Origin of the sequence: Mesorhizobium sp. M6A.T.Cr.TU.014.01.1.1, from assembly GCF_004022765.1 — a bacterium.
In the GTDB taxonomy this organism is placed as follows: domain Bacteria; phylum Pseudomonadota; class Alphaproteobacteria; order Rhizobiales; family Rhizobiaceae; genus Mesorhizobium; species Mesorhizobium mediterraneum.
Genome location: NZ_RZPG01000007.1, coordinates 170969 through 228639 on the forward strand (window position 1 = coordinate 170969; position 57671 = coordinate 228639).

49 protein-coding genes and 1 pseudogene (2 of these 50 running past the window's edge) are annotated in these 57671 nt (G+C 62.4%); 21 read left to right on the top strand and 29 right to left on the bottom strand.

What is annotated here, in order from left to right; genetic code table 11:
* Positions 1 to 686 carry the start of a transglutaminase family protein gene (locus tag EN885_RS10480; protein ID WP_128241848.1) on the bottom strand. The gene continues 2692 nt to the left of window position 1, outside the view, so 686 of the gene's 3378 nt are visible here — the first part of the coding sequence; the start codon lies at positions 684 to 686; its stop codon lies off the left edge, out of view.
* 110 nt (positions 687 to 796) lie between these two features.
* Positions 797 to 1987 (bottom strand): acyl-CoA dehydrogenase, encoded by a 1191-nt coding sequence (locus EN885_RS10485; RefSeq protein WP_095484107.1) that lies wholly within the window; start codon positions 1985 to 1987, stop codon positions 797 to 799.
* A 108-nt stretch (positions 1988 to 2095) separates the two neighbouring features.
* On the opposite strand from EN885_RS10485, the gene EN885_RS10490 reads away from it, so the two are divergent.
* Positions 2096 to 2992 carry a LysR family transcriptional regulator gene (locus EN885_RS10490; RefSeq protein WP_095484106.1) on the top strand — a complete coding sequence of 299 codons (897 nt, stop codon included), beginning with the start codon at positions 2096 to 2098 and terminating at the stop codon, positions 2990 to 2992.
* Here EN885_RS10490 and EN885_RS10495 read toward each other — a convergent pair whose 3' ends face one another.
* From EN885_RS10495 to EN885_RS10535, 9 genes and pseudogenes are all read right to left on the bottom strand, one after another.
* Positions 2993 to 5305 (bottom strand): Tex family protein, encoded by a 2313-nt coding sequence (locus tag EN885_RS10495; RefSeq protein WP_128241934.1) that lies wholly within the window; start codon positions 5303 to 5305, stop codon positions 2993 to 2995. It lies immediately after the preceding gene.
* Between the two features lie 145 nt (positions 5306 to 5450).
* Positions 5451 to 6631 (bottom strand): annotated as a pseudogene (locus EN885_RS10500) (serine hydrolase).
* Between the two features lie 26 nt (positions 6632 to 6657).
* A complete protein-coding gene (locus EN885_RS10505; protein WP_128241847.1) occupies positions 6658 to 7854 on the bottom strand; it encodes a serine hydrolase in 1197 nt (398 codons plus the stop codon).
* A gap of 67 nt (positions 7855 to 7921) precedes the next feature.
* Positions 7922 to 9349 (bottom strand): amidase, encoded by a 1428-nt coding sequence (locus EN885_RS10510; protein WP_128241846.1) that lies wholly within the window; start codon positions 9347 to 9349, stop codon positions 7922 to 7924.
* A gap of 111 nt (positions 9350 to 9460) precedes the next feature.
* Entirely contained in the window at positions 9461 to 10495 is a 1035-nt protein-coding gene (locus EN885_RS10515; protein ID WP_126105159.1) for an extracellular solute-binding protein, read from the bottom strand.
* Between the two features lie 25 nt (positions 10496 to 10520).
* On the bottom strand, positions 10521 to 11327 hold the full coding sequence (locus EN885_RS10520) for an ABC transporter permease (protein ID WP_127203822.1): 807 nt from the start codon (positions 11325 to 11327) through the stop codon (positions 10521 to 10523).
* Complete coding sequence (locus tag EN885_RS10525) at positions 11320 to 12240, bottom strand: ABC transporter permease (protein ID WP_128241845.1); 921 nt, start codon at positions 12238 to 12240, stop codon at positions 11320 to 11322. Before EN885_RS10525 ends, EN885_RS10520 begins: the two co-directional genes overlap by 8 nt.
* The gene (locus EN885_RS10530; RefSeq protein ID WP_126105156.1) at positions 12240 to 13334 is read right to left on the bottom strand and encodes an ABC transporter ATP-binding protein; all 1095 of its coding nucleotides are present in this window, start codon (positions 13332 to 13334) and stop codon (positions 12240 to 12242) included. The genes EN885_RS10525 and EN885_RS10530 overlap by 1 nt, the downstream gene beginning before the upstream one ends.
* A 126-nt stretch (positions 13335 to 13460) precedes the next feature.
* Positions 13461 to 15128: an amidohydrolase gene (locus tag EN885_RS10535; RefSeq protein WP_128241844.1), complete on the bottom strand. Its 1668-nt coding sequence runs from the start codon at positions 15126 to 15128 to the stop codon at positions 13461 to 13463.
* Positions 15129 to 15298: 170 nt separating this feature from the next.
* On the opposite strand from EN885_RS10535, the gene EN885_RS10540 reads away from it, so the two are divergent.
* Together EN885_RS10540 and EN885_RS10545 are read left to right on the top strand one after the other, a co-directional pair.
* On the top strand, positions 15299 to 16330 hold the full coding sequence (locus EN885_RS10540; protein ID WP_128241843.1) for a histone deacetylase family protein: 1032 nt from the start codon (positions 15299 to 15301) through the stop codon (positions 16328 to 16330).
* 299 nt (positions 16331 to 16629) lie between these two features.
* A complete protein-coding gene (locus tag EN885_RS10545; protein WP_126105153.1) occupies positions 16630 to 18273 on the top strand; it encodes an MFS transporter in 1644 nt (547 codons plus the stop codon).
* 20 nt (positions 18274 to 18293) lie between these two features.
* On the opposite strand, the gene EN885_RS10550 is transcribed toward EN885_RS10545, so the two are convergent.
* Entirely contained in the window at positions 18294 to 19706 is a 1413-nt protein-coding gene (locus EN885_RS10550; RefSeq protein ID WP_127203824.1) for a hypothetical protein, read from the bottom strand.
* 580 nt (positions 19707 to 20286) lie between these two features.
* Positions 20287 to 21399 (bottom strand): TauD/TfdA family dioxygenase, encoded by a 1113-nt coding sequence (locus tag EN885_RS10560; RefSeq protein ID WP_128241842.1) that lies wholly within the window; start codon positions 21397 to 21399, stop codon positions 20287 to 20289.
* 433 nt (positions 21400 to 21832) lie between these two features.
* Here EN885_RS10560 and EN885_RS10565 point away from each other — a divergent pair, with 433 nt between their 5' ends.
* Positions 21833 to 22117 (top strand): SCP2 sterol-binding domain-containing protein, encoded by a 285-nt coding sequence (locus tag EN885_RS10565; protein ID WP_095484241.1) that lies wholly within the window; start codon positions 21833 to 21835, stop codon positions 22115 to 22117.
* A 62-nt stretch (positions 22118 to 22179) separates the two neighbouring features.
* On the opposite strand, the gene EN885_RS10570 is transcribed toward EN885_RS10565, so the two are convergent.
* Both EN885_RS10570 and odc2 read right to left on the bottom strand, forming a co-directional pair.
* Entirely contained in the window at positions 22180 to 22722 is a 543-nt protein-coding gene (locus EN885_RS10570; RefSeq protein ID WP_245493052.1) for an N-acetyltransferase, read from the bottom strand.
* Between the two features lie 283 nt (positions 22723 to 23005).
* Positions 23006 to 24139, bottom strand: a complete 1134-nt coding sequence (odc2, locus tag EN885_RS10575; RefSeq protein WP_095484094.1) for an ornithine/lysine decarboxylase — start codon at positions 24137 to 24139, stop codon at positions 23006 to 23008.
* Positions 24140 to 24682: 543 nt separating this feature from the next.
* On the opposite strand from odc2, the gene EN885_RS10580 reads away from it, so the two are divergent.
* From EN885_RS10580 to EN885_RS10595, 4 genes are all read left to right on the top strand, one after another.
* Positions 24683 to 25882 carry an amidase gene (locus EN885_RS10580; RefSeq protein ID WP_128241841.1) on the top strand — a complete coding sequence of 400 codons (1200 nt, stop codon included), beginning with the start codon at positions 24683 to 24685 and terminating at the stop codon, positions 25880 to 25882.
* Position 25883: 1 nt separating this feature from the next.
* Positions 25884 to 26783, top strand: a complete 900-nt coding sequence (locus EN885_RS10585; RefSeq protein WP_095484093.1) for a LysR family transcriptional regulator — start codon at positions 25884 to 25886, stop codon at positions 26781 to 26783.
* 85 nt (positions 26784 to 26868) lie between these two features.
* The gene (locus EN885_RS10590) at positions 26869 to 27537 is read left to right on the top strand and encodes a DUF1007 family protein (RefSeq protein WP_095484092.1); all 669 of its coding nucleotides are present in this window, start codon (positions 26869 to 26871) and stop codon (positions 27535 to 27537) included.
* A 58-nt stretch (positions 27538 to 27595) separates the two neighbouring features.
* A complete protein-coding gene (locus EN885_RS10595) occupies positions 27596 to 28699 on the top strand; it encodes a nickel/cobalt transporter (protein ID WP_128241932.1) in 1104 nt (367 codons plus the stop codon).
* Positions 28700 to 28732: 33 nt separating this feature from the next.
* Here the strand turns inward: EN885_RS10595 and denD are convergent, their stop codons facing one another.
* From denD to EN885_RS10615, 4 genes are all read right to left on the bottom strand, one after another.
* Positions 28733 to 29710 carry a D-erythronate dehydrogenase gene (gene denD, locus EN885_RS10600; protein ID WP_128241840.1) on the bottom strand — a complete coding sequence of 326 codons (978 nt, stop codon included), beginning with the start codon at positions 29708 to 29710 and terminating at the stop codon, positions 28733 to 28735.
* A 1-nt stretch (position 29711) separates the two neighbouring features.
* Positions 29712 to 29918, bottom strand: coding sequence for a hypothetical protein (locus EN885_RS10605; protein WP_128241839.1), 207 nt, complete (start codon positions 29916 to 29918; stop codon positions 29712 to 29714).
* A 62-nt stretch (positions 29919 to 29980) separates the two neighbouring features.
* Entirely contained in the window at positions 29981 to 30967 is a 987-nt protein-coding gene (locus tag EN885_RS10610) for a cation diffusion facilitator family transporter (protein ID WP_128241838.1), read from the bottom strand.
* Between the two features lie 13 nt (positions 30968 to 30980).
* Positions 30981 to 31667 (bottom strand): GNAT family protein, encoded by a 687-nt coding sequence (locus tag EN885_RS10615; RefSeq protein ID WP_128241837.1) that lies wholly within the window; start codon positions 31665 to 31667, stop codon positions 30981 to 30983.
* 83 nt (positions 31668 to 31750) lie between these two features.
* Here EN885_RS10615 and EN885_RS10620 point away from each other — a divergent pair, with 83 nt between their 5' ends.
* Both EN885_RS10620 and EN885_RS10625 read left to right on the top strand, forming a co-directional pair.
* Positions 31751 to 32935, top strand: coding sequence for a pyridoxal phosphate-dependent aminotransferase (locus EN885_RS10620; RefSeq protein WP_128241836.1), 1185 nt, complete (start codon positions 31751 to 31753; stop codon positions 32933 to 32935).
* Between the two features lie 127 nt (positions 32936 to 33062).
* Positions 33063 to 33443, top strand: a complete 381-nt coding sequence (locus EN885_RS10625; RefSeq protein WP_128241835.1) for a YciI family protein — start codon at positions 33063 to 33065, stop codon at positions 33441 to 33443.
* Between the two features lie 9 nt (positions 33444 to 33452).
* On the opposite strand, the gene EN885_RS10630 is transcribed toward EN885_RS10625, so the two are convergent.
* The 3 genes from EN885_RS10630 to EN885_RS10640 all read right to left on the bottom strand — a co-directional run bounded on the left by EN885_RS10630 (position 33453) and on the right by EN885_RS10640 (position 36524).
* Entirely contained in the window at positions 33453 to 34208 is a 756-nt protein-coding gene (locus EN885_RS10630) for an SDR family oxidoreductase (protein WP_128241834.1), read from the bottom strand.
* Between the two features lie 272 nt (positions 34209 to 34480).
* Positions 34481 to 35245, bottom strand: a complete 765-nt coding sequence (locus EN885_RS10635; protein WP_095484085.1) for a tellurite resistance TerB family protein — start codon at positions 35243 to 35245, stop codon at positions 34481 to 34483.
* Positions 35246 to 35600: 355 nt separating this feature from the next.
* Entirely contained in the window at positions 35601 to 36524 is a 924-nt protein-coding gene (locus tag EN885_RS10640; protein ID WP_128244383.1) for a rhodanese-related sulfurtransferase, read from the bottom strand.
* Between the two features lie 191 nt (positions 36525 to 36715).
* Here EN885_RS10640 and EN885_RS10645 point away from each other — a divergent pair, with 191 nt between their 5' ends.
* Positions 36716 to 37354 (top strand): 2-dehydro-3-deoxy-phosphogluconate aldolase, encoded by a 639-nt coding sequence (locus EN885_RS10645; RefSeq protein WP_128244382.1) that lies wholly within the window; start codon positions 36716 to 36718, stop codon positions 37352 to 37354.
* A 146-nt stretch (positions 37355 to 37500) separates the two neighbouring features.
* On the opposite strand, the gene EN885_RS10650 is transcribed toward EN885_RS10645, so the two are convergent.
* Positions 37501 to 39360: a DUF882 domain-containing protein gene (locus EN885_RS10650; protein ID WP_128244381.1), complete on the bottom strand. Its 1860-nt coding sequence runs from the start codon at positions 39358 to 39360 to the stop codon at positions 37501 to 37503.
* Positions 39361 to 39738: 378 nt separating this feature from the next.
* Positions 39739 to 41280 (bottom strand): sigma-54 dependent transcriptional regulator, encoded by a 1542-nt coding sequence (locus EN885_RS10655; protein ID WP_128335175.1) that lies wholly within the window; start codon positions 41278 to 41280, stop codon positions 39739 to 39741.
* Positions 41281 to 41465: 185 nt separating this feature from the next.
* On the opposite strand from EN885_RS10655, the gene EN885_RS10660 reads away from it, so the two are divergent.
* The 4 genes from EN885_RS10660 (at position 41466) to EN885_RS10675 (ending at position 46356) form a co-directional block, all read left to right on the top strand.
* Complete coding sequence (locus EN885_RS10660; RefSeq protein ID WP_128335176.1) at positions 41466 to 43304, top strand: M3 family oligoendopeptidase; 1839 nt, start codon at positions 41466 to 41468, stop codon at positions 43302 to 43304.
* A gap of 375 nt (positions 43305 to 43679) precedes the next feature.
* Positions 43680 to 44432, top strand: a complete 753-nt coding sequence (locus EN885_RS10665) for a proton-conducting membrane transporter (protein ID WP_128244227.1) — start codon at positions 43680 to 43682, stop codon at positions 44430 to 44432.
* Positions 44433 to 44599: 167 nt separating this feature from the next.
* On the top strand, positions 44600 to 45745 hold the full coding sequence (locus tag EN885_RS10670; RefSeq protein ID WP_128244228.1) for an aminodeoxychorismate synthase component I: 1146 nt from the start codon (positions 44600 to 44602) through the stop codon (positions 45743 to 45745).
* Positions 45694 to 46356, top strand: coding sequence for an aminotransferase class IV family protein (locus EN885_RS10675; protein ID WP_127294538.1), 663 nt, complete (start codon positions 45694 to 45696; stop codon positions 46354 to 46356). Before EN885_RS10670 ends, EN885_RS10675 begins: the two co-directional genes overlap by 52 nt.
* Positions 46357 to 46487: 131 nt before the next feature.
* Here the strand turns inward: EN885_RS10675 and aztD are convergent, their stop codons facing one another.
* Entirely contained in the window at positions 46488 to 47699 is a 1212-nt protein-coding gene (gene aztD / locus EN885_RS10680) for a zinc metallochaperone AztD (RefSeq protein WP_245493049.1), read from the bottom strand.
* A 78-nt stretch (positions 47700 to 47777) separates the two neighbouring features.
* On the bottom strand, positions 47778 to 48752 hold the full coding sequence (gene aztC, locus EN885_RS10685) for a zinc ABC transporter substrate-binding protein AztC (RefSeq protein ID WP_128244229.1): 975 nt from the start codon (positions 48750 to 48752) through the stop codon (positions 47778 to 47780).
* 262 nt (positions 48753 to 49014) lie between these two features.
* On the opposite strand from aztC, the gene EN885_RS10690 reads away from it, so the two are divergent.
* Positions 49015 to 49395, top strand: coding sequence for a Fur family transcriptional regulator (locus tag EN885_RS10690; protein WP_095484236.1), 381 nt, complete (start codon positions 49015 to 49017; stop codon positions 49393 to 49395).
* A gap of 160 nt (positions 49396 to 49555) precedes the next feature.
* Here EN885_RS10690 and EN885_RS10695 read toward each other — a convergent pair whose 3' ends face one another.
* On the bottom strand, positions 49556 to 49999 hold the full coding sequence (locus EN885_RS10695) for a DUF6640 family protein (RefSeq protein WP_127205935.1): 444 nt from the start codon (positions 49997 to 49999) through the stop codon (positions 49556 to 49558).
* Positions 50000 to 50135: 136 nt separating this feature from the next.
* On the bottom strand, positions 50136 to 50462 hold the full coding sequence (locus EN885_RS10700) for a hypothetical protein (RefSeq protein ID WP_095484075.1): 327 nt from the start codon (positions 50460 to 50462) through the stop codon (positions 50136 to 50138).
* A 195-nt stretch (positions 50463 to 50657) separates the two neighbouring features.
* Between EN885_RS10700 and EN885_RS10705 the strand changes: the two genes are divergently transcribed.
* Complete coding sequence (locus EN885_RS10705) at positions 50658 to 51707, top strand: LacI family DNA-binding transcriptional regulator (RefSeq protein WP_128335177.1); 1050 nt, start codon at positions 50658 to 50660, stop codon at positions 51705 to 51707.
* Between the two features lie 253 nt (positions 51708 to 51960).
* On the opposite strand, the gene EN885_RS10710 is transcribed toward EN885_RS10705, so the two are convergent.
* Complete coding sequence (locus EN885_RS10710) at positions 51961 to 52386, bottom strand: nuclear transport factor 2 family protein (protein WP_128244230.1); 426 nt, start codon at positions 52384 to 52386, stop codon at positions 51961 to 51963.
* 168 nt (positions 52387 to 52554) lie between these two features.
* Here EN885_RS10710 and EN885_RS10715 point away from each other — a divergent pair, with 168 nt between their 5' ends.
* The 4 genes from EN885_RS10715 to EN885_RS10730 form a co-directional block, all read left to right on the top strand.
* Positions 52555 to 53463, top strand: a complete 909-nt coding sequence (locus tag EN885_RS10715; protein ID WP_128244231.1) for a LysR family transcriptional regulator — start codon at positions 52555 to 52557, stop codon at positions 53461 to 53463.
* 369 nt (positions 53464 to 53832) lie between these two features.
* The gene (locus EN885_RS10720) at positions 53833 to 55278 is read left to right on the top strand and encodes a homospermidine synthase (protein WP_095484071.1); all 1446 of its coding nucleotides are present in this window, start codon (positions 53833 to 53835) and stop codon (positions 55276 to 55278) included.
* Positions 55279 to 55475: 197 nt separating this feature from the next.
* Positions 55476 to 55847 carry a hypothetical protein gene (locus EN885_RS10725; protein WP_095484234.1) on the top strand — a complete coding sequence of 124 codons (372 nt, stop codon included), beginning with the start codon at positions 55476 to 55478 and terminating at the stop codon, positions 55845 to 55847.
* A 179-nt stretch (positions 55848 to 56026) separates the two neighbouring features.
* Positions 56027 to 57671: the 5' portion of a bifunctional UDP-sugar hydrolase/5'-nucleotidase gene (locus EN885_RS10730; protein ID WP_127294524.1), read on the top strand. It continues 404 nt past the right edge of the window; the window shows 1645 of its 2049 coding nt (coding positions 1–1645); it begins with the start codon at positions 56027 to 56029; its stop codon lies off the right edge, out of view.

Genomic DNA, 57671 nt, shown 5'->3' on the forward strand with positions numbered 1-57671 from the left:
TGGAGATCGGTGAAATCAACGGCAGTGCCGGGCGGCCCGTCAAGCGCGACGAGGTCGGGCTTCAGCTGGATCAGGTAGCCGGAAACGAAGCGCGCGGCGAGGCCGAGGTTTCTTAGGATCTGCACCAGCAGCCAGCTCGTATCGCGGCAGGATCCCTTGGCGGCGGCCAGCGTTTCCTCGGGTGAGAAGACACCGGTTTCCATGCGCACGATATAGGCGATCTCGCGCTGCAGCCGCGCATTGAGGTCGACGACGAAATTGACGGTGTTGGTTGGGTGTCGCACGATGGTCTGCAGGAACGCCGACAGCAGCGGTCCAGCCGGCTCCGGCGTCCGGTAGATGGCGAGATCGTCGCGGATCTCTTCTGGGTATTCGAACGGAAAGATTTCGGCCGACGGCTCGACGAAGAAATCGAACGGATTATAGACCGTCATGTCGGCGACGAGGTCGACCTCGATCTTCAGCTCCGTCACCGGCTCAGGAAACACGAAGCGGGCGAGGAAATTGCCGTAGGGGTCTTGCTGCAGATTGACGAAATGGTTTGCGGGCTCGACCTTCAGCGAATGACTGAGCACCTTGGTGCGGGAATGCGGCGCCGGCTGCAGCCTGATGACCTGGGGGCCAAGGACGACCGGCCGGTCATATTTGTAATGGGTCAGGTGGTAGACGGCTGCCAGAATTGCCATGGTGCCCCGAAAGTCGGCGTTTCAAACGAATTCGCCGAACCCTGACACATCAGGCGGGCATTCTCCAAGCAGATGTTGCGGTGCACCTAATTTAAGCGACAGTTGCCGGCTCAGAAAAACGCCTGCAACCCGGTCTGCGCCCGCCCGAGGATCAGCGCATGCACGTCATGCGTGCCCTCATAGGTGTTGACCGTTTCAAGGTTCTGCGCGTGGCGCATGACGTGGTAACCGATCTGGATGCCGTTGCCGCCATGCATGTCGCGGGCCTGGCGGGCAATGTCGAGCGCCTTGCCGCAATTGTTGCGCTTGACGATCGAGATCATCTCCGGCGCCATCTTGCCTTCGTCCATCAACCGCCCGACCCGCAAGCTGCCCTGCAGCCCCAGAGCGATCTCGGTCTGCATGTCGGCGAGTTTTTTCTGGAAAAGCTGCGTCCCGGCCAGCGGCTTGCCGAACTGCTTGCGGTCGAGGCCGTATTGGCGGGCCCGGTGCCAGCAATCTTCCGCTGCACCCATCGCGCCCCAGGAGATGCCGTAGCGCGCCCGGTTGAGACAGCCGAATGGCCCCTTCAGGCCCGACACATTGGGCAGCAGCGCGTCTTCGCCGACCTCGACGCCTTCCATCACCACTTCGCCGGTGATCGAGGCTCGCAGCGACAGCTTGCCGCCGATCTTCGGCGCCGACAGCCCCTTCATGCCCTTCTCCAGCACGAAGCCGCGAATCTCGTTGTCATGCGCAGCCGATTTCGCCCAAACGACAAAGACGTCGGCGATCGGCGCGTTGGAAATCCACATTTTCGAGCCGGAGATCTTGTAGCCGTTCGCGGTCTTTTCGGCGCGCGTCTTCATGCCGCCCGGGTCGGAACCGGCATCCGGCTCGGTCAGGCCGAAGCAGCCGATCCATTCGCCGCTGGCGAGCTTCGGCAGGTATTTCTTGCGTTGGGCCTCCGAGCCATAGGCATGGATCGGATACATCACCAGCGACGACTGCACGCTCATCATCGAGCGATAGCCCGAGTCGATGCGCTCGACTTCCCGCGCCACCAGCCCATAGGTGACATAGTTGGCGCCGAGCCCGCCATATTCCTCGGGGATGGTGATGCCGAGCAGACCCGCCTCGCCCATCTCGCGAAAGATGCCGGCGTCGGTCTTTTCCTCGAGATAGGCTTCCTCGATCCTGGGAGCGAGCTTGTCGGCAGCGAATGCCGCCGCGCCATCGCGCACCATCCGCTCGTCTTCCGAAAGCTGGTCCTCGATCAGGAAAGGATCGTCCCAGACGAATGCGTTCTTATCGGCGGCCATGGCTCTCGGTTCCCAGAACAAAATCTTGAAGTGCCCGGCTTATCGACCCCCGCTTAAAAAAAATCAAACGAAATTGCATCACCAATCAATGAGCGTTAGTAATGGATCATGAACGTCCAGCGCCGCCTTTTGCCTAACATCGGCGCCCTTACCGCCTTCGAGGCTGTGGCGCGCCTCGGCTCTTTCACCGCCGCCGCCCGCGAGCTCGATCTGACTCAGGGTGCTGTAAGCCGGCAGATCGCGTTGTTGGAGGACCAGTTCGGCCGTCGGCTGTTCGAACGCGACAGCCGCAATGTCCGGCTGTCGACGGCAGGCGAGATTTATGCCGAAGCGGTGCGCGCCGCCCTAGGTCAATTGCGCGACGCGGCCCTTGGATTGATGAGCAATCGGCATAGTGGCATCTTGAACCTCGCCATCCTGCCGACCTTCGGCACACGCTGGCTGATGCCGCTCATCCCGGATTTCGTCGAAAACAATCCCGACATCACCATCAATTTCGTCACTCGTATCGGCCGCTTCGACTTCGCCCGCGAGAGGCTCGACGCCGCCATCCATTTCGGCCTGCCCGACTGGCCGGATGCCGACTCGACGCTGCTGGTGCGCGAGACGGTGATGCCCGTGGTTTCGCCTGACTTTCTCACCGGCCGCGCTATTGCCACGCCTGCCGATATCGGCCGCCTGCCGCTGCTGCATATGGCGACGCGGCCCGGCGCATGGACCGAGTGGTTCGAGCATCAGGGTTTGAGCGCACCGACTGGACCGGGCATGCAGTTCGAGCAGTTCGGCACCGCCGCCCAGGCCTGCATGGCCGGGCTTGGCGTCGCGCTGCTGCCGCAGGTCCTCATCTCAGGCGAGTTGCAGCGCGGCCAGTTGGTGCCGGCGCCGGGCCGGCCGATGCAAAGCCGCAGCGCCTATTACCTCGTCGTGCCGCACGACAAACGCGGCCATCCGCCGGTCGCCAGTTTTCGCGACTGGCTGCTGGGCCATGTACCGCCGGAGAAGTAGCTACTTCCGCTTCAGCGCATCGGCCAATGCGGCACCGAATGCGCCCTGTTGCGCCGGCCGCTCTGGCTGACGCTGCGGCGTCGGCGCTCGCGGCACCGGTCTGTTGCCGTTGTCGCGCGGCTTCGGTGGACCGCCCTCGCCATCCCTACGCATCGACAGGCCGATGCGCTTACGCTTGATGTCGATGTCGACAACACGCACCTTGACCACGTCGCCGGCTTTCACCACCTCATGCGCGTCCTTGACGAAACGGTCGGCCAGTTGCGAGACGTGCACCAACCCGTCCTGGTGCACACCGATATCGATGAAAGCGCCGAACGCCGCGACATTGGTGACGGTTCCTTCCAGCAGCATTCCAGGCTTCAAATCCTTGATGTCGTCGACGCCGTCGGCGAAGGTCGCGGTCTTGAAACCTGGTCGCGGATCGCGGCCGGGTTTTTCCAGTTCTGCCAGTATATCGCGGACCGTCGGCAGGCCGAAGCGTTCATCGACGAAAACCCGCGGATCAAGCGCCTTGAGGGCGGCACTGTCGCCCATCAGCGAGCGGAGGTCGCGCCCACAGGCGGCGACGATCTTTTTCGCCACGCCATAGGCTTCCGGATGCACGGCCGAGGCATCGAGCGGTTCGGTGCCGTTGGAAATTCGCAGGAAGCCGGCGCATTGCTCGAACGCGCGGGGTCCAAGGCGAGAGACCTTCAGCAGGTCACGACGGCTGGCGAAAGGGCCGGTCGCATCGCGATGCGCGATGATGGCTTCGGCCAGCGATGTGCCAAGACCCGAAACCCGCGCCAGAAGCGGCGCCGAGGCGGTGTTGAGATCGACGCCGACGGCATTGACCGCGTCCTCGACCACCGCTTCCAGCGAGCGGCCGAGCCGGTACTGGTCGACATCGTGCTGATACTGGCCGACGCCGATCGACTTTGGCTCGATCTTGACCAGTTCGGCGAGCGGATCCTGCAGTCGCCGCGCGATCGACACCGCGCCGCGCAGCGACACGTCGAGGCCGGGAAATTCCGCCGCCGCCGTCGCCGAGGCGGAATAGACCGAAGCACCCGCCTCGCTGACGATCACCTTCAGCGGCTTCGGCCCGGAATCAGCAGGCATGTCGGCCAGCATGTCGGCGACCAGCCTTTCGGTCTCACGGCTGCCGGTGCCGTTGCCGATGGAAATCAACTCGAGCTTGTGCAAGCGGATGAGCTTCGCCAGTTCGGCCTGCGTGCCTCGCACGTCGTTCTTCGGCGGGAACGGATAGACCGTCGTCGTCGCCAGCAGCTTGCCGGTGCCGTCCACCACCGCCACCTTGACCCCGGTGCGGATGCCGGGATCGAGCCCCATCGTGGCGCGCGAGCCGGCGGGTGCCGCGAGCAGCAAGTCCTTCAGGTTGCGGGCGAAGACATGGATCGCCTCTTCCTCGGCCCGCTCGCGCAGATCGCGCATCAAATCGAGCGTCAGATGCAGCGACAGCTTTATGCGCCAGGTCCAGCCGGCAACCTCCATCAACCAGCGGTCGCCCGGCAACTGGCGGCCGATGGCATAGGCATCGGCAATCATCCGTTCGACCGGCTTCACCGGCGACGCGTCGTCGGCATCGACTTCGATGTCGAGCGACAGCACCTCTTCATTGCGGCCGCGCAGCATCGCCAGCGCGCGATGGCTCGGCACGTTGGCCCAGCGCTCGACATGGTCGAAATAGTCGGAGAATTTCGCGCCGGCCTCCTGCTTGCCGTCGAGGACGCGTGACCGCATGAAGGCCCGTTCCTTCATGTAGGTCCGCAGTCTGCCGACCAGGTCGGCATTTTCGGCGAACTGTTCGGACAGGATGTCGCGCGCGCCGTCGAGTGCCGCCTTGGTATCGGCCACCTCTTCGCCGACATAAGCCAGCGCCAGTTCGCCGGGCACCGCCGCGCGGTCGGCAAGGATGGCCTCGGCCAGAGGTCCCAAGCCACGCTCTCGCGCGATCTCCGCCTTGGTCCGGCGCTTCGGCTTGTAGGGCAAATAGATGTCTTCGAGTTCCGCCTTGGTGGCAGCCGCAGCGATCTTGGTTTCGAGTTCCTCGGTCAGCTTGCCTTGCTCGCGGATCGAACCAAGGATGGTGTCGCGGCGCGCGTCGAGTTCGCGCAGATAGGCAAGCCGCTCGGCAAGGTCGCGCAATTGCGTGTCGTCCAGCCCGCCGGTGACCTCCTTGCGGTAACGCGCGACGAACGGCACTGTCGCGCCTTCGTCCAGCAACCCGATCGCCGCCGCCGCCTGTTCGGGCCGGGCAGCGATCTCGGCTGCTATGATTGCTGCGATACGCTTGATGTCGGATGCCATGTCGTTCCTGTGGTTATGCTCAATCGGTTCGGCGCGAAAAGAGCGGCGACCATAGGCGCAGAGCGTCGCTCCGCCAACCGCGGCGTTTTCAACCATCTGACAGGTCCACAGGAAAGCTGCGATGCCACGGGTTGCCTGGATCGGGTCAGACCCTTCGGCTCAGCGCTTCGAAGAAAGCAACCATATCGACATCGAGAGGCTCGTCGACCAGCTCCGGCTGCGACGACATTTTTGCGATAACGACCTCGGCCGCCGGATTGACATAGAGCCACTGGCCGTGGATGCCGATGCCGCAGAAGGCGCCGTTTGCCGCGCCGGTCTGGTACCATTTGTTGCGGTAGCGGCCTTGCGGGAAGAGGAATGCCATCGTGCCACGCTGCCAAGCCTCAGTGTCTCCGCCTGTGCCGGTCGTGTCGCGCACCCAGGCTTCCGGCACGACGCGCCGGCCATTGGCCATGCCGCCTTGCCGCATCATCTCACCGACACGCGCCAAATCACGAGGCGTCACCGAAATGCCGCCGGCCGTGCGCGCAGTGCCTTCCCTGTCGACTGTCACCGACGCTTCGCTCGTTGCACCAAGCGGCAGCCACAATTTCTGCGCATCAGCTCGGCAAAGCGCTGGCCGGATGCGCGTTCGAGCAGGATGCCGAGCAGGTCGGAATTGGGCGAGCGGTAGCGGAACGTCCGGCCATGCGGTTCGGCCAGGTGCTGCAGGGTCGGGATGAAGGCCGCCAGGCTCTCCGTACCGCCGCCCGGATTCCACAGCGTCGCGCGGCGATAGCGGGCAAAGGCGCTCTCCGGATCGAGATAGGCTTCTTCGAAGTCGAGGCTGACGGACATGTCGAGCACATGCCGCACGCTGGCATCGCCATAGGCCGAGCCGGCGGCTTCCGGCAGATAGCGGGTCACCGGAGCCTGCGGATCGAAAACCCCCTCGCCTTCCAATATGCCGGCTAGAATGGCGGTCAGCGACTTGCTGATCGAGAAGATGATGTGGCGCGCGCCGTACTCCATATGCGGTGCGAACCAGTCGCCGACGATTTTGCCGCCTTTCATGATCGTCAGCCCGTCGGTATCGGAACGCGTGAGAAACGCGGCCACGGTCTCCGAGCCGCCTGCCAGCGCGACCTTTTCGTCAAGCAGCACACCGAAATCCTGAACCGCTGTTTCGCCACTGTCCGCCACGGCTGCGACACGTGCGCTCGGCACCAACTCACCCACGTTTTGGAACGACCACCGGCTGAACGGGCTTTCGCGCCAGTTGCCGAGCAGCACCTGGTTGCGGGCAAAGCCATATCTGGTCTCGAACACGGTCGCGCCGGTCATGGCGTTTCCTTCCGATTTTTTGGAACTTAGGCCAGCGCGGCGGCGATCGCGTGCACGGCTTTCATCGTCGCCACCGAATAGGCGATATCGGTGAAATCCGGGTAGCTCGAAAGCTTCACAACGACCATTCTCGTGTTCCAGTCGATATGGATCAGCTGACCGAACACGCCCCGGCACATCAGCGCGCGTGAGCCCGGATCCTCGATCCAGAACTGGTTGCGATAGCCGCCTTCCGGCAGGCTGGGATTGAAGTCCGGTCCATGCCTGCCGCTGCGCGTCGCCTCGATCCAGTCGGCCGGCACCACGCCGCCGCCATTGTCGAGGATCAGCTGCCCGAAACGGCCATAGTCGCGCAGCGTGGCGTTGAAGCCGCCATCGGCGATGGCGTAGCCGGCGCTGTCGACGGTGAAGCAGGCGCTTTCATCCGCCCCGAGCTTTTGCCAGAGCTCCTCGGAAACCAGCTGCGCCAGCCGCTGGCCGGTAACCCGCTCCATGATGAAGGCGAGCACGTCGGTCTCGATCGAACGGTATTCGAAGGCAGCGCCATGCGGCCGGCTTTTCTCCTTGAGGCCCAGGATCAGCTCGAACATATGCGACGGCCACTCGAAGGCCGGATCGCTGCCAGGCGGCACCGGTTTCCAGCCGGATGCGACGTCGACCTGGCCGATATCGGAATAGCGGTCTGTATATTCCTCGGAAAAGCGCACCCCGCTCGTCATATCAAGCACATGCTGCACGCTGGCGCCGGCCCAGCCGGTCGCACCAAGCTCCGGCAGATACGTCGTCACCGGCAACGTCGGGTCGATCAGGCTGCGCCCGACCAATATGCCGAACACCGAAGCGGTGACGGACTTCGCCATCGACTGCGACAAATGCAGCGTGCGGTCGGTCATGCCGTTGAAATAGCGCTCATAGGCGATCTTGCCGTCCTTGAGCACGAGGAACCCGTCCGTATAGGTCTCGTCGAGCAGCCCGGCCAGCGTCGCAGGCTGACCCGTGCTGTCGCTCACCGGCAGCGCATCGAGATCGACCTCGGCTCGCTCGAGCCGGCGGCGATGGCCATTGCCGCGCCAGACTTCGACGGTCGGCAGAATTTCGCGGATGTGCTGGAATGCCCACCGGTTCCAGGGTCCCCTGTCCCAGTCGAGCTTTGGAGGCACCATCTTGGGCGGCGAGCCCTGCATGATCGGCGGCACCGGTTCGCTGTTACGATAGGAAGTCATTTTATGCTCCGGGAAGTGTCCCGCGGTGTCGCGACGGTTTTTGCTTTCAGTCCGGTCGTGCCGTCCGTCATAGTTTCGGCCGGCGCGCCTTTTCTCCGTACCAGCCACCAACTGCTTTTTCATAGGCCATGCCGGCGCGGAACACATCTTCGTCACTGTAGGTGCGGCCGACGATCTGGATACCGGTCGGCACGCCGTTCTTCGCGTGGCCGGATGGAACCGACAGCACCGGACAGCGGCTCATCATGTTGAACGGCGTCGTCATCACCCAGCCCAGCGAGGGATTGACCAGCTTGCCGTTGATCCTGACTTCGTCCTTCGACTGGTCATGGTCGGCCGGCACCGACGGCAGCGCCGTGGTCGGGCAGATCAGCACATTGTATTTTTCGAGGAGCGGCCCAAGCGTCGTATACATGCGGCCAGCCACCTCCAGGCTGTCGACAAAATCGGTTGCCTTGGAACCCGCTCCGTCCTCGGCGAACTTGCGGGCGTAGGTCGTCATCTCGTCGGCATGGTCGGGCAGCAGCTTCGACAGGAACGCGCCGAACAGATGGTTCAAATAGGCGAGCCCGGCCTCCAGGACCTCCGGTCCCCAACCTAAATCGACCTCCTCGACCTCCGCACCCAGTGAGCGGAACACGTCGAGCGCTTTCTTCGTGTTCTTCACCACTTCCGGATCGACCTCGAAGCCGCCGAGATCCATCGAATAGCCGATCCTCCAGCCCTTGATCGGCTTGAACCTGGTCGGCAGGGTCAGCTTCGGCCGGAGCGAAGCGATATCCAAGGGACTGGGACCGGTCATGACATTCTGCAGCAGGATCGCATCCTCCACCGTGCGCGCCAGCGGCCCGGTGTGGCAGTAGAAGTCGAGATTGAACGGCGGGTCGTCCGGATTGCGGCCATAGGGCGGCTTGTAGCCGACGACACCGCAGGCCGATGCCGGGATGCGGATCGAGCCACCGATATCGGAGCCGGTGGCGATCGACGACGTGCCGGAGGCGAGCGAGGCGGCCGAGCCGCCCGATGAGCCTCCGGGCGTGAACTTGGGATTCCACGGATTGCGGGTGACACCCCACAGCCTGGACCATGTATAGGCTGCGCAGGAGAATTCCGGCGTCGCGGTGCGTGCATGGACGATGCCGCCGGCCCGAATGATGCGCTCATTCATCGTCGAGCTGGTGTCGGCAACGAAATTCCTGGTGATCAGAGAGCCACCGGTGGTCGGCTTGCCCTTGATATAGCTTTCGTCCTTGATCCCGGCGGGAAGGCCCTCGAGCGGGCCCGTCTTCTTGCCCTTGGCGTATTTCGCCTCGGCTTTTTTGGCCAGTGCCATCGCCTCGTCAAAATGCGTGTTGGTGAAAGCGTTGACCTTGTCCTTCGTCGCCTCGGCGCGCCCGATGACCGCTTCCATCAGCTCGACCGGTGAGAGCGTCTTCGCCTTGAAGCGCCTAAGGGCCTCGCTTGCCGGCATGTAGCAGAGATCGAGATCGGGCATTTGCAGGCAAACTCCGGGTGCGTCAGGCGACAGCCGGACGTCGGTCCTTGGCGAAGATTTTTTTGATTCATGGACCCGGCAGCCATGGCTGCCGGGTCCATGGTACTGCGATCACTTCTGCAATTCGGTCCAGATCCTGGTGTAGAGCGCCTGGACGTCGGGCGCGCAGTTCAGCATGAACTTGCCCTTGTCGGCGAACTCGGCGGGGATGTTGACCTCCGGCGCCGTCTTCATGTCCGCAGGCATGAAGGCCTCCGATCCCTTGATGCCGTTGGCGTAGCGCGCGAAAGACGAGATCAGCGCCGCGTTTTCGGGATCCATGATGAAGTTCTGGAACAATTTGGCGTTTTCGACGTTCTTGGCGTCCTTCAGCACCGCAAGATTGTCCATCCAGATCGGATAGCCCTCCTTCGGATAGCCATAGACCATGTCCTTGTTCTGCAGGCGGGCGCGGAAGGACGCGCCGTTCCAGTCGACGCTAGCTGCGAAGTCGCCCTTGGCGAACTTCTCGACCGTGCCGTAGTCCATGGAGATCCATTTCGGCTTTGCCGCCACCAGCGCATCGCGCACCTTCTTCAGCACCTCCTTGTCGCCGGTGCAGGGCTCGCCGCCGACATATCTGATGGCGAGATGCATGACATCGGCCATTTCGGGAACGACGTTGACCTTGCCGACCAGTTCCGGCGGCGGATCCAGGAAGATGGCCGAAGTGTTGACGTCACCCTTGTAGACGGAGGTGTTGACCGTCACGCCGGTCGTTCCCCATTGCCACGGCACGGTGTATTTGCGGCCTGGATCGAAGGGAACATCGACCCATTTCGGGTCCATGTTCTTGAAGTTCTCCATCTTGCTAGGCTCTGTCTCCAACAGCAGCCCTTCCTCGATCCAGATCGGCACGAAGCTCGCAGAGGGCACCACGATGTCGAAGCCGCTGCCGCCCTGGCGGATTTTGGCGAGCGCGGTGTCGTTGGAATCGTAGTCGGTGACTGTCACCTTGACCTTGTATTTTTCCTCAAATTTCTTGATGAGGTCGGGGCTGGTGTAATTGCCCCAGTTGTAGATGTTGAGTTCGCCATCGGCGCGGGCAATACCCGCCGAGGCGAGGAGCGCGGCGCCGAGCGCCGTCGCAGCCAGTTTCCACTTCATCGTTTTTCTCCTGTTACAGCTGATATCATTCCTGATCCTTTTTCCTGCTGATGAAAAAGAAGACGGTGACGATCAATATCGAGATCAGCAGGAACACCGTCGAAATCGCGTTTATTTCCGGCGTGATAACGCGCCGGAACTGGCCGAGCATGTAAGTCGGCAACGTGTCCTGGCCGCCGGACTTGACGAACTCCGTGATGACGACATCATCCAGCGAGATGACGAAGGCCAGCATCAATCCAGCAAGGATGCCTGGCCAGAGCAGCGGAAAGGTGACGCGCCGAAAAGCCTTCCAGGGTGTCGCGTAGAGGTCGGCCGCAGCGACCTCCAACGTCAGATCCATGTTCTCAAGCCGCGCCCGGATAGGCAGATAGGCAAAGGGGATGCAAAAGGCCGTATGCGCGGCCATCAGGTAGCCCAGCCCCGAATAGCCGGTCCAGATCTTGATGCGCGAAAAGAAGATCAGCAGCGCCACCGCGGTGACGATTTCCGGCACCATCAGCGGCTGGTTGATGAAGGCGTATTTGAAGCCGAGGCCGGGATATGGCTTCGTCCGGGTCGTGGCAAGCGCGGCCATGGTGGCGACGATCGTGGCAATAGTCGCCGCGACTGAAGCAATCTGCAGCGACCGGATCGAGGCGTCGACAACCTGGTTGTTGTTCCAGGCCTGGTAGAACCAGCGCAGCGACACGCCTTCCCAGATCGCGATCGAACTGCCGGCGTTGAAGGCATAGACGACAACCGTGATGATCGGCAGGTAAAGCGCGAAGAAGCAGACCATCGCGATGGCCGTGAAGCCGGTCTGCCGGCGGATGTCGAAGCGGCTACCCATGCGTGCCGCCCTGACGCCCGGCGGAGCGGACATAGAAGAGCAGCGCGACCATCACGATCGCCATCAACGAGATCGACAGCGCCGAGCCGAGCGGCCAGTTACGGCCTTGCCCGAACTGCAGCTCGATCAGATTGCCGAGCATCATATTCTTCGAACCGCCGAGCACGCGCGGGGTGACATAGGCGCCCAGTGCCGGGATGAAGACGAGGATCGAGCCGGCGATGATGCCAGGCTTGACCAGCGGGATGATGACCCGCCTCAGCACCTGGAAGCGGTTGGCGTAGAGGTCGTAACCCGCCTCGACCAGCCGGAAGTCGATCTTTTCCATGCTGGCATAGAGCGGCAGCACCATCAGCGGCAGATAGACATAGGTCATGCCGACCATCAGCGCGAAATCGGTGAAAATCATCTGGATCGGCTGGCTGATGATGCCGAGCTTGATGAGCACCGTGTTGACGATGCCCTCGTTGCGGATCACCTCCTGGATGGCGAAGGTGCGGATCAGCAGATTGGTCCAGAACGGGATGGTGATCAGGAACAGCCAGATCTCGCGCTGCCGCGCGGGCCGGGTGGCGATGAAATAGGCGGTCGGGAAGCCAAAGAGCAGCGTGAAGATCGTTGTCATGAACGACAGCTTGGCCGAACGCCAGAAGATCGACAGATGCGCGTCGGCGAAGGCCAGCGTGTCGTCGAAGATGTCACGCTGCATCACCACCGACAGCCAGCCGTCGGTGGAGAATTTCCACACCACGTCGCCATAGGGCCCCGGCGTCAGGAACGAATAGATCACGACGATCAGCAGCGGGCCGGTCGCCGCCAGAAAGATGATGATCAGTGCCGGCGCTGACAGAAGCCAGCGATCGCGGATATCTCGGCGTTCGGCTTCCTTGGCGACTTCTTCCGCGCTCGCCATCAGTCCCTCAGCACTTGTGCGGCATCGTTGCCGATCGAAATGCCGACCTTGTCTCCCCGCTCGAAACCGCAGCCTGCGCTGCGCGTGTTCTGCTGGCGCACGGTGAAGGCCTCGCTACTGTCCAGGCGAACATGGATGTGCGTGTCGGTGCCGAAATAGACGATGTTTTCGACCGTGCCCGACAGGTCGCCCTTGCCGCTGGTCAGCTTGGCATGTTCCGGCCTGACCACCACGGTGGCGTTGTCCTTCGGCTGAAAGCCTTCAGCCACGGTTGCGTCGATCGTCGCGCCGGATTTGAGTGTTGCGCGTGCCTTGCCGTTGGCGATGCCTGTTATGGCCGCGGTCAGGAAATTGGTCTCGCCGATGAAGTCGGCAACGAAGCGCTCCGCCGGCTTGTCATAGATGTCCCAAGGCGTGCCGACCTGCAGGATCCTGCCCGACGACATCACCGCGATGCGGTCCGACATGGTCAGCGCTTCTTCCTGGTCGTGGGTGACGAAGATGAAGGTGATGCCGGTCTCGTGCTGCAGCCGCTTCAGCTCGATCTGCATCTCCTTGCGCAGCTTGAAGTCGAGCGCCGACAGCGGCTCGTCGAGCAGCAGCACCTTCGGCTGCGGCGCCAGCGCCCGGGCCAGCGCCACGCGCTGCTGCTGGCCGCCCGATATCTGGCTGGTGCGGCGGCCGCTGAGCGCTTCCATCTTGACCAGCTTCAGCATCTCGGCGACCCGCGCCTTCACTTCGGCTTTGGGCTTGCCGAGCATTTCGAGGCCGAAGCCGATGTTCTCGGCCACCGTCATATGGGGGAACAGCGCATAGTTCTGGAACACGGTGTTGACCGGCCGCTTGAATGGCGGCAGCGGCGCGATGTCCTGACCATGCAGCAGTATCTCGCCGGCGCTAGGGAAATCGAAGCCGGCAATCAGCCTTAAAAGCGTCGTCTTCCCGCAGCCGGACGGACCAAGCAGCGTGAAGAACTCATTTTCGCGGATCGACACCGAAACCGTGTCGAGGGCGGCGACCTGTGACTCCCCGGTACCGAATACCTTGCGGACGCCACGAACCTCAATTGCACTTTTACCCGGTTGTTCCGGCACGATTACCCCATTCTTGCGTCCGCTCTTCAGGGCGGATCCAGTTCCCACTCGATTGTCAGCACACGGCGTGTGGCTTGGCAAGCATGCATCTGAATGTCGATTCAGAACGCAATTCCCGTGCCATCGTCATGCCTGGTAAGTGATCTTGCCGCCGCAGATCGTCGTCACTGGCCGCACCATATGCAGCGCTTCCGGCGCGGTCGCCTCGATATCGGCAGAGAGCACCACGAGATCGGCCATGAAGCCTAGCTTCAGACGGCCTTTGCGATGCTCCATGAACTCGGCATAGGCGCCTTCCACCGTGTAGCCACCGAGTGATTCATGCAGCGAGAAGCCCTGATCGGGATCATCGTCTGCCCATGGTTTGCGCAGCACTGCCGCCTGAATGCCCAGGATCGGATCGATCGGCGACACCGGCCAATCCGAGGCGAAGACGACACGCGCGCCCGCGTTCTTCAGCGTCCGCCACGCATAGCTCAGCGGCCAGCGGGCGGGCCCGATGCGCGACACCGTCGGCTCCAGCGGCAAGCCCATGCTGCCCGGCGGATGCGGCGGCTGCATCGAGGCAATGACGCCAAGCTTTGCGAAGCGTGGCACGTCGGCGGCGGTGATCACCTCGATGTGCTCGACCCGATGCCGGCTGTCGCGCGTGCCGTTTTGTTTCTGTGCCGCCTCGTAGCCGTCGAGCACGGCGCGCACGGCGCCGTCGCCAATCGAGTGCACCGCAATCTGCAGCCCGCGCCTGTCGACGGCCACGGCAAGGTCGATGAATTGCTGCGGCGTGAACAGCGGCTCGCCCAGCCAATCCGGACGGTCTGCATAGGGCTCGACCATCACCGCCGTCCATGAATCGAGCACGCCGTCGTAGAACACCTTGACCATGCCCGACGATAGCCATTCGCCCTTGTAGCGCTCAGCCATCATCGACGCCTTGTCGAGCATGTCGAGCGTCATGAAGTTCTTGTAGTGGAACGGCACCTGCACGCGGCACAGCAAGCCGCCTTCGGCCTCGATCTCGGACAAGAGTTCGAGCTGATGCAAATTGCCGTCCATGTTTTGGATCGAGGTGATGCCGTGCCTGGCACACCATTCCAGCCCGCGGCGCATGATCGCCCGGTCGGAGGCCTGCTCCGCCGGCGTCGGCTTCGGGTCCGGCTCGCCGCCGGTGGTCTGGCCGAGCCACACGCGATCCTCGCCGGCCAGCGCGATCAGCGGCCCAAAAGCCTCGCCCTCGCGCAATTCGCCGCTGGCCAGCCCGTCGTCGCCCATGACGATCTCATTGCCCGGGCCAAGCTGCTTTCCTCTAAGCAGGCCGGCCAGTTCCAGCGCTTTGGTGTTGGCCCACATTGTATGGTGATCGGGCGCCGCCATGACGAAGGGCCGGTCCGGCAGGATGCGGTCGAGATGACGGCGGCTGACCCGCTCAGTCGCCGACAGGATGGTGTAGTCGGCGCCTTGCGCCTGCAGGATGGGCAGGTCCGGTCGCATTGCGGCATAATGGCGCACAGCGTCGGAAAGCGCCTCGAAACCGTGGACGCCCATCAGCTGGAGATGATCGAGCTCGGCCGCGCCGCCGAAAAGATGCATATGCGCCTCAATGAAGCCGGGGACGACGGAGCCGCGGCCGGCATCGATGACGCGCGTGCCGGGGCCTTTGTGCTCCAGCACGGTCGCGCGATCTGCGATCGCAATGATTTCGCCGCCCTTGATGGCTATGGCTTCGGCACGGGGGTTATCGGGATCCATCGTCAATATGCTGGCATTCTCGACGATCAGATCGGCCGATGGCGGCATAATTTTCTCCCGTTTGAGCTTAGGCTAGCAGAGTATTGGCGTCTGGCAAGCCGTCCGCTGCTACTTGCAACAACGATCTGGAACGCCTCTTGGCGGCGCTGAAACTCTCTGCCACAAAGCAGTCCGTCAATGACAGATACGCAACTCGAAGAGCGAGCCGGGCCCGCAAGATGAAGACTGTTTTCTCCCCTCTCCACGTCGGTCATGCCGGCAACTTCGAACTCATTTCGGGCGCCATCGTGCCGGCCTTCGAGAAGCCCTCGCGCGCTGAGTTCATCCACGCGAGGGTGGAGAGCGAAAAGCTCGGCCCGATCCTGCCACCCGACACCCACGATCTCGCTGCCGCCAGGAAGGTGCACACCAGCGAATACATCGATTTCCTGCCGACCGTGTGGCCGCTCTGGGAAGCGTCCGGCCGGACGGGCTCGGCCATCCCCTTCACCTGGCCGACGCGCGGCCTGCGCGGCGATGTGCGCCCCAGAACGATCGATGCGCTGCTTGGATTTTACTCCTTCGACGGCGGCGCCACCTTCGTTGAAGGCACCTGGGAGGCGATCAAGTCGTCCTATGACGTGGCGCTGACCGCGGCCGCCCTGGTCAAGGGCGGCGAGACGTCCGCCTTCGCGCTCTGCCGTCCGCCCGGCCATCATGCCGGCGCTGCTTTCATGGGCGGCTATTGCTACATCAACAACGCCGCCGTTGCCGCGCAATGGTTCCGCGACCAGGGCGCCAAGCGCGTCTCGATTCTCGATGTCGACTACCATCATGGCAACGGCACGCAGGAGATCTTCTACAGCCGCGACGACGTGCAGGTGCTGAACCTGCATGGCGACCCGATGACCGAATATCCGTTCTTCCTTGGCCATGCCGACGAACGCGGTGCCGGCCCCGGCGAAGGCTTCAATCTCAATTATCCGATGCCGTTCGGCACCTCATGGGACGCCTGGAATGCTTCGCTGGAAGACGCCTGCGCGAAACTTGCGGCTTACGCTCCCGATGTCGTCGTCGTCTCGCTCGGCGTCGACACGTTCGAGAAGGACCCGATCAGCAAGTTCAAGCTGAAAAGCGCCGACTATCCCAAGATCGGACGTCGCATCGCCAGGCTCGGCCTGCCGACGCTGTTCGTCATGGAAGGCGGCTATGCCGTCGAGGAAATCGGCATCAACGCCGTCGGCGTGCTGACCGGATTCGAGGATCGGTAATGCATGTCGACCAGAGCCTGCCCTCGGGCGTTTGATCCGAGAGAGCGCAGCGGTTTTGGGTAACGACATTCGTGGCAATTTAGTAGGCAGCGGGCACAAAGTCGGCCACCTCACCGAAGCGCTTCACGCCGCCTGCAAGGACGTCCGCGGACCTGTTCCGGCCTCCGCTATCCTGTTGTTGGACCATGATCTTCTTCGAAAAGGCGTTCGCCCTTTGCGAAGTGATGCTCTACTTTGAGGGAACGGTATGAGGGACCGATTCACCGGAAGAAGACAGCATTGAAGTCGGGGAAGCATCCATGATCGACGACGAGCCGAACAGCGAACGCGTCTCGGCGCTGGCGCCGTTCCGGCACGGCATTTTCCGCGCCGTATGGTCCGCCAGTCTGGTTTCGAATTTCGGTGGCTTGATCCAGGGCGTCGGCGCCGCCTGGATGATGACGACGATCGCCACCTCGTCCTATCAGGTCGCGCTGGTCCAGGCGTCGACCACCTTGCCGATCATGCTGTTTGCGCTCGTTGCCGGTGCGATCGCCGACAGCTTCAACCGGCGCAAGGTCATGCTGATTGCCCAGACCTTCATGCTGGTCGTCTCGGTTCTGCTGACCGTGTTCACCTATCTTGGCCTGATAACGCCGTGGACGCTGCTCGCCTTCACCTTCCTGATCGACAGCGGCACGGCGCTCAACAACCCGTCATGGCAGGCGTCGGTCGGTGATATGGTGCCACGCGCCAAGCTGCCTGCGGCTGTCGCGCTCAACTCGTTAGGCTTCAACCTGACGCGCAGCGTCGGCCCGGCGATCGGCGGCATCATCGTTGCCGCCGCAGGTGCCGCCGCCGCCTTTGCCGCCAATGCATTGAGCTATGTCGGCCTTATCATAGTGCTCGCCCGCTGGAAGCCGGACCTGCCGGCCTCTACACTGCCGCGCGAGACGCTGGGCGCGGCGATGGGCGCCGGCCTGCGCTACGTCGCCATGTCGCCCAATATCGGCAAGGTGCTGGTCAGGGGTGCGGCTTTCGGCTTCAGCGCCGGCGCGGTTCTGGCGTTGCTACCGCTGGTGGCGCGCGACGTCGTCAAGGGCGATGCCTTGACCTACGGCATCATGCTCGGCGCGTTCGGCATCGGCGCGGTCGGCGGCGCGCTGATCAGCGTCCGGCTGAGGCAGATCCTGTCCAGCGAGACGATGGTGCGCATGGCATTCGCCGGCTTCGCGCTCTGCGCCTTCAATGCCGCCGTCAGCGACCACGCCTGGCAGACGTCGCTCGGGCTGCTCATCGGCGGCGCCTGCTGGGTGATCGCGCTGTCGCATTTCAACGTCACGGTGCAGATGTCTACGCCGCGCTGGGTGGTCGGCCGGGTGCTGTCGGTCTATCAGACGGCGACCTTCGGCGGCATCGCGCTCGGCAGCTGGATTTGGGGTGTCGTCGCCGATGCGCATGGCGCCGAATTCGCGCTGATCGCGGCTGCTGTCGCGATGCTGGCGGGCGGCGCGATCGGCCTCTTGCTGCCCTTGCCACAGCAGGCAGTGCTCAACCTCGATCCCACCAACCGTTTCAAGGAGCCGCATCTTGCGCTCGACCTCAAGCTGCGCAGCGGCCCCATCGCTATCATGATCGAGTACATCATCCGCGAGGAGGACGTGCCGGAATTCCTAGCCACCATGGCCGAACGCGGCCGCATCCGCCGCCGTGACGGCGCCCGCAACTGGACGCTGGCGCGCGATCTTGAAAATCCCGCAATATGGATCGAGCACTATCACACGCCGACATGGCTCGAATACATCCGCCACAATAAGCGGGCCACCCATGCCGACGCCGTTATCGGCGAGCGCGTACGCGCGCTGCACAGCGGCGACGAGCCGCCGCGCGTCCGCCGCATGATCGAGCGTCCGACAACCGCCGGCACGGCGATCGTCATGCCGAAAGGCCCGATCGAGCACTAGGCGGCAGCCCACCCTGCGCCTTAGGATGCAGCGCGCAGGCTCGTACGGACACGCCGCCTGCTTGTAGCGCGGGCCTTCTCCGCCACGACACCGGTGATCTCGACCACGCCGTCCTCACGCGGTCTGGCGTTTGTGACCTTGTGGAGACGCTCATAGGGCAACAGTTCCTTGACCCGAGCATCGAGCAACGCGACTTCGGCTCGCAGGTCCTCGCATTCCTGCCTCTGGACATCGAACTGTATCTGCTCGGATGCCTGCTGCAGGGAAAGCTGCGAAAAATTCGCGTTCACGGTCGAAAGGTTCATCTTGTCGTTTTCGTTCTCCTTTCTGAGAGCAGACAACCTTTCCTCCGCGATTTGCTTTTCGGCCACAGCGTCGCTCCATTGAGCCTTGAGCTTGGCGATCTCGCTGGCGGCTTCACTGTTCTCGTTCAAGGCAACCTCCAATCGCGATTGGAGGTTCCGAATTTCGGAACGCAGGCCGCCGATCTCCGTGAAACCACGCGCTCGCTCGGCTTCCCTGTCACCTTCCATGATACGGGCCGCTTCCGTCATTTCCGACAGCTTCGCTTGCGCGACATCGAGCGATTTCTGCAGCCGCATTTCCTCTTTCTCGCTCTTGCCAAGCGCAGCCAGCACTTCCGAAAGTCGCGCCGTCTCATTGGCATGAATCGTCGAGAGTTCATCCAGCCTGTGCCGCGCCTCAACTTCCCGTTTCAGCGCCTTGTCGAGGTCGATCGACAGGCTGACATGTTTTTCCCGCAGTATCTCGTTCTCGCGCGAGCATCTGTTGGCCTCGGCCGTTCTGGCCGAAAGCGTTGTGACGAGGTCACCGAACTCCGCTTCGCGTTCTGCGCTCGCATTGCCTGCCACGACGAGTTCCAGCCTTGCTGCAGCCAGCGCACGGCGAAGTGCCTCCTTGTCCTCGATCAGGCCTGTCTCGCGCTGCTGCAGGGCCTCGACAGCGCTTTCACGCTCACGCTGCTTTCTGGTAGCGTCGTGGAGCTGCTCCGACAGCACTCTTTGCTGGGTGGTCAGGCCGACATTTGCCAGTTCCAGTTCGTTGGCGCGAAGAATGTCCCCGTGAAGCAGCTTCAGGAATTCGCCTGTCAGATGATGCGAGGTCGCGATCTCCGACAGTTTCGTATTGATCTCCTCCAGATACTCCCGCGCATCGTCGAAGAGCCCATCGACGGCATTCAACGCAGCCAGCCGGGTTTGTGTGTGGGAGGTCAGGCGTCGAGCGGTGCCAGCGTCGTCCTCGGGCTGAGAGTTGTCATTCTTTGCCGCGAGATTCTCATCCGGGACGGCCTCCAACGGCGACTGGTCGTCCAGGTTGAGGCACTCATCGAACGCGTCCGCCAAATCGGCTTCAAGCTCCTTGAATGCTCTGTCCACCTTCTCGGCGCGCTTCATCAGACTTTTGATTCTCATGACTGAACCTCCCCCTCGTGTAGCGCCATCATGGGGTCTTGATCCTCGCCTCCCGGATACGGGTTCATCCTATCTCCCCTGACGCGGTCGACGCGTGAGATGACCGCTCTAGAATCTGCTGTCATGGCCCGTTTACCCACTCGGAGCGCAGGGGGCCGAGTCCAAGCTAGGGACAGGCTTGACCACTGTCCTCGTCTGTTTGAATGACGCAAACCGTGTAACTGCCCTGATTGTAGCCGGCTTTGGAAACAACCCACCGGAGGAACGTCCGCCAGCGTTCCAGATCCTGGGTGCCGAGGGCTACTGACCGCCGCGATCATCCTTGTTGTTCACGACGTGACAGCCGGGCTGCTCGGTAGGCCTAGCCCTCGCCCGATAGGTCCCGCCCCGCCTTGTCGAGCTTCTCGGCGTGGCGCTGCATCAGGTGGCCTTCGATCAGCAGCACGACTCAGCAGCGCGACGAAGACACGGTCGTAAAATCCTCCACGACCGCCAGTTCGTCGGCGGCGCGTTGAAAGGTTCGGCGGCGGACTGCACGTTCATGCTCGGCACCACCAACGCTCTTTCGCGGTGTCGTCCGCTATCGCGAGAGGACGCGAATACGACTCTGAAACTCCCCACGATCGACATAACATCCGCGCAAATGTCGCCGCCCCGTGTTCGGATTGAACGATTGGCGACCGTGCAGCACCCGGCGATTGTCGAACACCGCCATTTCGCCGGCCTTGAGGCGGTAGGCTATTTGGAAACGCGAGCCGCGGATCATCATCATCAGCTTGCGATAGGCCGCGTAAAAGGGCGCGCAAATGCCGGAGGGAAGGTCGATGACATCGACAAGATGGGCGTTGAACCGTAACTCTGTCACTTCTCCATCGCGTCGCGTTACGATCACAGGAAACCTACCGCGCAGATCGTAGTTTTCGTCGTGAAAACGATAGGGTATCTCAACCTCGCACAAGAGACGGTAGGCTTCAGGATCTTCCGCCTGTAACGCGGCCACGATCGCAAACCCATCGGCAAAGACCGATCCACCGCCTTCAGCTTCGTTCGCGATACAATGAAGGAATTGATAGCCGGGCGGCACCTCCTGGTTCGCAAGATCGGTGTGTAACGGCAGGGCGACCGGCGTATAGGCCAGGTTGTTCGGTTTCGGCATCGACACGACCTCGAACATGGTGCCGAAATTTGTCTGGCGCAGGAACCCTATCCGCTCGGCCGCGCGCCGCCCGGCGTCGGGATCATCGTCAAGCCCATCGACGATGGAGAGCCCGTATGCAGCCGTTGCCTTCAGCCAGGCGAGCAGATCGGCATCGCTTTGCAAGATGTCTCCGGCGGAGTGACGCGGTATGGTTGCCAGATCGATCGAGCCGTCCCAGAGTTTTGGAGCGATGTCAGCCGGATCATTTCTCTTTCTGCCCGGGCGATAGGATTCAAAGAACTGGCTCGGGAATTCCTCCTCAGCCTGGTCGTTCGGCCAGACAATGCTCACAGTGCCGCCTCTGTCTTGCACGCTGATCGGTCTGAGTGAGGGCTCCACCCTGGTCAGGTCGAATATCCGCTCTTCGGTCTGCGGGTGAAACGCCGATGGCGCATTGTCCTTTAGCCAGAGCCAAGGATAGCAGACTGTTTCGCCTGACGAGAAAGTTACGGCAAGCGCGGTTTCCCGAGCTTCCACGGAAAGCAGAGTATTCATGATGGTCTCTCTCTGAACACAGAATTTGGTTTTCAGCTTGGATTAGACCCGCAGGCCATCAAACCAACGGTGGCGGCCACCACAAGCTCGGCTTCCCATAGCGATGGGATCCGGGATTTCTGTTCGGTTCTTCGAGCACTCGATCTCCAGGTAGAAACCTGATTCAAGCAATATGGCGACGGTAGCGGTCATTTGCCGGCAGTGTCCAGCTAAATGCAATGGGACCGCCATCCCCCTCTGGGCTGGCCTCGCGGACAGCCCGGCTTCACTGCGGCGATAAAACCCATCTTCATCTCGGGGAACCGCGTTGACGTAAACGTCAACCCAAAGCTATATGCGCCAGCGACCGTGATCGCGAAATGCGCAAGACGGCGACTTCGGCCGGACCGAAGTGCCAATGTGCGACAAACGCAACGAGACGAGGAGAACGGCCATGGGCGTTCAGGAAATTGCCGACAAGATCAGCGCGCGCGTGGCGAGTGCCGGGTTCGATCGTTCCGTGAAATTCGATACCGGCGGCGACGGTGTCATCGTCATCGACGGCGCTAATGTCTCGACCACCGACGCGCCGGCCGACTGCACCATAAAGCTTTCGCTCGACGATCTGGAGTCGCTGATCGCAGGCGATCTCAACCCGACCATGGCGTTCATGTCCGGCAAGATAAAGGTCGAAGGCGACATGAGCGTCGCCATGGCGCTGAGCCAGCTGATCGGCTGATCCACTCTAATCCGGGATGAAACAAGCCGCCGCGCAATGGGCGGCAGCTTGTTTCCGATCCGTCAGGCCGCGAGCGACAGCCGCTGTGCCTTCAGCTTGCGCCCTGCCGCCTTCAGCGTGCCCTGCGCGTCGGCGAGCGCGCCTTCCGCCAGTTCCAACGCCAGCAAGCGGTGCCGTTCATAAGGGCCCGGCATGGCCAGCGAGCCGGTCTTCTCCGCCGAGAACCCGAAGCGCTCATAGTAGGGCGCGTCGCCGACCAGCAGGATTGCCGTGTGACCGAGACGCGCGGCTTCAGTGATTGCATGGCGCATCAGCGCCGAGCCGATGCCGGCATGCTTGATTGTGGGATCGACGGCGAGCGGGCCAAGCAGAAGGGCTGCCCGACCGTCCTCGCCCAGCACGACATCCCATAGCCGCACCGTGCCACTGACGGCGCCCGAAGCATCGCGCGCGACAAAGGCCAGGCCTTCCGAAGGCCGGCGGCCACGCCGCAGCTTTTCCGATGATTTTTTCTTGCGCTTCGGCCCCATGGCGCGATCGAGCAAGGCCTCGCGCGCCGGAACGTCGGCAGCGGTCTCGGCGGTGATGGCAAAAGCACCAGCAATCTCCCCCCTCGAGGGGGAGATGTCGCCAAAGGCGACAGAGGGGGTCGCCGCGCGTGAAGCGCCGACGCCGTGCGGTCCAAGAGAGGTCGCGTCAGCCGGACCGACCCCCTCTGGCCTGCCGGCCATCTCCCCCTCGAGGGGGGAGATTCCGCGCGCAGCGTCTTCAACAATGAAATCTACAATTTCCATTTCCGCGATCCTTCACGAGCGGATTGTTCCACAGGCGAGCCCGGGCGGGCGACAGGCGCCCACCTGGGATGATCTGAGCGGTTCTTTCGAACCGTCAGATCACGTAGGATCGGAGAGGCTCGAAGCCGTTGAAGGCGACCGAGGCGTAGGTCGTGGTGTACGCGCCGGTGCCCTCGATCAGCACCTCGTCGCCGATGGTCAGCGACAAGGGCAGCGGATACGGCGTCTTCTCGTACATCACGTCGGCCGAATCGCAGGTCGGGCCGGCGAGCACGCACGGTGCGGTCTCGGTGCCGTCATGCGCGGTGACGATCGGATAGCGGATCGCCTCGTCCATCGTCTCGGCGAGACCGCCGAACTTGCCGATGTCGAGGAACACCCAGCGCACATTGTCGTTGTCGGCCTTTTTCGAGATCAGCACGACTTCCGACTTGATGACGCCGGCATTGCCGACCATGCCACGGCCCGGTTCGATGATGGTTTCCGGGATGGCGTTGCCGAAGTGCTTGCGCAGCGCCGAGAAGATCGCCTGGCCATATGCCTGTGCCACCGGCACATCCCTGAGATAACGGGTCGGGAAGCCGCCGCCCATATTGACCATCTTGAGCACGATGCCTTCCTCGGCGAGCGCCGCGAACACCTTCTTGGCATCGCCGAGCGCACGGTCCCAGGCAGTCAGGTCGGTCTGCTGCGAGCCGACATGAAACGACACGCCATAAGCGTCGAGGCCGAGCGTCCTGGCACGACGCAGCACATCGACCGCCATCGCCGGCACGCAGCCGAACTTGCGCGACAGCGGCCATTCGGCACCTTCGCCGTCGGTCAGCACGCGGCAGAACACACGGGCGCCGGGCGCAACGCGGGCGATCTTGTCGACCTCCTCGACGCAGTCCACCGCGAACAGCCGAATGCCGAGCTGATAGGCGCGCTGGATGTCGCGCTCCTTCTTGATGGTGTTGCCGAAGGAGATGCGGTCCGCCGGCGCACCGGCGTCCATCGCCATCTCGACTTCGGCAACGGAAGCGGTGTCGAAGGACGAGCCCATCGCAGCAAGGAGGCGCAGGATCTCAGGCGCCGGATTTGCTTTCACCGCATAGTAGATTTTCGAATCGGGAAGCGCCTTCTCGAAGGCGCGGAAATTGTCGCGCACGACATCGAGATCGACGACGAGGCAAGGGCCGTTCGGACGTCGGGTGGCGAGGAAGTCAAGGATGCGCTGGGTAGCCATCGGGGTCTCTCCATCAGCGCCTTTCGGCGCGCACAAAGGCTGCGGGGCGCGGGTCATCGACCTCGCGAACACGCGGTGGACAAAGGCGGGACGTCAAATCCATGGAACCAGCCGGTGGAGACCCCGGAACCATGAAACGCCGTCTCGCGGCGGTGAACCTTGGCCTTGCCCGGCCTCGGTTCGCTTTGTCTGCCTTGGCTTGGATGGGAGACCCGTCCGCACTGCCGGCAATGAAGGTGTGCCTCTTCAGTAACCCCGGTCTTTGGACGACCGGCAGAACACCAGAAAGGCCCGCACCGTCGTTGCTTCAAGGTGTCCTCGGTCTGGCGGTTGGCCGCTAAACCGACTGGAGGGGTTGGCTCCAGTTACCTTACCGATATCCCTCACCATTTTGAGGATCGGCGGACACCCACAGGCACGTGCGACTTTGGGCAAGCGCGATATAAGGTCGAAGGATTTCACAATCAATAAAAATCGTACGTCAGGTTGTAAAATTCCTAGCATCGAACAATGTTGCAACAGCTGTATCCGGATATCGAACGAATGACAGGCACTCGCGGCCCCCTGAACGCTTTTCTCGACCTAGACGATATCCCTGTATCCAATGCGCAGTCCGGCCCGCTTGCCGGCCTGCGGCTGGCCGTCAAAGATATTTACGACGTGGCCGGCTACCGCACCGGCTGCGGCAATCCGCAGAAATACCAGGAGGTTTCACCCGCCGCCGCGACAGCGCCGGCCGTTCAGACGCTGCTTGATTCGGGAGCGCGCTTCGTCGGCAAGACGCAAACGGATGAACTAGCCTTCTCCCTGATGGGGCTGAACGCGCATTTTCCGTCGCCGGTCAATCCGGCAGCGCCGGACCGCATCACCGGCGGCTCATCCTCCGGTTCCGCCGCTGCGGTCGCCGGCGGGCTGGCCGACATCGCCGCCGGATCCGACACCGGCGGCTCGATCCGCGCCCCGGCAAGTTTCTGTGGCTTGATCGGCCTCAGGGTCACGCATGGCCGCATTTCGCTCGATGGCACCATGCCGCTGGCCCCCTCCCTCGATACGTTCGGGTGGCTTGCCAAGGACATGACCACCTATGACAAGGTCGGCGCGGTGCTGCTCGGCAACGATCTGCACCGCCACGAATTGCAGCGCCCCATCGCCCTGGATGCGCTGGACGGACTCATGCTCGGCCTGCAGGAGGCGGACGAGTATCGCGGCATGGTCCAGCATGTCTCTTCGGTGATCGGCACGCCGCGGATGATCGCGCCGCTCTCGCATTCGACCGACGATCTATACTGGTGCTTCCGCAAGCTGCAGGGGTACGAAGCCTGGCAAAATCATGGTGCCTGGATCTCGCAGAGCAACCGGATGCTGGGCCCCGGCGTCAAGGAACGCTTTGAGCATGGCGCGACCATCGACGCCGCGACGGCGCGACATAAAACGCAGCGCCGCGACGCCTTCCGCCTCGAACTCGCCGAGCATCTTGGCGAGGATGGCGTTCTTGTACTGCCGACCGTTCCGGGCGCCGCCCCGCTTAAGGCCGATTCCTTCGACGATTTACAGACGTACCGTGAACGCGCGCTGAGACTGTTGTGTCTTTCCGGCCTGTCCGGCTTTCCGCAAATCACCCTACCGCTAGGCCAAGTCGACGGCGCTCCATTCGGCCTGTCGCTGCTTGGACCGAAGAACAGCGACCGGCAACTGATTGCGCTCGCCGCGCGCATCCTTTCAGCCCGCCAAAGGAGCGCATGACATGGATACGCTGACCCGCATGCGCGCCTTCATCGACGTGGTCGAGGCCGAAGGTTTTTCGGCAGCGGCGCGCAAGATCGGCCGCTCCAAGGCGCTGCTGTCGAAATATGTGCGCGAGCTGGAGGACGAGCTCGGTGCGCTACTGCTCAACCGCACCACGCGGCAGTTCTCGATGACAGAGGCCGGCCATACCTATTATCGCCGCGCCTCGGAAATCGTGCGCGAGGTCGACAGCCTGGCCGATGCGGTGCGCGAATCCTCCGGCGACGTTCGCGGCAGGATCAAGCTTTCAGCGCCGCGCACCTTTGCTGACGCACCGATCGGCCAATCGCTGATCGACTTCGCCAAGCAGCATCCCGACATCGTGCTCGACATCCATCTCGACGACCGCTTCGTCGATCTGGTCGAGGAAGGTTTCGATCTCGCCGTGCGCATTTCGCGGCTGGAAAACTCTTCGCTGATCGCGAGGCGTCTGGCGCCGTTTTCGGTGCGGCTCTGCGCATCTCCCGAGCTGATCGCCAAGCACGGCATGCCGGTGCGGCCGCAGGACCTTGGCCGCGTGCCCTGCATCATAGACACCAATGGCCGCTGGCTGACCAACTGGCCGTTCAAGGGCGACAGTGGCGATACGGTAACCGTCTCGGTCTCCGGTCCGATCGAGGTCAACAGTCCGATGGCCGCAAGAGCCGCCGCGGTGGCTGGATTGGGATTTTCCATCCTGCCCGATTTCATCGCCGCTCCCGACATCGAAAGCGGCCGGCTGGTGACTGTGCTGGATGACCGCATCCTTTCGGGTAGCGGCATTTTCGCAGTCTATCCGCACCGGCGCTATTTGCCTGCCAAGGTTCGCGTTTTTGTCGATTTCCTGGTGCAGTGGTTCAAGACGAATGACAGCGCATGAGCTTTCAGCCGCCTGGCGGTCCCATTTTCGCCCCCTTTCTGGTAACTCTCGATATTTACCGAAGTCGATGGGATCGCGACCGAGAATGCATCTGAAACGGCAAGCAATCATGATGGCTTCGGCCATGGCGGCGACATTTGCCATGGTCGTGCCGGCCGAAGTGCATCCCCACGTCTTCGCCGAGGCCCGCCTCGAAGTGGTTCTCAGCCCGGATCACCAAAGTGTGAAGGCGTTGCGCCATCTCTGGCGCTTCGACGATTTGTTTTCGAGCACGGTGATGATGGAATTCGACAAGAATTCTGACCTGAAGCTCGACGACAAGGAGCTGAAGGAAGTCGCCGACACCGTCCATGCTTCGCTGGCGGAGTTCAATTATTTCCAACTCGTCACCGTCGACGGCAAGGACGAGCCGATGAGCCCACCGCCGCAGCTGATGGCCAATTTCGAGAACGACCAACTCATCATCCTGTTCGAATCCGAACCGAAGGCGCCGATGAAGCTGGCCGGCAAGATCGATATCGGCGTCTACGACCCGACCTTCTACACGGCGATCGATTTCACCGAGGATGCCAATCTGCAGGTCGATGGCATGCCGTCGAAATGCACGAGCAAAGTCGTTCGTCCGAACCCCGACGAGGCGATCGCCGAGAACCAGAAGACCCTGACGGACGCCTTCTTCAACGATCCGACAGGCACCGATATGAGCAAGATCTTTGCGACCAAGCTTGAAATGAACTGTCAGCCAGAAGGATAATCCGGTGACGAAACCGTCCCTGCGTTTGGCTTTCGGCCTTTTGGCCGTCGCCCTTGCGATGACGCATTTCCTCGGCGCCGCCCACGCCCAGAGCTCGCTCGGCATCGGCACCAATGACGGGATAGCTCCCACCACCGGCCCGTTCGCCCATGTCCTGATGTGGATCAATCTGCGCCAGCAGGAATTCTACCGCGCGCTTGCCGGCGCGATGAAGGCGATGCGCGAGGACGGCAGCAAGTTGTGGCTGCTGATCGGCCTGTCCTTCGCCTATGGCATTTTCCATGCCGCCGGCCCCGGTCACGGGAAGGCGGTGATCTCGTCCTACATGGTGGCGAACGAAGTCGCGCTCAAGCGCGGCATCATGCTGTCCTTCGTCTCGGCCCTGCTGCAGGCGCTGACGGCGATCCTCGTGATGATGCTCGCCTACTTCGTCTTGCGCGGCACCGCTATATCGATGACCGATGCGGCATGGTTCCTCGAAATCATGAGCTATGTCTTCGTCACCCTGTTCGGCGCCTGGCTTTTGTGGCGCAAGGCCGGCCCTGCCGTCCTTCGCCTGTTCGGCGCGAGCCCTCCCTACAGCCTCTCGGCGGCCCATGCCGGCCATTCGCACGCAGGCCACGCACATTCCGTGCATGCTCATTCGGAACATTCCCATGCGCTTCGCGCACATGCCGGCCGCGACCATGATGCGCATGACCATGATCACGGCACGCACAACCATCACCATGGCCATGGCCATGGCGGGCACGATCATCATCACAATGCGGCGGGCGAAGTCTGCGAGACGTGCGGACATTCACACGCGCCCGACCCGGCGCTGCTTTCCGGCGACCGCTTCGACTGGCGCACCGCCTGGACGGCGGTGGCGGCCGTCGGTATCCGGCCCTGCTCTGGCGCACTGATCGTGCTGAGCTTCGCCATGCTCAACGGGCTGTGGTTCGGCGGCATCCTGTCGGTGCTGGCCATGGCACTCGGCACGGCGATCACGGTCTCGGTCCTGGCGACGCTGGCGGTGACGGCCAAGAACTGGGCGGTCTATTTCGCCGGCGACGGCCGCATGGGCAACCGCATCCATTCGATCGTCGAGATCGGCGGCGCAGCCTTCGTCTTCCTGTTCGGGCTGCTGCTGCTTTCGGCGAGCCTGACAACTGGCGGATGACGGCTTTGCGTGTCCGATTGGACGCGCAGCGCTCTAGCTTGCGATCTTGCCGTCCAGCTCGTCCTCAATATGGGCGCGGATGATTTCATCGAAGCTCTTTTCGGCGGCAAAGCCAAGCTCCCTCGACCGCCGCGCCTCGAAGCGTGTCGGCCAGCCCTTCACGATCGCCCAGATCGTGTCGTCGGGCTCCTCGCGGATCAGGTTCACCGCCTTGGCGCCGGCAATGCGCTCCAGTGCCTCGATCTGCTCGCCGACCGTGACGGCGACGCCGGGCATCGTCAGATTGCGGCGCGGCCCGACGGCGCTGCCGTCGATCCCTGCTGCGTGGATCAAAAAATTCACCGCCGAGCGCGGGCTGGCGTGGGTGTGCACGACAGAGCGCGGCACCGGCAATATCGCTTCCTGGCCGCTTAACGGCTCGCGGATGATACCGGAAAAAAAGCCGGAGGCTGCCTTGTTCGGCTTTCCCGGCCTGACGCAAATGGTCGGCAGCCTGATCCCGATGCCGTCGAAAAAACCGCGCCGCGTGTAATCGGCCAAGAGGGCTTCGCCCATCAGCTTCTGCGTGCCGTAGGAGGTCAATGGCGTCGGGTGGAATTCGTCGGGAATGACATCCGGGAACGGCGCGCCGAACACGGCGATCGACGAGGTGAAGACGACACGCGGCGCAAACGCCGCCAGCCTTATGGCATCGAACAGCGCCCTTGTGCCGTCGAGATTGACGCGGTAGCCGAGATCGAAATTGGCTTCCGCCTCGCCCGACACCACACCAGCCAAGTGGAAAATCACGTCGGGGCGCGATGCGACCAGCCTTTCCGTCGCGCTCGGCGCAGCAAGATCGCCGGTGTGGATGACAACATCTACGCCTTCCAGGACCGGCGCCCGCGGCGGCACGATATCGTGAAGGTCGAGCGCGGCGATCTTCCGGCCGCTGAGCGTTCCGTCTTTCGCCAGCCGGGCGATGAGCTTGCGGCCGACCATGCCTGCCGCACCGGTTATCAGGATACGCATATCATTTTCCTCTTTTGCGCTGGCTGCGACCGCGCAGCCAGAACACGACAAAGATCGCCACCATGAAGACAGCGGCAATAGCAGCCGCAAGAATGGTCGAGACGCGGCCGACCGCCAGCATCACGGTTGGCAGATAGTAGGCGGCGATGCCGAACAGCAGCAGCACCCAGAGGGCGCCTATCGCCGCATTGCGCGTGTCGCGGTCCATCAAGTCGTCCCGACGCGGCGGGAATTCATCAAGTTCGCTATCAATGCCGTGGAACTCCGATGTCAGTGATAATGGCCATGGTGCGGAGCCGCATCGTGCGCATGGTCGTGCTCGCCGTCGTGCTCATCGTGGCTGTCGGCGCATTGGCCGAATTCCGGTTCCACGGTGGCGTGGGCAATTCCATGCTCGGCGGCAAGCCGCTTCTTGATGGCGCTGACCGCTTTGTGGGCATCGACGCCGTCATTGAGGCAGGCATGCAAGGTCGCCATGTTGCTTGACCCGTCGAGCGACCAGACATGCATGTGATGAACCTCGCGAACGCCCTTGATTGTCCCCTCTATGTCCCTGGCGATCAGATCGCGATCGAGGCTCGCCGGCACGCCTTCGAGCAGGACATGGGCTGCTTCGCGCATCAGCGACCAGGCCGTGGACAGGATCAGCAGCGAGACAAGGACTGACAGGATTGGATCGATAGGCGTCCAGCCCGTCGCCAGGATGATCAGGGCAGCTATGATCGCCGCCGCCGAGCCGAGCAGATCGCCGAGCACGTGCAGGATGGCGCCGCGCATGTTCAGGCTGTCGCGGTCGCCGCCATGCAGCACGAAGAAGGAGCCGATATTGACCAGGAGGCCGGCGATCGCAACGACCAGCATCGGCCCGCCGAGCACGGGCGCAGGCGTCAGCAGGCGTTCCCAAGCCTCATAGATGATCCACAGCGCAATGGCGAAGATTGCGATGCCGTTGGTATAGGCGACCAGCGTCTTGACCCGGCCGAAACCATAGGTTAGGCGAACGGTGGCCGGCCGGCCGGCCAGATGAAAAGCATACCAGGCAAGGCCGAGCGCGATACAGTCGGCGAGCATGTGGCCGGCATCCGCCAGCAGCGCCAGCGATCCGGTAAAGAGACCGCCAAGCGCTTCCACGACCATGAAGCCGGCAGTCAGGCAGGCCGCGATCAGCACCCGTTTCTTGTCGGTAGAGCCGTGCACATGACCGGCGCCGTGGCTGTGGTCGTGCCCCTGCGAACCGTGATCATGGGTATGCGCCATTCACGAACTCCCGCTACGCACCGAACTCGGCACGGAAATCCTCGTGCCGTCGCTTCTGCCGGCCGTCGCCCTCGAAATTGGCCGGATCGAGCCATGCCTCATAGGCTCTGCGCAATGCCGGCCACTCCTTGTCGATGATCGAGTACCACGCGGTATCGCGGTTTTCGCCCTTGACCACAAGATGCTGGCGAAAAATGCCCTCGAACTTGAAGCCGAAACGTTCCGCCGCGCGCTTCGACGGCTCGTTACGGTTGTTGCATTTCCATTCGTAGCGGCGATAGCCAAGCTCGTCGAAGATGTATTTCATGAACAGGAACTGCGCTTCCGTCGCCGCCGGCTTGCGCGAGATCAGCGGACCCCAATAGATGTTGCCGATCTCGATCACGCCATAGGCCGGATCGATGCGCATCAGCGTCTGGCGCCCGGCAATTTTTCCGCTGGCCTTGTCGATGACGGTGAAGAACAGCGGATCTTCGCTGGCTTCGGCCTTGTCCAGCCAAGGCTGGAAGGCGGCACGGGTCTGCGGTGGGTAGTCAGGCAGCCAGGCGAAGCGGCCATCCACGTCGGGCACCGAGGATGCTTCAAACAAGCCGTCGCCGTGCTTTTCAGCGTTGAGCGGTTCCAGCCTGACATAGCGCCCCTCCAGCACTTTGCGTTCGGGCCGCGGGCGCGGTTGCCAATTCTCGAGATTTTCCGACACCAAAAACTCCAATCCGTTTGACTTTTGTGAGCGGACGCTCACAAAAACGCTCGCTCGATGAAAGAACCACACGGACGGGAAAAATGCTCCACACGATTTCGGCCTTCGACCGCCTCGGCGAGGAAAATGCCTTCGCGGTGCTGGCGCGTGCCACCGCGCTCGCCCATCAGGGCCGCGACATCGTCAATCTCGGCATCGGCCAGCCCGACTTCAAGACGCCGCAGCACATCGTCGAGGCAGCGATCAAGGCGCTGCGCGACGGCCATCACGGCTACACGCCGGCCAACGGCCTGCTGGCGACGCGCGAAGCGGTGGTGCGCCGCACGCTGACCACCACCGGCGTCGAGGTGTCGCCTGAGTCCGTGATGATCCTGCCCGGCGGCAAGCCGACCATGTTTGCCGCGATCCTGATGTTCGGCGAACCGGGCGCTGAAATTCTCTATCCCGATCCCGGCTTTCCCATCTATCGCTCGATGATCGAGTTTACCGGCGCCACCCCGGTACCGGTGCCGATGCGCGAGGAGAACGGCTTTGCCTTCTCGGCGCAGGAGACGCTGGCACTGATCACGCCGAAGACCAGGCTGCTGATCCTCAATTCACCGGCCAATCCGACCGGCGGGGTCACCCCCCGCGCCGAGATCGAGAAGCTGGTCAAGGGACTGGAAGCGCACCCCGACGTCGCTATCCTCTCCGACGAAATCTACGACGTGATGACCTATGACGGCGAGACGCACTGCTCGCTGCTCAATTTTCCCGAAATCCGCGACCGGCTGATCGTGCTCAACGGCTGGTCGAAGACCTGGGCGATGACCGGCTGGCGCATGGGCTGGTCTATCTGGCCGAATGGTGACAAGGGCGCCCACCTCTACGACAAGGTGCGCAAGCTGGCAGTCAATTGCTGGTCCTGCGTCAATGCGCCGAGCCAATATGCCGGCATCGCGGCCATCGACGGCCCGCAGGACGACGTCGACGAGATGATGCGTGCCTTCGACCGCCGCAGGAAGGTCGTGGTCGAGGGACTGAACGCCTTGCCTGGCGTTTCCTGCATCACGCCGAAGGGCGCGTTCTATGCCTTCCCCAACGTTTCGAAGACCGGCTGGAAGGCCAAGAAGCTGGCGTCCGCCCTGCTCGAGGATGCCGGCGTGGCGCTGATCGGCGGACCTGATTTCGGCATTCTCGGCGAGGGCTATATCAGGCTGTCCTACGCCAACTCCGAAGAGAACATCCTGCGCGCGCTGGAGCGGATCGAGACGTTTCTGGGCAAATGAGGACAAGCGCATCCCCAGGGGAAAATCGGAATCGATTTTCCCCTGGGGATCATGCGCAAATCAAAGTGCCACAGCGCTCTTTGCGCGTTCGGCGATAGAATTCACGACCGAAGAAAGGTGACGTCAGATGTTTTATGCCATCCTCGCCTATCACGTGGAAGAAGCGATCACGGCGCTGACGCCGCAGGAGGATGCGGCGTTGATGACCGACCTGCTCCAGATCAACGAGCGGCTATACCGGGAAGGTAGCCTTGGCCCGGCGGCGCGGCTCGGGGCGACACAAGACGCGTGTACCTTGCGCGGGCCGGGCGCCGGAATGGTCATTGACGGACCCTTCGCCGAGACCAAGGAGCAATTGTTGGGACTCTACGTCGTCGACTGCGCCACGCGTGATGCCGCGATCGCGATTGCCCGCGATCTTCGCCGCGTCAATCCGACCGCCGTCTACGAAATCCGCCCAATCTCGCTATATCTTCCCGGCGTGCCGCTTCCGGTCACGCAGTCCTAGAGCGGCTGCTCACCCTCGCCCGACGTACGGCATTTTCGTCGCCATAACGGTCATGAACAGCACATTGGCGTCGAGCGGCAGGCTGGCCATATGAACGACGGCATCGGCGACGCGCTCGACGTCCATCACCGCTTCGGCGGCGATGGAGCCATTGGCCTGCGGCACCCCGACCGTCATAGCTTGTGCCATGTCGGTCAAGGCGTTGCCGATGTCGATCTGGCCGCAGGCGATGTCATAAGGCCGGCCGTCCAGCGCCAGCGTCTTGGTCAGCCCGGTAATGGCGTGCTTGGTCGCGGTATAAGGCACCGAGCCCGGCCGCGGCGCGTAGGCCGAGACCGAGCCGTTGTTGATGATGCGGCCACCCATCGGCCGCTGCCTGCGCATGGCGCCAAAGGCGGCGCGGGCGCACAGGAACGAGCCGGTGAGATTGACCCCGACGATGTCGTTCCACACCTCGACGGGGATCTCGTCGATCAACGTCGACTTGTAGCTCGTGCCGGCATTGTTGAAGAGCAGGTCGACACGACCGAAAGCCGCCGCCACCGTCTCGAACATCTCGTCGACCTGGTCGGCCTTGCTGATGTCGCAGGCGACCGCCAACGCCTTGGCTTGTGTCGATCCGGCCTCGGCGATCGCCTCTTTCAGCACCTGCTTGCGGCGTCCGCAGAACACCGTGTTCCAGCCGGCCTTGAGCAGCGCCGTGGCGACGCTTTTACCGATGCCCGTGCCGGCGCCGGTGACGATGGCAGTTTTGTAGTCTGTCATAACTGTCCTCCTACAGCGCCGTATGTCCGCAAGGACGCTATAGCACCTTGATTTTGAGCAATTTGATTTTGCGCATGATCGCGTCCAAAAATCGATTCCGATTTCGGGTTATGCGCTAGCTGCTCCGACAAAAAGGGCGGCCATTGGCGGCCGCCCTGATCTGAACCGGGCTTGGGAGGAGGAAGCCGATCCGACTGCCTAAAATCATGCGCTCGCCGGGTTAACGAGACGTTAGCGCGAAATCTGGCCAGTCAGCTCCCTACGGTTGCAGCCTACCAGCGCGAATTGGGAGCGGTCTTGCTAGCCGCCTTTGCTGCCTCGCTGGCGCCCTCCGCTGGCACCTTTGCCGCCGACACCGTCGCCTCGACATGGTCGACCAGCGCGTCCGGCAGGCCGAGGCGGCCGGCGAGCAGATCGAGATAGCCGCGTTCGGCACGCGTATCCGGATCGATGGTGAGCCGCGAGGCGGTGTAGAGTTCGAGCTTCTGCGCGTCGGTTTGGGCGCCAGCGACCAGCGTATCCAGATCGAGCGGCGTTTCCAGCTCCGACATCAGGAATTTCTCAGCGTCGGAGCCGATGCCCGCGAGGCTGAGCTTGCCGGCGATCTTCTGCCGCTCGCCGTCGTCTATATGGCCGTCGGCCTTCGCCGCCGAAATCATCGCCCGCACCAGCGTCAGCGTGAATTCGTCCTCGCCTTGCGGCGCCTGCGAGGGATGGAAGGCGGTGTCAGCGGGCGGCGGCAGCAATTCCGGCTCACCGGCAACCTGCGTCTCAGCCGGCGCACTGCCGCTCTTGTAGTTCTGGTAGGCCTTGTAGGCGAGGCCACCGATCGCGGCCAGGCCACCGAGCTTCACCGCAGTGCCGGTGATCTGACGGCCAGCGCCGGTTCCGAGCAGCACCGCGGCCAGCGCGCCGGCCGCCAGGGGATTGTCCTTGGCCATCTGCACAGCCTGCCCCCCTTTTTCGCGGACGGTCGACCCCGTCCCGGGAATTTGCGAGCCGAGCAGATCGTCGAGGAGCTTCTTGGGATCGAACATCAATGCCTCCAGAATTGGCCCGGCCGAACGTGCACGGGCAGGTTTTCGGACGTTGAAGAGGTAGGCCCCGCATATTGACATTACAATGACGGGTGGGCGCCTTGCCAGTGATGACGCAAACGAGCAGGTGGTGTCAGGAAATGCGTGTTCCTAACGCATCGGCCCGAAAATCCGAATCGATTTTCGGAAAACACAATGCGTAGATTCAAAGTGTTAGAGCGTACTTTGTGCCTCCAAGCTGACGCACGTCGCTCTAGAGCAATTCCAGGAAAAGTGTGAAACGGTTTTCCGTCCGGAATTGCGCAAAAACAAAGAGATAGAGCGGTTCGGCGTTTCCGTGAAACGATGAAGCGCTCTAACGTCCGATATGCGGGGCCCTGCCCTGCACTTGCGCCAATTCGACCTGGCGCTGGCGCTCGGCGTAGCGCGCACGATCCTCGTCTGAACGGGCATCGAAGCAATGCGGGCATGAGGTGCCAGCGGCATATTTCGGCGATAACAGGTCCTGCCCGGTCAGCGGATGCCGGCAGGCGCGGCACAGTTCGGCCTCACCCTCGACCAGTCCGTGCGACACCGAGACGCGCTCGTCGAAGACGAAGCACTCGCCCTGCCAGAGGCTCTGTTCGGCTGGCACCTCTTCGAGATATTTCAGGATGCCGCCCTTGAGATGGAACACATCCTCGAAGCCGAGCGACTTCACATAGGCTGTCGCCTTCTCGCAGCGTATGCCGCCAGTGCAGAACATCGCCACCTTCCGGCCGACGAGCTCGGCCCGATGCTGATCGACCCAGGCCGGGAATTCGCGAAAGCTCGTCGTGGCGGGATCGACCGCGCCCTTGAAGGTGCCGATCGACACCTCATAGGCGTTGCGCGTGTCGATGACGATCGTGTCCGTATCCGAGATCAGCGCGTTCCAGTCGGCCGGCGCGACGTAAGTGCCGGCGCTTGCCGCCGGATCGATATCCCTAACGCCCATGGTGACGATCTCACGCTTCAGCCGCACCTTCATGCGGTGGAACGGCATCTGCGCGGCGCTGCTGTACTTGACCTCGAGGCCCGCGAGACCTCCGATGGATTCGAGATGATCGATGAGCGCGGCGATATCAGCTTCGCTGCCGGCGACCGTGCCGTTGATGCCCTCATGCGCCAGAAGCAGTGTGCCTTTGATACCGCGTCCGCAGCAGAAGGCGGCGAGCGGCGCACGCAACGCTTCGAAGTCTTCGAGCCGGGCAAACCTATAGAGCGCGGCAACGCGGAAAGTTTGATTGGGCGGTATCATCGCCGAAGCCACTAAACGCTCATGAAAGCCGATACAAGGCTGACGCGTGGATCAGCGTCTCCTTGGTGGCTTTGACAGTCGGGCTGACGGCATTGCCGGCAGTGCGTGACATCGCGACACGCTTCGTTTCGTGGACAGAAAAACGGCCTTCTGCTAACCGGTTGAACGGATCAATACCGGAGAGACGACAAATGCCCAGCAAAACCGAAAAGCTCCTGTCGCTCCTCAACGGCCAGCCGGTTATCCCGGTGCTGAAGATCGCCAATGTCACCGACGCCGTGCCGCTGGCGCGCGCCCTGGCGCGCGGCGGCCTGCCGGCGATCGAGATCACGCTGCGAACCGCTGACGCGCTGGAGGCGATCCGGCTCGTGGCAGGCGAAGTCGAGGACGCCATCGTCGGCGCCGGCACCATTCTGGACGCCCGCCAGTTCGGCGAGGCGGCAGCCGCCGGCTCGAAGTTCATCGTCAGCCCCGGCATCACCCGCGAGCTTCTGGCGGCGGCGAAGGACAGCGACGTTCCGTTGCTGCCCGGCGCCATCACGCCCGGTGAGATCATGGCCGCCCGCGAGGCAGGCTTGCGTTTCCTGAAGTTCTTCCCGGCGGAACAGTCAGGCGGCATCGCCTCGCTCAAGGCATTCGCCTCGCCGCTCGCCGATGTCAAATTCTGCCCGACCGGCGGCATCACCGGCAAGAACGCCGCCGACTATCTCGCCTTGCCCAACGTCATCTGCGTCGGCGGCTCCTGGGTAGCGCCGGACGATTTGGTCAAGGCCGGCAAGTGGGATGAAATCGAAGCCCTGGCCCGCGCGGCGAGCAAGCTCGGGCGATAACGCGGCCTTTCGTCCTGCGCCCAACAGTATCCGGCGACTGCGCATCCCCAAGCAGCCGAAACGGATCGCGGTGCGAAAGCCGTTCGTGTCACAGCAAAAAGCCGCGCGGATTGCCCGGCGCGGCTTTATAATGCTTGGTCGATCCGCTATTTGGTCTGGAAGCGGGCGACCGACAGGAACTTGACGGCATTGCCGGTGAACCGGTTGGCGTCGGCCATCTGATCGTTCGGCTGGAAGCCCGCGGTGTAGACCTCGCTCGGCGGCGTGTGCACGATATTGTAGGCATAGCGCGGCGCCGTCGTTGCGCTGGAGACAGTGGCGACATTCTCGCCGCTGTTCAACGCCCAACGCGCGGCCTTCGGCTCGGCGGCGACCACCACGGACTTGGGACCAGGCTTCAGGTCCCGGGCGGTTGCTCTGGCTGCCTTGCGGGTGGTTTTCACACCCGCACCGATCGCCGCAGCCGGATCGGAGCCGGCCGGGCGGGCAGCGACAGCCTCGCGCGGCGAAGCAGCATTGACGTTCGCCGCGTCGCTGAAGACCGAGCTCGGCTGGGAGAGCGAGGCGACCTGATATTCCTCAGTTGCGCTAACCCGCTCGAGGACGGCCTTGACCGCGTCGGGTTGGATCTGGTCGGGCTGGGCCAAGTCGGGTTGAGCCAAGTCGGGCCGCGCCGACGGCAGCACCGAGAACGCATCGGTAGCGGTCTTGCCGTGCCCGGCCGTATCCGCCAGCGCCAAAAGCACATCCTTGTCCTGCGGCGCAAGGTCGGCCGCTGCAACGTCGGCCGGCAGCGAGTGATCGGGACGCCAGGTCGGCAACGGAATGTTGTTGGCCGCAACCTGCGCCGGATCGGCGACAGCAGACGGGTCGGCCATGCCGAAGGGGGCACTTGCCGGCGCTTGCGCGGTCGCCACCGCCTGTTCGGTGGTGGCAGTGGCATCCGCCACGCCGAACGGAACGTTTTCGGGTGGCTGGGCGCCGACATCGGTCTTCGGACGCGGGGCGAAACCAGGCAGCGGAATGCTGCGCGCCGGCAGCGCCGCGATGATCGTTTCCGGCGTGTCCTCCTCCGGTTCCGGAGCAGGCGCATCGGCGATTTGCGGAATCTCGGCGCGCTTGGCATCCTCAGGCGACACGATGGCAATGCCCGGAAGCTTGCTGTCCTTGGCGGCCGGCGCCGGCTTCGCGTTCGCCAGCTTCACGGTCTTTGGCTTCGGCGCCGGCGCGGCCGCCACATCGGCGCTGTCATCCGCCTCGTCTTCACCGCCGCCGAAGAAAGCCGCCAGCAGACCGCCGGATCTTTTGGAACCGCCGCCTGCACTGGCCAGTTCGATGGCGGGAGTGCCGGCGCCCTTGCGCGACTTGTAGGAGGCGAGCGCCTGTGAATAGCCGGGCAGCGGCTTGCCGTCGCTCGGCACGTGCAGCGTCTTGCCATTGGGGAACACGCGCGCCAGTTCTTGGCGGCTGATGCCCGGCCAGTGGCGCACATTGCCGACATCCATGTGGACAAAGGGCGAGCCGGACGACGGGTAGTAGCCGACACCGCCGCCCTGCATCCGCAGACCGATGTCGCGCAGTTTCTTCAGCGGCACACCGGGAATGTAAAAGTCCATCGCCTTGCCGAGCATATGCTGGCTTTTCTTGGCGACGCCCCTGCTACGGCTGCGTAGCATCGAGTTCGTGGACGACGAGCGATAACCGCACACGACCTGGATATAGTCGCGGGCGCCGCTCTGCCGGTAAGCCTCCCAGACCAGGTCCAGCAGGCGCGGATCCATTTTGGTCGGCTCGTTGCGGCGCCAGTCGCGCAGGATGACGTTGATCTTTTTCAGACCCGCCTGGTCGTAGCGGCCGCCGCGCTTGAAGACGATCTCCGCCTTCTCTTTGGTGTGGAGGTTATAGAGTTTCAGCGAACGTGTCTGGGCGCTGGCCCCGGTCGCAGCCGCTGCAAGGAAGCCAAAGGCGAGAATCACCGCTGCCAGCCATCTTGGCCAGACGCTCATGTGATAGTGCCGCCCGTTTGTGTGTCGTTCGACTTTGTTCAAATCAAAAGGCCTTGCAGGCTGCCGTTTGTCCCCGGATTTGACCAACGGATGCGGTGATGTTCGCATCCGAATATCGATCCTAATGGTTAATCATCGCTTATTGAAGCCGAAATGCGGTAACACCGTGGCGATATCCCGTCAAAAATATTGCGCAGGGTTTCTTGGTAAACTGCTGGTTTAGATCATGTTTCGGGCTTTGCCATGAACACGATCTGTTACCGGCCGCCTTAATGCGTGAACACTGCCGCAAGCATGCCGTCTGACGCGCCTCACGCCCTCATCGATGATGTCAAACGTCCTGACGCCGGGCTGGCAAGCTGGTTCGAACTTGCTTTGTCAGGAAGCAAGCCGCTCGACACGGCCTGTTTCCGGATCGATGCCGTATTCCTTGAGCTTCCTGTAGAGCGTCGAGCGGCCGATGCCGAGGCGGCGGGCAACTTCGCTCATCTGGCCGCTGTAATGGTCGATGGCGAGCTTGATCATTTCGAGTTCGACATCGGCCAGCGCGCGTACATTGCCGCGTTCGTCGAGCGCCCGCAGCGTGCCGAAGCGGGGCTGCGGACTGGCCGACGGATCGGTCTCGGTCGCAGCGATGCCGTTATTGGCCGGCGCGTCCTCGCCAAGCGGCCCGATGATCAAAGGCGATGCGGGATATGGCAACGCGCCATGCGCATCGAGGTTGACGGTGCCCTCGACCTGCGCCCGGATCTGCGGAAACTCCTCCTCAGTCAGCACATCGCCTTCGCAAAGCACCGAGGCCCGGAAGACGGCGTTTTCCAGCTGCCGGATGTTTCCCGGCCAGTCGTAGGCCTGCAGCATAGCGAGCGCCGCAGCCGAAATGCCGTGCAGACGGCGACGTGGATCGGTGGGCGCAACCTTCTCCAGGAAGTGCTCGACCAAATACGGGATGTCTTCGCGACGATCGCGCAGCGGCGGCACGAAAATCGGATAGACGTTCAGCCGGTAGAACAGATCCTCGCGGAACTTGCCGTCCTTGACCTGCTGCAGAAGATTGCGGTGCGTCGCCGAGATCAGCCTGATGTCGACCCTGACGGTCGAACGCCCGCCGACCGGATCAACCTCACCGTCCTGCACGGCGCGCAACAGCTTGACCTGCACGTCGAGCGGCAGGTCGCCGATCTCGTCGAGGAAGAGCGTGCCCGAATGCGCCTCGACGAACTTGCCGGTGTGTTTTTCGGTGGCGCCGGTGAACGAGCCTTTCTCGTGGCCGAACAGGATCGATTCGACCAGATTGTCGGGAATGGCACCGCAATTGACGGTGACGAAGGGTTTTGAGCGGCGGTCGCCGCTGCCTTGGATGGCGCGCGCCACCAGTTCCTTGCCGACGCCGGATTCGCCCTCGATCAGGATCGGGATGTTGGACGCGGCCGCCTTCTGGCCGAGACGGATCACCCGGTCCATCGCCGGGCTGTGCGTGATCATGTCCTTGAAGGTCAGATGGCCACCGCGCCGCCGCGACGTGCGCTTCATTTCGCCCTCGACCGCCTCGACTTTGAGCGCATTGCCGATCGATGCCTGCAGCCTGTCGGGAGAGGCCGGCTTGACGACGAAATCGAAGGCGCCATGACGCATGGCCGAAACGACGGTCTCGATGCCACCCTGGGCGGTCTGCACGATGACCGGAACATGGATGCCGCGCTCGCGCATCGCCTTCAGCACGCCAATGCCATCGAGGCCCGGCATGACAAGGTCGAGGATGACCACCGACACGTCGCGCGCATTCGGCCCGTCGAGCGCGTCGAGACCCGCCTCGCCGCCATCCGTGATGATCGCGCTGTGGCCGAATTTCGTCACGGCCGCCTCGAGCAGCCTGCGCTGCACGGGATCGTCATCGACTATGAGTATGGAACCTGTCATGACTGGTTCAACTCTGCCCGCCCAATTTGCCCACCCAAGGGGAGACTCCGCCCTGTGGACCATCTTGGCACAGGGTTCTAAACAAGGTTTCAAAAAACCCGGTGAACGAATTCCTTAGGATTTGACCGGCTTCCTGTTCCCCTCGAATTTTGGCCCCTTGAATCTTGGTTCTGGAAGATATGGCAATGCGCAAAGTTTTTGGTCGGCAGCTTGCGGCGGCATCGTCCGGTCAGGGCGCGGCGGAGCTCGGCGATCTGCCGGAATGGAATCTCACCGATCTCTATCCGGGCATGGACGCCCCCGAGCTGACGCGCGATATCGCCAAGGCGGCGACCGATGCCGTTAGCTTCGAGAGCCGCTGGAAAGGCACGCTCGCCGCCGAGGCGGAGCGCGGCGACAGCGGCAGGCTGGGCGAGGCGCTTGCCGCCTATGAAGCGCTGGAGGAACTGATCGGCCGGATCGTCTCCTATGCCGGGCTGGTCTATGCCGGCAACACCGCGGATCCGCAGCGCGCCAAGCTCTATGGCGACATTCAGGAGAAGATGACCGACGCTAGCGCGCATCTCCTGTTTTTCGCGCTCGAGCTGAACCTCATCGACGATGCCGCGATCGAGACGGCGCTTGCTGCCGATCCCGCCTTCGCTCACTACCGGCCGTGGGTGCTCGACCTGCGCATGGACAAACCCTACCAGCTCGAGGATCGGGTCGAGCAGCTTTTCCACGAGAAGTCGATTACCGGACGCGGCGCCTGGAACCGCCTGTTCGACGAGACCATGACCGATCTGCGCTTCGACATCGATGGCGAGGAGCTCACCCTGGAGCCGGCGCTGAACCGCCTCCAGCACGCCGATGGCGAGGTGCGCCGCCGGGCCTCTGAAGCGCTGGCCGCAACCTTCCGCAAGAATTTGCGCACGTTCACGCTGGTCACCAACACGCTGGCCAAGGACAAGGAGATTTCCGACCGCTGGCGTGGCTTCGAGGACATCGCCGATTCGCGCCATCTCGCCAACCGCGTCGAGCGCAGCGTGGTGGATGCGCTCGCCTCAGCCGTTCGCGATGCCTATCCTCGCCTGTCGCACCGCTACTACGCGATGAAGGCGCGTTGGCTTGGCATGGACGTGATGAACCACTGGGACCGCAATGCGCCATTGCCAGAGACCCCGCAGGCGATCATCGGTTGGGACGAGGCCAAGAACACGGTGCTTTCCGCCTATCAGCGCTTTTCACCTGACATGGCGGAGATCGCCCGGGTTTTCTTCGACCGCAACTGGATCGACGCGCCGGTCAGGCCGGGCAAGTCGCCGGGCGCCTTCGCGCATCCGACCGTGCCGTCGGCGCATCCCTATGTTCTGCTCAACTACATGGGCAAGCCGCGCGACGTGATGACGCTGGCGCATGAGCTTGGCCATGGCGTGCACCAGGTGCTGGCCGCAGGCCAGGGCGCGCTGATGGCTTCGACGCCGCTGACGCTGGCCGAGACGGCATCCGTCTTCGGCGAGATGCTGACCTTCCGCTCGCTGCTCGACCAGACCACGGACAAGCGCGAGCGCAAGGCCATGCTCGCGCAGAAGGTCGAGGACATGATCAACACGGTCGTGCGCCAGATCGCCTTCTACGAATTCGAGCGCAAGGTGCATGCCGAACGCAAGAACGGCGAATTGACATCCGACAGGCTCGGCCAGTTCTGGTTGGAAGTGCAGGCGGAAAGCCTCGGGCCGGCGATCAAGCTGCGCGACGGCTATGAGGTGTTCTGGACCTACATCCCTCACTTCATCCATTCGCCCTTCTACGTCTACGCCTATGCTTTCGGCGACTGTCTGGTGAATTCCCTCTATGCGGTCTACCAGAATGCAGAGCGTGGCTTTCAGGAGAAATATTTTACCATGCTGCGCGCCGGCGGCACCAAGCATCATTCCGAGCTCCTTGCGCCCTTCGGCCTTGACGCCACCGACCCTGCCTTCTGGCAGATCGGACTTGGCGTGATCGGCGGCCTGATCGACGAGCTCGAAGCTTTGGACAATTGACACACAGCGCTGAACATCCGGGGCCGACAGAACAGTTTAGCCGCAATGCATATTCGGGCCGTTCTATTCTTGCCCTAAATATATGTTCTTAAATAACTCTCCGTGAAATTTTCCGTTAGCTTTCCGGAATCTGTATGATAGCGTCCCGCCTCAAGCTCAGTCGGGCGCGGGGCTCAGGCCAGGAAAAAATCTCCGGCCGGTCACGGCGCTTCGGCGAATGCGACAGCGGCCGTTGGCCATGGCAAGAAAAGCCGGTCGCCGACAGCTCGATTTAAGCCGGCTGTTCCGCGAACAGCGGAGCCACCATCGAATGGTCCTTGTGCCAAGGTCACCACTCCAGGCCACGGCAGACGGATCGGACTGGAGAGAGAGACAATGGGCACTTTTTTCTACATGCTCCTGGCGTTCTTGGTAGGTGTGTTGGTTGGCTGGTTCATCTGGGGACGCCTGCGTGGCGAGCTCGACAGCCTGCGCGGTGACATGGACCGCACGCGCAGCGAGCGCGACAGGCTGCGCGCCGATGCCGACCGCCTGACCGGTGAGCTGGATGTATGCCGTGGCGCCCGCGCCGACCTGGAGCGCCAGTTGGCCGAGGCACAAGGCGCCAAGACCGGCGCGACAAAGGCAGCAATCCCGGCACCGTCGGCATTGATGTCGACATCCGCGCCGGCCAAGACTTCGACGGCCAAGACCGCGCCGGCCAAATCGACGCCGGCAAAGACCGCGTCCAAGAAACCGGCGGCCGCCAAGGCGGCAGCCGCGCCAGCGGCAAGTGCGTCGAAAGCGGCCGCGTCGAAAACGAGCGCCACAGCCAACAAGGCTGCGCCGGCGGCAAAGAAAGTCACCGCAGGCAAGGCAACAGCGCCAGCGGGCAAGCCCGACAGTCTGCGTCGCTTGATCGGCATCGGCCCGGTCAACGAGCGGAAGCTGCACGGCCTTGGGGTCAGGACCTACGCTCAGATCGCCGCCTGGACGGCGGCGGATATCAAGCGGATCGAAGACGTTCTCCAGTTCGACGGCCGCATCGAGCGTGAGCGCTGGATCGAGCAGGCGAAACTGCTTGCCGCCGGCGATGAGAAGGAATTTGCCCGCCGCTTCCCGACCGCGGGGACTGCGAGCAACACCTGAATTGCCTGCCGGCATCGAGCACAGACTGGCGGCGCCTCGAGGTGCCGCCGGTTTGCTTTTGCACCAAGGCTGCCTTTGCGTCTTGAGACGCCGCTCTCTCGATTGCGCGCGATCGAGCCCCCATATAGAGCGATAGCTTGCGTTATCGATCGCAGCATCCGAGCCCCATGTCCCTGCCCTCTGCAATTTTCCGGAATGACGAGCGCGCGCATCAGCTCGTTTTCGACCGTCCGTCCGGCATCATCGTGGCGCATGAGGCGGAGGATTTCCTGCCGGCGCTGGAAATTGCGCAGGCCGCGCATGACGCCGGCAAATGGCTGGCCGGATATTTCTCCTACGAGGCCGGCTACCTGCTCGAGCCGAAGCTCGTTCCACTGCTGCCTGGTGGACGCCGCGCCCCGCTTGTCTGCCTGGGGATCTTCGACGCGCCTGTCGAACAGACGGTCGTGCGCAGCCACGCGCCGGCGACCAACGGTCCGATCTTCGACGCAAGGGCTGCCTGGTCTTCAGAAGATTACGCAAAACGCTTTGCGCGGCTACACAATCACATTCGCAAGGGTGATTGCTATCAGGGCAATCTGACCTTTCCGGTTCATGCGCAGTGGTCGGGCGACCCGCTGGCTGCCTTCGATGCGCTGACGGACCGCCAGCCGGTGAAATACGGCGCGCTGATCGCGCTCGGCGATCCGGTCGTTTTGTCGCGTTCGCCGGAACTGTTCTTCGAGATCGATGCCGAAGGCATGATCGAGACCCATCCGATGAAGGGCACCGCCCCGCGCGGCGCGACCAAGGCGGAAGACAAGCGGCTGAAGGCGTTCTTGCTCAATGACGAGAAGAACCAGGCTGAGAACCGGATGATCGTCGATCTGTTGCGCAACGACATCTCGCTGATCAGCGAGGTCGGCACGCTGGAGGTGCCGGAGCTTTTCCGCATCGAGAGCTACCCGACCGTCCACCAGATGGTGAGCCGCGTGCGGGCCAAGCTTTTGCCCGACCTCGCCATCCGCCAGATCTTCGCTGCGCTGTTTCCATGCGGATCGATCACCGGCGCCCCAAAAATCCGTGCCATGGAAATCCTGCACGATCTGGAAGGCACACCGCGCGACGTCTATTGCGGCGCCATCGGCTGGATCGCGCCCGGCGGCACGATGCGCTTTTCGGTAGCGATCCGCACCATATCGCTCTTTTCCAGTGGCGAGGCCGTCTACAATATCGGTGGCGGCGTCGTCTTCGATTCTACGGCCGAGGAGGAGTATCAGGAGTGCCTGCTGAAAGCGCGCTACGCGACGGGAACACCGCCGATTTCGACCTGATCGAAACCATGCGCTGGCAGCCGGGCCAGGGCTTCCTCCGTTTCGACCGCCATTTGGCACGCCTTTACAGCTCGGCAGCCGAACTGGGTTTTGCCTGCGATCCGCAGAAGGTCGGCGAGGTGCTCAGGAACGCCGTCGACCGGCCGGACATAGCCTTGCGCACACGGCTTGTCCTGTCGCGCAGCGGCAAGGTGACGGTCTCGGCGCTGCCTTATGAGCCGCATGCAGCCGACAAGGTGTGGAGACTGCAACTGGCGCGGGTGCGGCTCGATTCGAGCGACACGCTGCTGCGCCACAAGACGAGCCGCCGGGATACCTATCAGCGGGCGCGAGCCGAATATCTGATTAGCCGCGCCGACGAGGTACTGCTGGCCAACGAGCGTGGCGAAATCTGTGAGGGCACGATCACCAATCTCTTTGCCGATTTCGGCGACGGAGTGCTGGCAACGCCGCGGCTCGATTGCGGCCTGCTGCCTGGCGTGTTGCGTGGCGAATTGCTGGATGAAGGTCGTGCCCGCGAAGCAATCTACACCTTGGACGATCTGAAGTCGGCCAAGGCGCTGTTTGTCGGCAATTCGCTGCGCGGATTGATCCCGGCGCGGCTGGGCTGAAACGCAACCGATAAGGCACCGGACGACGCCGATGGCTGTGCCTCGATCATGGCTTCCCTTGCGCGTCGGGGAAAATGCGTCCGGCCGGGATAGAGTGGGCCGGACGCGCGGCAGCCGCTTGGGAGGAGCGATTATTCGCCTTCGTGGGTCTGACCGGAGCCGCCGACGGAGACGATGTTGAAGGGTTTGCCTTCGACAGCAATGTCACCGGTCTTCTCGAACGACGTCGCGTCAACGAGATGCAGCACACCTTGCAAAGGATCCGTGACCACGATCCTGTTGCCGGCGACCGCGACACGCGGCCTCGGGTCGCTCCAGTGGCCATCCATCGAATAGGGATCGGTCAGCTTGAGCGAGTTTGCGATCTCCCCCTTCACCACATCGAGCTGGTGAAGCTGGCCGTCCTCGGTGAAGACGTAGGCGAACTTCGCACGAACGGGATCGACCGCGAAATGCACGCGGCGCGTTGGAAGGCCGATCAGCCGGAATGCGTCGCTCTCGAGTGTCGGATCGATCAGCACCACCTTGTCGGCACCGTAGTTGCCGAGGAAATATTGCAGGCCTCTGCCGCCGATCAGAGTTGTCGTTTTGCCGTCCGGCAGGCTGTCGGCATAGGGCAGATGGCGGATCGCCGGGGTGCCGTCGCCTTGGGTGACGACAAGCAGGCCGGTGGCACAGGCGAAAGCCAGGATATTGCCGGAAGATGCCTCCCCGTGAAGGTCGGGGCAGGCGTGGATGCCGCCGACCTGCGCGCCAGCTTTGTCAGCGACCCTGATGCCGACCGGGAGTTCGTCCGGCTTTTCCCTGTTCGGCTCCGACAGGAGGACATGGGAGCCATAGGCGACTGCGACGCCGTGCTGCGGCGCGTCCGTCTTCACTTCCCTGAAATCCGATTTGCCTTCCAGGACGGCCTTCTCGGAGATGATACGGGCGACACCTTCGCCGTCGAAAAAAACGGCGAAATCTCCGTCATGCTCGACGAAATGCGACGGCTTCTCGCCTGCGATCTCGACGCCGGCAAGCTTCGGCGCTTCGACGTCGATGTCGCCGTGTTCGCCGTGATCCTCGAAGGAAATGCCGCTCGCGATCCCGGTAACGACGCCGGCCGAGCCCTGCACGGCGAACACGGTCCGGCCGTTTTCGCTGCGATGGAGCGACGCCGGCCCTTTGATCTGGAACGTGTCGAGCTTTCCGCCATTGACCGCATCGATTACGGTCACCTTCGGATCCGCGTGGTCCGAGATAAAGAGGCGCCAGGCGGTTACCTCCTCGGCATGGGCAGCACTTGTTGATAGAGACAGAAGCAGCGCGATGGCCATGGCTGACGCCCAATTTGTGCTCACGATATTCTCGTTGATGTTATTACATAACAGATTGTGGTCAACGAAAAGGCGGATTGCTCCGCCTTTCCATCGTGGCGATCAGCTTGCGAGGATCGCGCCTTTGATCGTCGTGATGTTGTGCCGCATCATCTCGATATAGGTCGCGGCCGGGCCGTTCTCGCCCGACAGGGCGTCGGAGTAGAGTTCACCGCCGACTTTCAGGCCTGTCTCGCTAGCGATCTGCTCGATCAGGCGGGGATTGGTGACGTTTTCCACGAAGATTGCCGAAGCCTTGTCTTGCCTGATCTGTTTGATGAGGGCCGCGACGTCGGCGGCTGAGGCTTCAGATTCGGTGGAGAGGCCCTCCGGCGCGAGGAATTTTATGCCGTATTCGTGCTCAAAATACCCAAAGGCGTCGTGGGAGGTGATGATCGTGCGCTTGCCCTCGGGGATTTCGGCTACAGCAGCCTTGATCTCCTCTTCCAGCGCCTCGATCTGCTCGCCATATGATTCAGCATTGGCCCGATAGGTGTCACAGCCGGCTGCATCGGCGGCACAGAAGGCGTTGGCGATGTTCTTCACATAGACCTCAGCGTTATGCACGGATTGCCATGCATGGGGATCGGACTCGCCGTGATGGTGGTGCGGTTCCTCATGGCCCTCTTCCGCCTCCGCAGCGTGCCCTTCCTCGCCCTTGGCGGCGTTATCGTGATCATGGTGATGCTCTTCCTCGGTGTTGCGCAACACCTCGCCGCCTTTGGTCGGCGCCTTCGTGGCGCTCGCCTCGACGAGACGCTGGAGGAAGCCCTCGAACTGGAGGCCGTTGACCAGCACCACGTCGGCCGAACCAACGGCGGCCGCGTCCGCCGGCTTCGGCTCGTAGACATGGGCGTCACCATTCGGACCGACCAGCGCGATGATGTCGACACGGTCGCCGCCGACATTCCTGGCGAAATCGGCGATGATCGAGAAACTCGCGACAACTTTGAGGTTCTCGGCCGCAGCCACCGACAGGGTGATTGGCAACGATGTTATGACGCCCACCAAGGCGGCAAGCTTCAGCGTCCTGGACATTCGATCAACTCCTTCTGTTCAAGCGGTTCTGTGGGAGACATGCCGGACGCACATGGCAGGCCGGACGATCCCGTCGAGGTGATGCATGGCGGGGGACCGTTGTAGCTCAGCGTCAGGTCTTGAAAGGTCACACAGCCACCATTCGATCCCGCTCTTGACGATCCGTTATGTTATGTTATCACGTTCGTCAACCGAAAACGTTATACTATAACAATTGGTCGCCATTGTGCTCGAAACTGCGTGGAACACGAAGGAACAACGGATGCCTGGACGTAATCAGCAGTTGGTTCTCGACGCGCTGACGCGCTCCGACAGACCGATGGGGGCCTACGAATTGCTTGGGCTCCTTCGCCAGGAAGGACTCCGCTCACCGCTACAGATCTATCGCGCCCTGGATCGGCTCATCGAGGAGGGCCTGATCCACCGGATCGAGAGCCTGAGCGCGTTCGCGCTTTGCGTCCATGGCGAATGCACCCATGGGCGCGCCGCCTTTGCTATCTGCGCGAATTGCGGGCGAGCAAGTGAAGTTCACGATCCGGCATTGGAGCGGGTGCTGCGCCGGATTGCCCGACGGCAGGGCTTCCGAACCAAGTCGGCCACGGTGGAGCTCTCGGGTCTATGCGAGTCTTGCGCGCATGGATGAGATGCCCGTCTTCGTGCTCACCGGTTTTCTCGGCGCCGGCAATGCTCGCCGCATCTTTCGCCGCGCAACTGCTGGCGCTCGACCTTGCCCAACTCGACTAGAAGGGCATGACCGACGAGCGTCACCGGCTGGTCGCTCGGCTCAAGGCGCTGGCGCTGTCCTAAATTGCGGCCAGGCCTAGCAGCAGGATCGCCGACATCGCGGTAAAGACCGTGACATTGACATCCCACCGCCAGCCTGCTGGTCCGAACGGCGGTCGGAATGGCAGGTAGCCGTTCTCGTCATAGAGCACGCCGCCATAGATCGGTCGTGAGAGCATGGCCACGAAGAACGCTCCATACATGGCGGCGCCCAATCCGCCGGCGAGATAGAGCCGCTCGGCTTCGAGTGGCCCTGCAATCCAGATAAGTCCCAGCGCAATCAGCGCGACCCCGGTGTAGCTCAGCACTTGCCAGACGACGTGAAACCGGGCGTGCGGAGTCCACAGCGGATTAGTGGCGTGTGTTGCGTTCAAGTCGGCTTTGATTGTCACCACACCGTAGCCCACCGTCGCAACGCTCAGAAGAATTCGGGCAAGCAGATGACTGTCGTAGGCAAGTTCCATCGCACTTTCCTCCTTCATTGGCGAAATCGATGACGGCACTTCAGCAGTTTGGCGTCCGGACTGCCCTCAACGGGAACCGACGGTACGTCGGGCCGCAGGCCGACGTCCACCTTGCCGGGCAGCGGCGCGGGTAGCGTCATGCCGGAACGGATTGAATGGCGCCTTGGGCACAGAAAAGCTGCCCATCGGCCAGACGTGCATAATTGTGGACGATCCCATTCTCGTGATCCTGCAGCTGCACAATGAAGTTGCCGCTTCGCTCCGTCCAGCTCATGAGCACGAGGTTCGGGCGTACGCTGGTCATGTCGATCTTGACCACCTCGTCAATTTCGGCCGCTCCGATCGACGCCTGCACATGCAATTCCTCAGGCGAGAAAAACGTCAGCCGAGGCACGAACGCGCCGAAAACGCAGTCGAAAGTCTTACCGATAAGCGAGGCTGGAAAAATATTGGTTTCTGCCATGACTCCCTCCACTGGCTTGGCCTTTGTGACCAAGGCTATTTGCAATCTACCGGTGCTTCAGTTGCAAAAAAATGCCATATATACCAATTTGGAGCGCTCCAAGAAAAACGATCTGCCTTTTCCACTTTCGAGTCAACAAAATTCTTGGAGCGCTCCAAATTATGGTCTAACTGAAAGGAAACGAGTGAACCGCCAATGCCAACCCTAGCCGATGTCGGCAAGGCTGCCGGAGTTTCCCGGGGGACTGTTTCCAACGTCTTCAACCGGCCAGAGCTGGTCAGGCCTGAATTGCGCGAGCGCGTCGAAGCGGCCGCGCGGGCGCTCGGGTTTGGCGGCCCCGACCCGAAAGGACGTTTGCTGCGGGACGGCAAGTTCAATGCCATCGGCTTCATGCCGCCTGGCGCCTACGCCATCGCCGAGGTGATGAGAAGCCCCTATGGCCGCGAGCTGGTGCTGGGCGCTTCGCTTGCCTGCGACGAGGCCGGAACGACGCTAAGCCTTGTGAACGGCACCGACAACACGCGCTTCGCCAGCATCCGCGAGGCCCTCGTTGACGGCTTCATCCTTGGTTACAGCGCGGATATCGGTCTCATAACATCGGCACAACGACGGCGCCTGCCCTTCGTCATTCTCGAAAGCGATGCAGGTCCCGACATCAATTCGATAAAGATCGACGGCAGAAGTGGCGCGGTTGCTGCCGTCCGGCATCTGACTGAGCTGGGGCACCGGCATTTTGGCATCTTATCCATACGGAGGACTCCGGGCCCTCCGATCGTCCACATGCCCGGACAGGCAAAGCGCCCGCTTCTGGCCGGCTTCCCGCTCGACGACGAAAGGCTCGACGGTTTCAAGCAGGGTTTGGCGGAGGCGAATTTGTCGATCGACGATGTCCCGATCATCGAGACGACGCCGGGCGATCCGTCTGTTGGAGCAGTGGTGTTCGACAATGTCCCGGAAGCCACCGCAATCCTGACCATGTCGGACTGGCAAGCGATCACAATACTCGACGAGGCGGTTCGGCGCGGCATAGAGGTGCCGGGCCATGTATCGGTCATTGGCTTCGATGGCACTGCTGAATCCGCACGCACCACGCCGCCGCTGACGACTATTGCGCACGACGTGATCGGAAAAGGCAGGCTCGCCGCCCGCATGGTTCTTGACAATGAACCACCCCGCCAAGTCGTTCTGCCTGTGGAACTGGTAGTTCGGGCGTCCACAGCCGCGCCGAGGGCAAAAATCCGCTGAACGGGCGCGCGCGTTGCTGGCGTGGTGCGCACGCCGCGGTTACGCAGCCACTGGCGAGACTGAAGCCTATCCTTAGCGACATTCGCTTTTGGTCATCCAAGCGTGACGATCAGTATTTCGCCGTGCTGTGCAAGCGGCTTTGAACGTATGGGCGGATCGAACGGAAGTTACCGCATTTGTGCACGCCGCGAATGGAGCCCGATCCCGAAGGGACGCGTCCGTGCCAAGCGTGAGGCCTTAAGGTGCGGCAAGCCTAGTCCGTTTTTGGTGGCGCTTCGACCGCCCAATCGGGGTCTGCGCCGAAGGGATGGTCGATAAAAAAGGCCCAGGTGCCATCCGGCAGCTTCCGGTGCACCTCCATACCGTGATGATGCACTTCGATCGGCTTGCCATTTTGATCCACGCCTTTGATCAGCCATTGCGATCGCGTCATCGCGAAGTCGCCGGCAATCGTGGTGTGGTGTGTGACGACATCCATATGCGGGTTCATGCCGACGTAGGCGGCCATGGTTTCGCGAATGGCGTCGGCGCCGCGCGCGATCGTTGTGCCACCGTGGACCTGATCCACCTGAACGATTGATGCGGCAGGATGATACATCGCTATTGCTGCACTCACGTCGTGCGCATTGAAGGCGCGTGCCAGCCACAGATTGCAGAGTTCTGGCGAGGGAGCGCCCATGTCGATCTCCTTCCGTGGTTATGTGCTACAAGCTATATTTGTCTTCATGTTTTGCAAAAACACCCGGCAAGAATGAAAGCAGAGCTTGCAGTTTCCGCAAGAACGAGCGGACAGAGGCAATCGGCTTGATGAGGCATCCCGTTGGATTCCGGACTTGGAGGTCTGGCTGTGCTGACTCAAAGACTCTTTGAACTGTCGGACCTGCGCCTGATACGCGCCATCGGAGAGGCCGGCAGCCTGAGTGCGGCGGCCCGCCATTTGGGCGTTGACCACTCAACTGCTTTTCGACGGTTGGGCGCGATGGAAGGGCGTTTGGGAGCACATCTGTTCGAGCGTGCTCGTGATGGATACACGCTCACCCTGGCCGGCGAAATCGCCCTCATTACAGCCACCCGCGTCTTGGACGATCTGACCGATCTTGAGCGCCGCCTGGCTGGCCAGGATTTGCGGCCATCTGGAACAGTAAGGGTGACCAGCGCGGACACTTTGGTCGAGCTGCTCGGTCCGATCTTTACCGTATTGGCCCAGGAACGACCGGAGATCATGATCGAACTCATTGTCGACAACTCGTTCTTCACGCTGTCGAAAAGAGACGCCGACATCGCAATCAGGCCGGTTAGCGCACCGCCCGACAACTTGGTCGGAAGGAAACTCGCCAAACTGGCGACTGCGCCATACGCTTCGCCAGCCTATCTGGCGCGGCGCCCCCTTGACGCACCCCTGCCGGACTTCGATTGGATAGGTTTTGAGGAGAGCCTTGCCCATCTCCAGTCGGCGAGATGGCTTAAGCAGAACGTCGCCGAGGATCGGATCGTCCACCGCGCAAATTCGCTCCTGGCCCTGCAGGCCGCCGCACATGCTGGCATGGGGGTCGCCGCGCTACCTTGCTACCTGGCAGATCAGGATCCCGACCTTAGGCGGGTGCGTGGACCTCTGGCGGACATGGAGGCGGCCTTGTGGCTGCTCACCCACCCGGACCTCAGGCGAGTGACCCGGATTCGTACGGTTCTCGACTTCCTGGCCAACCAGCTTGCTCGGCGCAAGACTTTGATCGAAGGACAAGCGCCAAGGGATTGAGCTTCCCGTGGGCGGGGCGTTTGCAGGAGCGGGCGAAATGCCACCCTAATGCAGTCCGGCGTGCGAAGATGAAGCTCCGGACTCCGCGAACATCCGTTCGACCTCATCACGGTTGCCCGGATAGGCTCCCCGCCATTGCGGCCTAACGGACGTCGGTTGCTGCGGAAGCGAGAAAAGCCGATCTTGAGCTTCGCCCATCCACGGTTTCGGCCTTAACCACGTCGCCAACGCAGCGTAGCCGCGGTTGGCGCTTTTCACTGGTTTATGACAATGATCTGTGGTTGTAGCGCGTGGCGGTCGGGCAAAAAAATGCTCCGCTTTGCGTCTGTTTGCCCGGCTTTTCAGCCTATCTGAGGGAGTAATCAATAAATGGCGAATGAAAACTGGCCCGTTTACGGCGAGATCACCGGCCCTGTCGTGATGATCGGCTTCGGCTCGATCGGACGGGGAACGCTGCCGCTGATCGAGCGCCATTTCAAGTTCGACAAGTCGCGCATGACGGTCATCGACCCACGCGATACCGACCGCAAGCTGCTCGACGAGCGCGGCATCACATTCATGCAGGATGCGGTGACAAGGAAAAACTACAAGAAGCTGCTGACGCCGCTGCTGACCAAAGATGGCGGCCAGGGCTTTTGCGTCAACCTGTCGGTCGACACCGGCTCAGTGGATTTGATGCGGCTCTGTCGCAAGCTGGGTGTGCTTTACATCGATACCGTCGTCGAGCCATGGCTCGGCTTCTATTTCGACGCCAAGGCCGACAATGCCAGCCGCAGCAATTACGCGCTGCGTGAATCCATGATCGAAGAAAAGCACGCGCACCCCGGCGGTGCGACCGCAATCTCCACCTGCGGCGCCAATCCCGGCATGGTCTCGTGGTTCGTCAAGCAGGCGCTGGTCAACCTCGCCACCGATCTTGGCCTCGAGTTCTCGGAGCCCGCGCAGCATGATCGCGAAGGCTGGGCGAGGCTGATGAAGAAGGCCGGCGTCAAGGGCATCCACATCGCCGAGCGCGACACCCAGCGCACCAAGAAGCCGAAGCCGATGGATGTGTTCTGGAACACCTGGTCGGTCGAAGGTTTCATCTCGGAAGGGTTGCAACCGGCAGAGCTCGGCTGGGGCACGCATGAGACGTGGATGCCGAAGAACGCCAAGAAGCACAAGCACGGCTCGAAGGCCGCGATCTTTCTGGAGCAGCCGGGCGCCAACACACGCGTGCGCAGTTGGTGCCCGACGCCTGGACCGCAATACGGCTTCCTGGTGACGCACAACGAGTCGATTTCGATCGCCGACTTCTTCACCCTGCGCGGTAAGAAGGGCAAGGTTCAATATCGCCCGACCTGCCACTACGCCTACCACCCCTGCAACGACGCCGTGCTGTCGCTGCACGAGATGTTCGGCGCCGCCGGCAAGGCGCAAGCCGTGCATCACGTGCTCGACGAAAATGAACTGGTCGACGGTGTCGACGAGCTCGGCGTGCTACTCTACGGCCACGATAAGAACGCCTATTGGTACGGCTCGCAACTGTCGCTGGCGGAAGCGCGCAAGCTGGCGCCTTATCAGAACGCCACGGGCATGCAGGTCACGTCTGCGGTGCTGGCGGGCATGGTCTGGGCGCTGGAAAATCCCGAGGCTGGCATCGTCGAGGCCGACGAGATGGACTACAGGCGCTGCCTGGAAGTGCAGTCCCCCTATCTCGGGCCGATCAAGGGCTACTACACCGACTGGACGCCGCTCGATAACCGCCCTGGTCTGTTTCCGGAAGACCTCGACAAAAACGACCCATGGCAATTCCGCAACATCCTCGTTCGATAGTGCAACATCCTCATTCGATAGCGATGCCTCACTACCTTGCAATCGCCTGGAAATCGGGCGATTGAAGGAAGGCGACCTAGCGCGACGTGCGTCCATTTGGGCGCAAAAAGTATGCTCTAGTGCTTTGAATGTGCGCATCGTGCGTTCCGAAAACCGGATCGATTTTCGGGCCGATGCGAGAGGAGAGGATCTTGATGATGACGATTGCGCGCAAACTGCTTTCGGCCGGCATTGTCGCGGCCGCTGCCGCCTTGGCGGCATGCACCACCGCCGGCCCGGGCGGGCCGCCATTGGCCGCACGGAGCCCGGTCGAAGGCTCATGGATCGATGCGCAAGGCACGGGCCTGTCGACCTTCGCCGGCGGTGGCTTCAACACCGTCGCGACCGACACCGGCCAGAAACTTGCCGACGGTAGCTACACGATGACCGGCGGCACTTCGGTCGAGATCAAAGGCACTTCGCTGATCCGCCAGACGCCCATCAGCTTCAACTGCTTGTTGATCTCCACCTCGCAGCTCAATTGCACCAGCGCGAGCGGGCAGAATTTTGTGCTGACGCGGCGCACCTGAGCCCACACTGAACTGCTTTTGCAAAGGACGGCGGCCTCAGGCCGCCGTCTTTTTTGCGCCGGCAAAGCTGACCCCGATTCTGCTTGCATCGGCCGAAACGCGATGTGAACATGGCAAAAAAGCTGGCTGTTATGTTGCAGTCAAGCAAGGGCGTTAAACAGGTCATCGGGGAGACGAAAATGAAGAAGATCGCCGCCATTGCCGCCCTTTCGGCCTCCGCGCTTGGTCTGTCGGCCGGCGTGTCCTTTGCCGACTACACACTGAACATCCTGCACATCAACGACTGGCACAGCCGCATCGAAAGCAACAATAAATATGAATCGACCTGCTCGGCCGAAGAGGAGACCAAGGGCGAGTGCATCGGCGGCGCGGCGCGGCTGATCACGGCGATCGCCCAGGAGCGCAAGAAGCTGGAAGGCCAGAACGTGCTGCTGCTCAGCGCCGGCGATAATTTCCAGGGCTCGCTCTTCTACATAACCTACAAGGGCAAGACCGAAGGCGAATTCCTCAACCAGATGAAATTCGACGCCATGGGGGTCGGCAATCACGAGTTCGACGACGGCGAGGCGGCGCTTGCGCCGTTCCTCGATATGATCCAGATTCCGGTGCTCGGCGCCAATGTGAAGGCCAACGCGCAATCCAAACTCGGTGACCGCGTAAAGCCGTCGATCGTCATCGAGGTCGGCGGTCAGAAGATCGGCATCGTCGGCGCGGTCACCAACGACACGCCGGAGCTCGCTTCGCCAGGCCCTAACGTCAAGATCGAAGACGACGTCAAGTCGATCACATCAGAGGTCGAAAAACTGAAGGGAGAAGGCGTCAACAAGATCATCGCGGTCACCCATATCGGTTACAAGCGCGAGCGCGACGTCATCGCCAAGATCCCGGGTGTCGACGTGGTGGTCGGCGGCCACAGTCACTCGCTGCTGTCCAACACCGACCCCAAGGCTGAAGGCCCCTACCCGACGATGGTCGACAATCCGGACGGCTACCAAGTGCCGGTCGTCCAGGCGGCGTCCTATTCGAAATATCTCGGCGAATTCAAGGTCGTGTTCGACGACAACGGCATCGTCAAGCAAGCCAGTGGTGACCCGATCTACCTCGACAAGTTGATCACGCCTGATCCCGCCGTGCTTGCCCGCATTAAAGAACTCGGCGCGCCGATCGAGGCGTTGAAGAACCAGGAGGTCGCCGAAACCACCAAGGCGATCGACGGCAGCCGTGAGAATTGCCGCACCCGCGAGTGCGAGATGGGCAACCTCGTCTCCGATGCCGTCCTCGACCGCGTCAAGGACCAGGGCGTCGAGATCGTCATCTCGAATGGCGGCGGTCTGCGCGCCTCGATCGATCAGGGCACCGTCACCATGGGCGAAGTGCTGAACGTGCTGCCATTCCAGAACACATTGGCGACCTTCCAGATTTCCGGCAAGGATCTGGTTGCCGGGCTCGAGAACGGTCTCAGCCAGATCGAGGACGGTGCCGGACGCTTCCCGCAGGTTGCCGGCCTGAAGTATTCATTCGACAAATCGGCCGCCCCGAATGCCGGGCGCGTCAAGTCGGTCGAGGTCATGGAAGGCGGCGCGTGGACCCCGATCAATCCAGACAAGGATTACCTAGTCGCCACCAACAACTATGTGCGCCAGGGCGGCGACGGCTACAAGGTGTTCGCCGACAAGGCCAAGAACGCCTATGATTACGGTCCGGGCCTCGAACAGGTGGTCGCCGATTATCTCAGCGCGCATCGGCCCTATACGCCGAAGCTCGATGGCCGCATCACCGAGGCCGCGGTGGCCGCCGCTGCGGAACCGGCCAAGCCGGCCGAGG

Excerpts from the sequence above, each read along its gene's own strand:
- EN885_RS10580 (WP_128241841.1), top strand. The coding sequence starts at position 24,683 with ATGACAGGCACTCGCGGCCCCCTGAACGCTTTTCTCGACCTAGACGAT.
- EN885_RS10625 (WP_128241835.1), top strand. The coding sequence starts at position 33,063 with ATGTTTTATGCCATCCTCGCCTATCACGTGGAAGAAGCGATCACGGCG.
- EN885_RS10610 (WP_128241838.1), bottom strand. The coding sequence starts at position 30,967 with ATGGCGCATACCCATGATCACGGTTCGCAGGGGCACGACCACAGCCAC.
- EN885_RS10585 (WP_095484093.1), top strand. The coding sequence starts at position 25,884 with ATGGATACGCTGACCCGCATGCGCGCCTTCATCGACGTGGTCGAGGCC.
- EN885_RS10490 (WP_095484106.1), top strand. The coding sequence starts at position 2,096 with ATGAACGTCCAGCGCCGCCTTTTGCCTAACATCGGCGCCCTTACCGCC.
- EN885_RS10650 (WP_128244381.1), bottom strand. The coding sequence starts at position 39,360 with ATGAGCGTCTGGCCAAGATGGCTGGCAGCGGTGATTCTCGCCTTTGGC.
- EN885_RS10690 (WP_095484236.1), top strand. The coding sequence starts at position 49,015 with ATGCCTGGACGTAATCAGCAGTTGGTTCTCGACGCGCTGACGCGCTCC.
- EN885_RS10660 (WP_128335176.1), top strand. The coding sequence starts at position 41,466 with ATGCGCAAAGTTTTTGGTCGGCAGCTTGCGGCGGCATCGTCCGGTCAG.
- EN885_RS10485 (WP_095484107.1), bottom strand. The coding sequence starts at position 1,987 with ATGGCCGCCGATAAGAACGCATTCGTCTGGGACGATCCTTTCCTGATC.
- EN885_RS10725 (WP_095484234.1), top strand. The coding sequence starts at position 55,476 with ATGACGATTGCGCGCAAACTGCTTTCGGCCGGCATTGTCGCGGCCGCT.
- EN885_RS10510 (WP_128241846.1), bottom strand. The coding sequence starts at position 9,349 with ATGCCCGATCTCGATCTCTGCTACATGCCGGCAAGCGAGGCCCTTAGG.
- EN885_RS10655 (WP_128335175.1), bottom strand. The coding sequence starts at position 41,280 with ATGACAGGTTCCATACTCATAGTCGATGACGATCCCGTGCAGCGCAGG.
- EN885_RS10540 (WP_128241843.1), top strand. The coding sequence starts at position 15,299 with ATGAAGACTGTTTTCTCCCCTCTCCACGTCGGTCATGCCGGCAACTTC.
- EN885_RS10645 (WP_128244382.1), top strand. The coding sequence starts at position 36,716 with ATGCCCAGCAAAACCGAAAAGCTCCTGTCGCTCCTCAACGGCCAGCCG.
- EN885_RS10515 (WP_126105159.1), bottom strand. The coding sequence starts at position 10,495 with ATGAAGTGGAAACTGGCTGCGACGGCGCTCGGCGCCGCGCTCCTCGCC.
- EN885_RS10595 (WP_128241932.1), top strand. The coding sequence starts at position 27,596 with ATGACGCATTTCCTCGGCGCCGCCCACGCCCAGAGCTCGCTCGGCATC.
- odc2 (WP_095484094.1), bottom strand. The coding sequence starts at position 24,139 with ATGGCTACCCAGCGCATCCTTGACTTCCTCGCCACCCGACGTCCGAAC.
- EN885_RS10620 (WP_128241836.1), top strand. The coding sequence starts at position 31,751 with ATGCTCCACACGATTTCGGCCTTCGACCGCCTCGGCGAGGAAAATGCC.
- EN885_RS10640 (WP_128244383.1), bottom strand. The coding sequence starts at position 36,524 with ATGATACCGCCCAATCAAACTTTCCGCGTTGCCGCGCTCTATAGGTTT.
- EN885_RS10665 (WP_128244227.1), top strand. The coding sequence starts at position 43,680 with ATGGGCACTTTTTTCTACATGCTCCTGGCGTTCTTGGTAGGTGTGTTG.
- EN885_RS10710 (WP_128244230.1), bottom strand. The coding sequence starts at position 52,386 with ATGGGCGCTCCCTCGCCAGAACTCTGCAATCTGTGGCTGGCACGCGCC.
- EN885_RS10550 (WP_127203824.1), bottom strand. The coding sequence starts at position 19,706 with ATGAGAATCAAAAGTCTGATGAAGCGCGCCGAGAAGGTGGACAGAGCA.
- EN885_RS10565 (WP_095484241.1), top strand. The coding sequence starts at position 21,833 with ATGGGCGTTCAGGAAATTGCCGACAAGATCAGCGCGCGCGTGGCGAGT.
- EN885_RS10535 (WP_128241844.1), bottom strand. The coding sequence starts at position 15,128 with ATGCCGCCATCGGCCGATCTGATCGTCGAGAATGCCAGCATATTGACG.
- EN885_RS10520 (WP_127203822.1), bottom strand. The coding sequence starts at position 11,327 with ATGGGTAGCCGCTTCGACATCCGCCGGCAGACCGGCTTCACGGCCATC.
- EN885_RS10700 (WP_095484075.1), bottom strand. The coding sequence starts at position 50,462 with ATGGCAGAAACCAATATTTTTCCAGCCTCGCTTATCGGTAAGACTTTC.
- EN885_RS10590 (WP_095484092.1), top strand. The coding sequence starts at position 26,869 with ATGCATCTGAAACGGCAAGCAATCATGATGGCTTCGGCCATGGCGGCG.
- denD (WP_128241840.1), bottom strand. The coding sequence starts at position 29,710 with ATGCGTATCCTGATAACCGGTGCGGCAGGCATGGTCGGCCGCAAGCTC.
- EN885_RS10525 (WP_128241845.1), bottom strand. The coding sequence starts at position 12,240 with ATGGCGAGCGCGGAAGAAGTCGCCAAGGAAGCCGAACGCCGAGATATC.
- EN885_RS10495 (WP_128241934.1), bottom strand. The coding sequence starts at position 5,305 with ATGGCATCCGACATCAAGCGTATCGCAGCAATCATAGCAGCCGAGATC.
- EN885_RS10630 (WP_128241834.1), bottom strand. The coding sequence starts at position 34,208 with ATGACAGACTACAAAACTGCCATCGTCACCGGCGCCGGCACGGGCATC.
- EN885_RS10720 (WP_095484071.1), top strand. The coding sequence starts at position 53,833 with ATGGCGAATGAAAACTGGCCCGTTTACGGCGAGATCACCGGCCCTGTC.
- EN885_RS10605 (WP_128241839.1), bottom strand. The coding sequence starts at position 29,918 with ATGGACCGCGACACGCGCAATGCGGCGATAGGCGCCCTCTGGGTGCTG.
- EN885_RS10670 (WP_128244228.1), top strand. The coding sequence starts at position 44,600 with ATGTCCCTGCCCTCTGCAATTTTCCGGAATGACGAGCGCGCGCATCAG.
- EN885_RS10635 (WP_095484085.1), bottom strand. The coding sequence starts at position 35,245 with ATGTTCGATCCCAAGAAGCTCCTCGACGATCTGCTCGGCTCGCAAATT.
- aztC (WP_128244229.1), bottom strand. The coding sequence starts at position 48,752 with ATGTCCAGGACGCTGAAGCTTGCCGCCTTGGTGGGCGTCATAACATCG.
- EN885_RS10560 (WP_128241842.1), bottom strand. The coding sequence starts at position 21,399 with ATGAATACTCTGCTTTCCGTGGAAGCTCGGGAAACCGCGCTTGCCGTA.
- EN885_RS10705 (WP_128335177.1), top strand. The coding sequence starts at position 50,658 with ATGCCAACCCTAGCCGATGTCGGCAAGGCTGCCGGAGTTTCCCGGGGG.
- EN885_RS10505 (WP_128241847.1), bottom strand. The coding sequence starts at position 7,854 with ATGACTTCCTATCGTAACAGCGAACCGGTGCCGCCGATCATGCAGGGC.
- EN885_RS10545 (WP_126105153.1), top strand. The coding sequence starts at position 16,630 with ATGATCGACGACGAGCCGAACAGCGAACGCGTCTCGGCGCTGGCGCCG.
- EN885_RS10695 (WP_127205935.1), bottom strand. The coding sequence starts at position 49,999 with ATGGAACTTGCCTACGACAGTCATCTGCTTGCCCGAATTCTTCTGAGC.